Source organism: Acinetobacter wuhouensis, assembly GCF_001696605.3.
Classification (GTDB): Bacteria; Pseudomonadota; Gammaproteobacteria; order Pseudomonadales; family Moraxellaceae; genus Acinetobacter; species Acinetobacter wuhouensis.
Genome location: NZ_CP031716.1, coordinates 57,672 through 115,342 on the forward strand (window position 1 = coordinate 57,672; position 57,671 = coordinate 115,342).

Genomic DNA, 57,671 nt, shown 5'->3' on the forward strand with positions numbered 1-57,671 from the left:
CTGTGCATGATTGGCACATGCGCCCAAAGCTTGTTGCTTTCGCTCAATGCTGCAATGATTTGTGGATTGGCTTTGTAAATGTGCTCGCCTGCAAAAATCGGTGCAGTCGGTAAATACACACCATTACCGCCAACTGGATTGTCCACTTTTAAGTTGTATTGTAAGCCAACTTTATAATCGTCCACACCATGACCAGGGGCTGTATGTACCGCACCTGTACCACTGGTCGCGATCACGTGTTCACCCAAAATCACAGGCACTTGACGCTCTGCAAGCAATGGATGTTGCAGTTTTAAATTCTCAAGTTTTGCACCGACAAAGTCCGCCAATACTTTTGGATTTTCAAGTTTGTAACGTTCACATGCAGACTCAACCAGATCTTTAGCCAAGATTAAGTTTTGTGTACCACGTTCAGTTTGGACTTCAACCAATTGATATTCAATTTCAGCATGCAGAGCAACCGCCTGGTTCGCAGGAAGCGTCCAAGGCGTAGTTGTCCAGATCACGATGTCTGTAGGATTGGATACAGTCACACCAACTTTTGCAGATAGATCAGCAAGATCAACCACACCGAAACCGACATCAATTGCATCAGATTTTTTATCTTTATAGTCAACTTCAGCTTCAGCCAGTGAAGAACCACAGTCCAGACACCAGTTGACTGGTTTAAGACCAGGTTCGATATGACCTGCTTTGGCAATTTCACCCAATGAGCGAACGATGTCCGCTTCTTGTTTGAAGTTCATGGTCAAATAAGGTTTGTCCCAATCACCAAACACGCCCATACGTACGAAATCTTTTTTCTGTAATTCGATTTGTGTATTGGCATATTCACGGCAGGCTTTACGGAAAGTTGATGCATCAACTTTAACGCCCACTTTACCGACTTTTTCTTCAACTTTCAGTTCGATTGGTAGACCGTGACAGTCCCAACCTGGTACGTATGGCGCATCAAAACCATCCATGACACGGCTTTTAATGATGATATCTTTCAGGACTTTATTGACCGCATGACCTAAATGGATCTGACCGTTTGCATACGGAGGGCCGTCATGAAGCACATATTTTTTCTTGCCAATACGCGATGCACGAATCTGCTGATAAATGTTGTCGGCATACCACTCTTCCAACCATTTCGCTTCACGTACTGCGAGATTTGCTTTCATCGCAAATTCAGTACCTGGTAGATTCAGCGTAGATTTATAATCCACAGCATTTTCAGGAGTTTGCTTATCGCTCATGCAAGTTGTCTTCCAATATTATCAGCACCATTGCTGACGCGTTTTTACAATAAAAAATCGGGTTTAAAAAGGAAATTTGGGGGTGTTTTTACGAAACTCAAGCAGTCGCTCGACATCATCATCAATTCCCGCTTGTAGCGCTTCAAGAGATGGGTAATTTAATTCACCATGTAAATAGTCGAGGAAAGTGACCCGCATCAACAGACCATACAGATTAGCAGAAACATCAGGAAAATGTACTTCTAATCGCCATTCTGGATGTTCCTGTTTAATCGCTGGGCGCGTACCGACATGACCTGCACCATACAGTGCATTTTCTTGGTAACCCTGAACGCCCAATTTAGCAGGATTGTCTGCTTTAACTTTGTCGGTCAATGACAGGGTTTCACACACCACATCCACGCCATAAATACCATTAAGACATGGACGATGGCGTCCCATGCGCACATTAATGGTTGGGAAATTCAGCGTGCGCCCAATTTGATCGCCATATTGCACACGACCGGTCATGCTATAAGGACGACCCAACAATTTTGCAGCCAGTGATAAATCACCTGCTTGTAAGACTTGGCGAATACGGGTCGAACTGACACGTTCACCATTAAAATCAACTGTATTTAAGTTGGTGACAGCAAAGCCATATTGTTTTAAAAATTCGCTGTTGCCCTGACGGTTTTTTCCAAAATGAAAATCATCACCCAATACCAAGCTTTGTGCATTCAGTTGATTTTTCAGTAAATCAGCAAATTCTTCAGCGCTTAAACTACGGAATTGATTGTCAAATTTAGCAATCGCAATATAGTCCACACCCAGCTCAGTTAAATATTCTACTTTTTCTCTGAGTGACGTAATACGTGGCGGTGCTTCATAGCCTTTAAAGAACTCTAAAGGTTGAGGCTCAAAAATCATCACCAAGGTTTTTAAATTTTGTGTTTTGGCAACGTCTTTCAGTTGTGAAACCATGGCTTGATGTCCCAAATGGACACCATCAAAATTGCCGATCGTCACTGCGGTCGGAGGCAATTGAAAATTCGGTGCTAAGGCATTTAGACGTAACAGCTGCATGATTTCAAAATAAGCTTAAAATTTGAAAGGTATATATTGCCATATTCTCACAGTTTCGTCTTTGTTGTTGTGTTTTTATCCAGAAAAAATTATTGATAATTTATTTTATATCAGAAAAATTGATTCATTTTATAAAAACAAATCAATTTTATTTATTAATAGTGGCTTTTATAATCAATTTATCTGCTGAAATGAGGATGAAGCGATGCAAAAGCCATTTTATCAATTGAATCAAACGCGAGACGTGATTCGTCAGTTTACCCCAAATTGGTTCACCATGACTATGGGTACTGGTGTGGTTGCCTTGATCATATCTGAATTTCCTTTTGCACATGAGTTATTTTGGGCATTAGGTACAGGCTTATGGCAATTCAATACTTTATTATTTTGTGCATTTAGTATGCTCTATATTTTACGTTGGCTGATTTATCCTCATGAAGCACGGCAGATTTTTTCTCATTCAAGTATGGCACTGTTTTTAGGGGCGATACCGATGGGACTCGCGACAGTGATCAATGGTTTTTTAAAATATGGTATTGCGCTTTATGGTGATGTTGCGGTGCAAATTGCGCAAAGCTTGTGGTATCTCGATGCAATTTTGGCTGTACTGATCGGAATCATTGTGCCATTTTTCATGTTCAGTCAACAAAAGCATGAGTTACAGACTATGACTGCGATGTGGTTATTGCCAATTGTAGCATGTGAGGTTGCTGCAACTTCAGGTGGTTTATTATTGGCACATTTACCTGCAGGACAGGAAGCGGTTGGGATTCTATTTGCCAGTTATGTATTGTGGGGCATGTCTGTATTACCCGCTTTTGGAATTTTGAGCATTTTAATGTTGCGTTTGGCATTGCATCAATTACCAAGTAAAGAGTTGGCGATCACAGGTTGGTTGGCTTTAGGACCGATTGGTACAGGGGCTTTGGCATTGTTGGTTTTAGGAGCACAAGCACCACAGGTTTTAGCCTTTATTCAGATGCAACAATTGGGTGTGTTCTTCCAAAATGCAGGCATCGTGGCAAGCTTTATCTTACTTGGTTTTGGGATTTGGTGGTTTGCCATCGCGATTTTAACCACACTGAAACATGCTGCCAAAGATTTACCATTTAACCTCGGTTGGTGGGGTTTAACATTCCCATTGGGTGTGTTTACTTTGGCAGTGTTAAATCTAGGTCATCAAATCCATGTTGATTTCATTATCAATAGTGGCTTGGCATTTGCTGCAATATTGATGTTGCTTTGGATTATGGTGATGGCGAAAACGTTGAAAGGAATATACCAAGGTCATTTATTCTTTTCTCCATGTTTAAAGGCATTGTTGGAGAGAGAGCAGGCTTAGTGGTTGATTAGCAAGTTATTTAAAAGCAATCCAAAAGTTATTTAGATGATTTAAAAACATCAAAGCCCTTAGTCATTTTATGTTAAGGGCTTTTTTGATTGTAATTCATTTGAGTTTGAAGCAATTATTCTTATTTTTAAATTCTTAATTCTTTGATCTAAGTATGAATTGTGAAATAAAAAAGCAGCCTTTCAGCTGCTTAAAATAGTTTAAATTTATTATTCTGATTTGTCTTTTAAGCTAAAGAACCAGTTCAAGATCAAGGCTGCAAACGTTGCAGTACCAATCCCACCTAAGTTGAAATCGCCGAACTGAAGGGCAAAGTCACCTGTACCTAAAATGATCGTAACGGCTGCAACCATCAAGTTCTTATTTTTGGAAAAATCAACTTTGTTTTCGATCCAGATTTTCGCCCCTGCAATGGTAATCAAACCAAAGACCACGATGGAAGCACCCGTCAAAATCGCCGTAGGAATAGTATGAATCACTGCACCAAACTTCGGAGAAAAACCTAAGAAAATGGCAAAAACACCTGCAATCACAAAGACTATCGTTGAGTAGACACGGGTTACTGCCATGACACCAATGTTCTCACCATAGGTGGTCATACCAGGCGCACCGACACCACCAGAAAGCGTTGTTGCAATACCATCAGCAACAAAGGCTTTACCAATGTGTGGATCTAGGTTTTCACCTGTCATGGCACTGACAGCTTTGATGTGACCTAAGTTTTCAGCCACTAAAATCAAGGCAATCGGGGCAATAATCAACATGGCATTGACATCAAAAACAGGTGCGTGGAAAGTTGGCGTACCAAACCAAGCTGCTTCTTGAATCGGGGTAAAGTTAATCGGTGTACCATTTCCCATGACATTAGACACAATGAAATAGATCAAATAAGCCAATAATAAACCGACCAATAATAATAGACGTTGCAATAAACCTTTGGTGAAAACAGCAATTGAACCCATACATAGTACGGTGACCAATGCCATCCACATATTAAAGTTATTGCCAGCAACACCTTTGACGGTGACGGGTGCAAGGTTTAAACCGATGATCATGACCACAGCACCTGTAACCACAGGCGGCATGAGCTTTTCAATCCATTTGGTTCCTGTTGCCATGACAATAAAGCCGAAAATCGCATACAAAATACCGCATGCCATGATCCCGCCCGCAGCATGTGCAATATTCAGATTGGCTGCGCCTGTACCAGAAGCTGCATAACCTGTTGCTGCAATCACCACACCAATAAAAGCAAAACTAGACCCTAAATAACTTGGAACTCGTCCACCGGTCATGATGAAGAACAAGATGGTACAAATCCCTGACATTAAAATCGCAAGGTTCGGATCAAAACCCATTAAAAATGGTGCGAGTACAGTGGCACCAAACATGGCAAATGCATGTTGAATCCCCAAGACTACACTTTGCGCAGGGGGTAAATATTCATTGGTTCCTACAGGTCTTGCATCGATGCTGCCAGTATAAGGACGCCATTTGGGAAACCAGTTGGACATAAAATGAGCACTCGAAAGACAAATTGGACACATCATACGCTTGTTTGAAGTCAGTTTTAATCATTTTAGTCAAACTAAGGGCTTGCATTTATTAGGGAAAATTGGTGTTTTATACCAAGTGGTCAAATAATTAAAATGTGTTAATAAGTAAAATCAAAGTATTAAAAATTGTAAATGTGAAAACATACTCGAATTGAATATTTTGCAATTGCTTAATTTTTTTTCATCCAAATGTTTGGTGATTTTATTTTTATTGATGCAGTCGACATTTTTTTAACTTTATAAGTAAAAACGAGAAATATACTGGATATTTCTCGTTTAAATTTAGAACAATTAGATCAACCTGTATTACGTAGACCTGCCGCGATCCCTGCAATACTGACCATGAGTGCATGATCGACAGGCGTATGTTCAGCTTGCTTTTCAGCCAAATAGGCACGACGACGTTTCATTAATTCAGCTTGCAATAAATGTAGCGGTAATAAGTACGGTTTACGCACACGCATGGCTTGGTCTAATACTTCATTTGAACTAAGAAGTTTAGATTCGCCTTTCATTGCCAATAAAGTTTGTACGGCATCATGTAAGCGTTGGCGTAATTCAGCACCGAGTACTTTTAAGTCTTCGTCATCAGTCAGATGTGCTTCATAATATAAGGCAATATTAGAATCTGCTTTAGATAGTACCATTTCCAACATGTCGATCAAGGTTTGGAAATATGGCCACTCTGCCAACATTTCATCTAAAACTGCTTTTTGACCTTGACCAATCACTTGGTTAATTGCTGCACCTGTTCCGAGCCAAGCAGGGAGCATTAAACGGATTTGAGTCCATGCAAATACCCACGGAATAGCACGTAGCGATTCAATGCCACCACTGACTTTACGTTTTGCAGGGCGTGAACCAAGTGGTAACATTTGTAGTTCAAGTTCTGGTGTGACAGTACGGAGATATTTCACAAAATGCGGATTTTCACGCACCGTTTGACGATAAACCTGTACCGATAAATCAGTCATGGTATGCATCAAATCACGCCATTCTTGCTTTGGTTCAGGCGGTGGTAATAATGTCGCCTCAAGTGTCGCAGCGGCGTAAATTTCTAAATTCTGTAAGGCAATTTCTTCTAGACCGAATTTAAAGCGGATCATCTCACCTTGTTCAGTGACACGAATCGCCCCTGAAATTGAACCCGGTGGTTGCGAGAATAAAGCTTGTTGTGTCGGTGCACCACCACGACTGATTGAGCCGCCACGTCCATGGAATAAGGTCAATTGAACGCCGTGTTGTTTGGCAACAGCTGTTAATTCTTCCTGTGCGCGATACTGTGCCCAGTTGGCTGACATGAAGCCTGCATCTTTGGCAGAATCCGAGTAACCAATCATCACTTCATGTTTACCTTGAATATGCTGTTTATACCAATGCATATTGAATAAGGTATTCATGGTGTCGGCAGCACCATCCAAGTCTTTGAGTGTTTCAAATAATGGCACAACACGTAAAGGATGCTCGATGCCTGCTTCTTTTTGTAGCAATAAAACCGCCAACACATCACTGGCATATTCTGCCATCGAAATGATGTATGCGCCTAAACTTTCTTTTGGCTGTTCTGCCAAGGTACGCATCGTAGCAAAGACTTCTTGTACATCTGGATGCTGAATCAAGCTACCCGCAGGTTCATTTAAATGTTTCGGTAACAATGGACGCTTGCTTTGTAATTCTTGAATCAAGAAGTTTTGACGGGCTTGTTCAGTCCACGTTTCAAAATTGCCGAGTCCCAGATATTCGGTAATTGCTGAGATCGCTTGACGATGACGCCCCGATTCTTGACGAATATCCAATTTCAGTAATTCAATACCGAAACAATTTACACGGTAGATAAAGTCGAGCAATTTACCATTGGCAATTTCGGGTAAATTACATGCCATCAATGAGCGATAGCAAAGTAATAATGGTTGTAATAACTCATCTTTATGACGAATGATTAAACTGCGATCCACATCTGAATGCAGTCCACGCAATTTATCTGCAAGCCATTGACGTGTTGCTTTTAAGCGTTCGCGAGTTGAGCGCAAATATTCACGATACGGTTCTGGGTGGGTTTTACCTAAAGCTTGAGTGAGTTCATTTGAACAGGCTTCAATCGACAATTCCCAACGTAGGTCTTCAATGTCACGGACATATAAGTCAGCGGCTTTCCAACGCGATAACCATAGTACTTCTTGGGTAATGTGATGTTTTACATTCGGGTTACCATCACGGTCACCGCCCATCCAAGAGGCAAAACGAATTGGGGAAATATCTAAAGGAAGTGGTTTTTCACAGTTGTCTTGTACCAGACCATCTAACTCACGAATGAATTTCGGTACTGCATTCCACAGGGTTTGCTCAATTGTGGTGAAGCCCCATTTTGCTTCATCGACAGGCGTCGGACGGTGCTGACGAATTTCATCGGTTTGCCATGCAGAAACGATCAGCTGTTTTAAATCTTCCAGTACTGCTACACGTTGTTTAGGTGTCAGTTTTTGCTGATCAAAAGTCGATAGGCAATTGTTAATGCCATCATATTTTTGAATCAGGGTACGACGACTCACTTCTGTCGGATGTGCAGTCAGTACCAGTTCAATTTTAAGTTCACAAATTTGTTGATACAGTTGTGTTGTGCTGATGTTCTTATTTTTAAATTGTTCAAACAGTGGAATTAATACGTTCGGCGAAGGTTGAGCTTCTTCAAACTCACTTTGGCGACGGCTACGTACCACGTGATATTGTTCTGCGATATTGGCAAAGTTTAAGAAGTGTGAAAATGCACGGGTCAGTGGCAAGATTTCATCATCTTTTAGATTGAGAAACAGTTGTTCAAGTTGTTTTTCTGCCTCAATTTGACCATCTCGTGCGCCTTTGGCTAATGCACGAATTTGTTCAATTTGATTAAACAAATCTTGTCCTGCATGTTCCTTTAATGTTTCGCCTAAAAGGTTTCCGAGTAAGCGTACATCTTCACGCAGTGGAGCATCAATTTGTTGAATCATCTGTCACTCTCCAGTTCTTGTTCTTTCGACTATAACTCGATTTGTTCACATTCCAAGTGACTCCCTACAAAAGTATGTAAAGGACTGTATAAGAAGTCAGCAGTGATATATTTCAGCTCGGAGCTAATGTCTAAATTACAGGTATTTCATTGCCTATTTTTAAATTGATTTTCTTCATTAAACATAGGTCAATAGATTGATATATGCTTCGAGTATGCCTGAAACAAGAATTAGAGATTATTTAGTTTTTTAATAGTTCGATCAGGCTTTATATTTCAACATAAATAAATCAATACTTTCACGAATAATCTGCTGGGCTTCTTCGGGTGTTGGCGATGGGCGAATACCGAGTAGCACTTCATGATGGCGTACACCAAGTAGTAAGGACAGCATTAAATTCATTTGTTTTTCGAGTACATCTGCTTTGATAAATTTTAGTGTCGTTGCTTGTTCAAAAAAATCGAGCCAGACATCGGACATTCTTTTGTGAGATGCAGTATAAAAACGCATGGCTAAAGGGTTGTTTTCACTCGCCAATTCTAAAAGTAAATGTTCAAGTTTGATGGCTTCAGGCAAGTTGATCACATTCATTGTCAATTCACAAGCTTGGTAAAACGATGCTTGAAAGTCACTATTTTCAGTTAAACGCAATGGGCGAGCGCTGATCGATTCTTCACAGGTTTGTTCAATGGCGCAGGTAAATAAAGTCTCTTTGTCTTGAAAATGGTTATATACCGTAAGTTTGGTCACGCCTGCTTCTTGAGCAATACGATTCATACTGGAACCGTGATAGCCCAATTTTAAAAACAGCATTTTTGCTGCTTCTACAATATGTTTGCGTTTTTCTAAGTCCTTTGGACGTCCAACAGTTGTTTGCACAATAATTTCCAAAAAAACAAAAGTGGTCAATTACAAGATACCGTATTCACAATTATTGTACCATGCAGTATATTAATTAAAAAATGAACAATTGAAGTTTTGTTGCATTTTACAGATGAAATGCCATTCGAGCTTCACTCGTCATTCTATTTTGCCCTAAAAAATGCATTTGAATAAGAGCCTTGCCTATGCGTAGTCTAAATTTGATGGTCACAAGCTTGTTGATCTTGTGTAGTGTCACCGTAGTGGGGTGTAGCAAACCTGCACCTGAAGCAGAACAAATTCCATTGGTGATGGTTGCTCAACCTGCAACTTCACATGAAGATCAAAAAAGTTATGCAGGTGAGGTGCAAGCAAGACAACAAACGGCATTGGCATTCCGAGTCGGTGGGCAAATTACTGAACGTTATATCGATGTCGGTGATCGTGTCAAAGTTGGACAAGTTTTGGCAAAACTCGATGTCAAAGATGCACAGTTACAATTGAACTCAGCCAAAGCACAGCTTGAAAGTGCGCAATCGGCAGCCAAAGTTGCAGCGGATGAATTTAAACGCTTTCAACAATTGCTTCCGATCAATGCTGTGAGTCGCTCACAATATGATGCAGTTAAAAATCAATATGATTCGGCACAGGCAAGCTTAAAGCAAGCACAGTCTAACTATGATGTATCCGCCAATCAAACTGGCTATAACCAATTGATCGCCAATAAAAATGGGGTAATTACGCAACGCAATATTGAAGTAGGGCAAGTGATTTCAGCAGGGCAAGCAGCGTATCAATTGGCAATTGATGGTGACCGTGAAGTGGTCATCGGTGTACCTGAGCAAGCGATTTCAGAGATTAAAGTGGGGCAAAATGCATGGATTACTTTGTGGTCTAAACCGCAAGATAAGTTTGCTGCCTATGTTCGAGAAATTTCGCCTGCAGCAGATCAATCACGTACTTTTAGTGTCAAAGTGGCTTTGAAAGAAGGGCAGTCAGCGATTCAATTGGGGCAAAGTGCGCGGGTATTCTTTAATCAAAATATTCAAAATGTGTTAAGTGTTCCACTTTCAAGTGTATCTTCAAATACTGATCAGCCTTATGTTTGGGTGGTAAATTCAGATCAAACCATTCATAAAGTGAATGTGAGCTTGGGTGCGTATGGTCGTGACAGTGTTCCTGTTTTGAGCGGTTTAAATGCAGGGCAATGGGTGGTTGTTGGTGGCGTGCATTTATTACGTGAAAAGCAAAAAATTAAACCGATAGATCGTGAAAATCGTGCTGTAACTATTCAAAAAGGAGCATGAGCATGAGTCTATTTCACTCCTTTAATTTGTCTGAATGGGCACTCAAAAATAAAGGTTTGGTGCTTTATTTTATGATCTTACTCGGTATCGTCGGGCTATTTTCCTATTCAAAACTCTCTCAAAGTGAAGACCCACCGTTTACCTTTAAAGTGATGGTGGTACAGACCTATTGGCCAGGTGCGACAGCGCAAGAAGTGTCTTTACAAGTCACCGATAAGATTGAAAAAGAATTGATGAGTACAGGCATGTACGACAAGATCATGGCGTACTCACGTCCAGGTGAGTCGATGGTCATGTTTATGGCAAAAGATTCATTAAAATCAAGTCAGATTCCTGATGTTTGGTATCAAGTCCGTAAAAAAGTTGGTGACATCAAAACTCAGCTTCCCTCAGGCGTTCAAGGCCCATTTTTTAATGACGAATTTGGCGATACCTTCGGCAATATCTATGTACTCACAGGCAAAGATTATGATTATGCCACTTTGAAAGAATATGCAGACCGCTTACAGCTTCGTTTACAACGGGTTAAAGATGTCAGCAAAGTGAATTTGGTTGGTTTGCAAGATCAAAAAATCTGGATTGAATTGTCTAATACCAAGGCTGCGCAAATGGGCATTCCTGTTACGACGATTCAAGCTGCTTTGGCAAAACAAAATAGTGTCAATAATGCAGGTTTTTTTGAAACGGGAACTGATCGTATTCAAGTCCGTGTCAGTGGTGCCTTACATAGCGTTGATGATCTGAAAAAGATGCCGTTATTGGTTGGTGATAAAACCATTCAATTGGGCGATGTAGCAGAAGTCTATCGTGGTTTTAGTGATCCTGCGCAACCGCGTATGCGCTTTAATGGTGAAAATGGTATCGGGCTCGCCGTGTCGATGCGTAAAGGTGGTGACATCATTGCCTTAGGGAAAAACTTAGAAACAGAATTCCAAACTTTACAAAATACTTTACCGCTTGGGATGGAACTGAAAAAAGTTTCTGATCAGCCTGTTGCTGTGCAACGTAGTATCCATGAATTCGTCAAAGTTTTAGCCGAAGCTGTCATTATTGTTCTTCTGGTGAGTTTCTTTTCCCTAGGCTTTAGAACAGGTCTGGTGGTGGCATTTTCTATTCCACTGGTCTTGGCAATGACCTTTGCAGGAATGAATTTATTTGATGTTGGACTGCATAAAATTTCGCTGGGGGCATTGATCCTCGCTTTAGGGCTATTGGTCGATGACGCCATTATCGCCGTTGAAATGATGGCGATTAAAATGGAGCAAGGTTATAGCCGAATGAAAGCGGCAGGATTTGCATGGACCAGTACTGCATTTCCAATGCTGACAGGAACTCTAATTACCGCAGCAGGCTTTTTACCAATTGCTACAGCAGCATCAAGTACAGGGGAATATACTCGTTCGATTTTCCAAGTGGTGACTATTGCACTGGTTGTTTCATGGTTTGCAGCGGTAATTTTTGTCCCGTATTTGGGTGATAAATTACTGCCGGATTTTACTAAAGAGGCACAAAAAGCGCCGTGGTATCAGCGCCTCTTAGCACGCTTACGCAAACAGCCTGAACCCCAACCTGTGATTCATCATACAGGTGAGCATTTCGATCCATACCAGTCGAATTTTTATCAAGGTTTTAGAAAGGTGGTGAATTGGTGTGTGAGCTACCGTAAAACAGTGATTGCAATTACTGTGGGTATCTTTGTACTGTCAGTTGTCATGTTTAAATTTGTACCGCAGCAGTTTTTCCCGCCATCGAATCGTGCTGAAATTTTGGTGGATTTAAAACTGGAAGAAGGGGCTTCGCTCACAGCAACTGAAAATGCCGTGAAAAAAGTGGAAGCATTCTTAGCCAAGCAAAAAGGCATTGATAATTATGTGGCTTATGTGGGGACAGGCACACCACGTTTCTATTTGCCATTAGATCAGCAAATGCCACAAGCCAGTTTTGCACAGTTTGTGGTCTTGGCATCTTCTTTGGATGATCGTGATGAAATCCGTAAATCCTTAGATACGCAAATTCGTCAATTACTGCCACAAGTACGTACTCGTGTGTCTTTGTTGGAAAATGGCCCACCTGTGGGTTATCCATTGCAGTTCCGTGTGTCTGGTGAAGATATTCCAACCGTGCGCCAAGAAGCACAAAAAGTCGCGAAATTGATCAGTGAAAATCCAAATACCACCAATGTGCATCTGGATTGGGGTGAGCAAAGCAAGATTATCTCACTCAATATTGATCAAGATCGTGCACGCCAAATGGGGGTCACTTCGGAAGATTTAGCCAATTTCTTAAATAGTTCAATTTCAGGGGCGATCATTAACCAATATCGTGAAAAACGTGAATTGATTGATGTGCGTTTGCGTGGTGATCAAGCTGAACGAGTTAGTGTAGAGGCCTTGGCAAGCCTAGCTGTACCGACCAGTCTAGGAACAACAGTTCCTTTGGCGCAGATCGCCAAACTTGAATACAAGTTCGAAGATGGTCTGATTTGGCATCGTAACCGCTTACCAACTATTACGGTGCGTGCAGATATTCGAACCAAGTTACAGCCTGCAACGGTGGTGAATGAGTTGACTGAAAAAATAGATCAACTCCGTGCAACCTTACCAAGTGGTTATTTGGTTGAAGTCGGAGGAACCGTTGAGGAATCTGCCAAAGGGCAAACGTCTGTCAATGCAGGGATGCCATTATTCCTTGCTGTGGTCTTTACCTTGTTAATGATTCAGCTGAAAAGTATTTCACGTTCATTTATCGTGTTTTTAACAGCACCTTTAGGTTTAATCGGTGTGGTGTTATTTCTACTCTTATTTAACAAACCATTTGGCTTTGTGGCGATGCTGGGCACGATTGCACTGTCAGGGATGATCATGCGTAACTCTTTAATTCTGATTGATCAGATTGAGCAAGATATTCGCGCAGGGCACAATCAATGGGATGCGATTTTAGATGCAACTGTACGTCGAGCACGCCCGATTATTCTTACTGCTCTGGCAGCTGTACTGGCAATGATTCCACTTTCTCGGAGTATTTTCTTTGGACCGATGGCGGTTGCAATTATGGGAGGCTTAATTATTGCGACGCTTTTAACGTTATTTTTCTTACCTGCGCTTTATGCAACATGGTTTAAAGTGAAAAAACCTGTCGAAAATACATAAATTTTTGTGAATATTAGGTGCGAAATATTGAAAATTTCAATATAGTAGCACTTAATCTTTTATAGAAAATAACACAGGAAATTTCGTTGCATAATAACGCTATATAACAAGAGTCGCTATGCAATGAGTTTGAGGTCAAAAGCGCACATGGGGCAAACAAATTTAGAACAGCATCGTAGATATATCACGAGTGCTTATTTGTTGATGTTCCTCGCATTATTTACGGTAATTACAGCGGTGCTCGCCTACTGGTTGGCACGTAAAGTAGCGGTGGTGGATGATGCTGAGGTTTGGATTCATGCACAAGCATTGTGGATTATGCGTAATGCTGTCATTTTTTTGATCCTTGCTGCTTTTGCTGGACTGTGGTTTATTCCGCTCATCTTCTTTTATTGGGATAGTATGATTTGGGTGAAAGCCTGTACCGTTGCAGGTGTAGTCTTTAGCGCAATTGCATGGTTATTTTTACTGAATGTTTGGTTTCAGGGATTTAGTAAATATATGCAGAAAAAAGCTGTTTTTTAAAAAAATTCAATATTCAAACTTGTAAAAAATAACATCGCCCCCAATTTACTCTGCATAGAAGTATTATCAAATTTTGTGGAGCATCGCCAATCATGGCTAAACGTGATTATTATGAGGTTTTAGGTGTTGCTAAAACCGCTAGTGATGATGAAATTAAAAAAGCCTACCGTAAGATGGCGATGAAGTATCATCCAGACCGTAATCCAGACAACGCTGAAGCTGAAGAAAAATTCAAAGAATGTGCAGAAGCATATGAAATTCTTTCGGATAGCGATAAGCGTAGTGCTTATGACCGTATGGGACATAGTGCATTTGAAGGCGGTATGGGCGGTGGTGGCTTTGGCGGTGGTTTCAGTGCCGAAGACATTTTCAGCCAGTTTGGTGACATTTTCGGTGGCGCTTTTGGTGGTGGCGGTCGTGGTCAGCAACGTGCGCGCCGTGGCTCAGATTTACGCTATGTGATGGAATTGACGCTTGAAGAAGCGGTCAAAGGCGTGAAGAAAACCATTACTTTTACTGCACCAGCACCATGTGATGTGTGTGATGGTAAAGGTTCTAAAAATCCAAATGATGTTGAAACGTGTAAGACTTGTCATGGCGCAGGTCAAGTGCGTATGCAACAAGGTTTCTTCTCAGTACAACAAACCTGTAGCACATGCCGTGGTCAAGGCAAGATCATTAAAAACCCTTGTAACACTTGTCATGGTTCGGGTGTAAAAGACCGTCAACAAACTTTAGAAGTGACCATTCCTGCGGGTGTGGACAATGGCGATCGCGTTCGTTTATCTGGTAAAGGTGAAGCAATTCGTGATGGTCAGTCTGGTGACTTATACGTTGAAGTGGTTGTTCGTGAACACGAGATTTTCCAACGTGATGGCGCAGATCTCTATATGGATGTACCTGTCAGCATTGCCGATGCTGCTTTGGGTAAAGAGCTTGAAATTCCAACTTTAGATGGTCGTGTCAGTTTGAAAGTACCTGAGGGTACTCAAACAGGTAAAATGTTCCGTCTACGTGGTAAAGGTGTAAAACCTGTTCGTACCAGTATGCAAGGTGATTTACTGTGCCGTATCGTGGTTGAAACCCCTGTTAACTTGACCAGTCGTCAACGTGAGTTATTGAAAGAGCTTCAAGCGACGATGGAAAGTGATGACAATAAATCTTCACCGAAGAAAAAATCATTCTTCGATCGTTTATTTGATTAATTTTAATATTCGATACAATAAAAACGGAGCTTAAATCGCTCCGTTTTTTTATGTTCATTTTTTATTTTAAATGTCTAAAACTATTTTTCAGGTGTAACTTCAAATTCATGATCATCGGGGGCTGCATCAATTTCATCCTCATCTTGAGGGAGGATAACAGCAGGTTTTGTCGTGGTGGTTTGTGTTTCAGTATTTTGCGAATCGGGTGTTGTGGTATCATCTGCCCATACATGTACATAACTTATTGATAAAATTAGACCTAGTATTATTTTTTTAAGTTGCATTACATTATCCTTAATACTCAATTTTCAGTGTTTTCAAACAAGGCTTATTCTAATTAAATTTTTAAAATATTTTATATTTTTGATGTAAATAAATCGTGGTGTTTTTATTTAATTTTATGGATTCTGTTAGGTTGTTACTTGATTTAAAAAAGTAAGAGGATACGGGTATATCCTCTAAAGATTCTGCTTAAAATGTCATTATTCTAAAATCGGTGCATCAATGTCTTCAACGCGGACTTCAGGTTGTGGTTCAGATGTCGATGTCGGCGTTGCTGCGGGTTGAGTCGCCGTGGTCGGTTGTACTTCAGGTGCAGATGCTGCCCAAGTTGTTGTAGCCATCATTCCCATGATAAGTGCGAAAGCGATTTTATTCGAATGCATATAGATCTCCTTATAAATCATTTTATTTTCATTCGTGGCATGTAGTCTGCTGTGTGATTTTTGCACTTTGATGAAAATGGCTTAATCAGGTCTTAAATTTTTAGCCTTTTATCAATGCTTGTTTTTTAAATCAATTACTTTGATTGTAGATCAGTAATTTTTTACTCCAAATTTTCAAGGGGCTGAAAAAACTTCATAGTATTTTTAACGATCTAACTTAGCCTCGGTTCAGAGTTTTGCTATAGTAGGCACAATGTTTAAATTTAGATTTAGGAAGATCAACATGTCAGCAACTCCACGCATTGGTATTTTGGGTGCAGGTGGTCGTATGGGTCGTACATTGATCCAAGCGGTACAACAAGCAGGTTATCAATTGGCAGCAGCCGTTGAACGCCCAGAAAGTTCGCTCATTGGTGCAGATGCTGGTGAGCTTGCTGGGATTGGTGCTGTCGGTATCAAAGTTGTTGGTAGCTTAGAAGAAGTATTGAAAGATGTGGATGTAGTGATTGATTTTACTGCACCTGCGGCAACTGAAAATAACTTAAAGTTATGTCGTGAAGCGGGCGTAGCCATGGTGATTGGTACGACTGGTTTTTCAGAAGAGCAAAAACAAGTTTTAAATGAGTCTGCGACGCAAACACCTGTGGTCTATGCTGCAAACTATTCAGTGGGTGTGAATGTTTCGATCAAATTACTTGAGCTGGCTGCAAAAGTGTTTGGTGATACGGTGGATATTGAAATCATTGAAGCACATCACCGTCACAAAGTGGATGCGCCATCAGGTACAGCATTGATGATGGGTGAAGCAGTTGCTGATACTTTGGGTCGTGATTTGAAAAAAGTGGCTGTCTATGGTCGTGAAGGACATACAGGTCCACGTGAGCGCGAAACCATTGGTTTTGAAACCATTCGTGGTGGTGACATCGTGGGTGAACATACGGTGATGTTTATTGGTGAAGGTGAGCGTGTAGAAGTGACACATAAAGCGACCAGTCGTATGAACTTTGCGTCAGGTGCAGTGCGTGCAGCAGCTTGGGTTGTGGGCAAAGATGCAAAAAAATACGATATGAAGGATGTTTTAGGCTTAAATGATATTCAAGCTTAAAACACAATCCGCTATGATTTAAAACAACGATAGCGATTTGAATAAAAAAATGAAAAAAACAGTGATGTTTCTTGCAGGTGTAGTCAGTGCCATGTGCCTGACTGCACAAGCTGCTGCGCCAAGTGATGCAAAACTTAGCCTCGACAAAAACAATATCAAAGTATGGACATTTAAAGATCCGAAAAATACGGTGATGTCGTATAAAGCGGAAACTACGTTGGATGCACCGATTGAAAGTGCTGTCGCATTGGTTTTAGATGTCAATAACACGCCAAAATGGGCACCGAATGTGGCAAAAGCCGAAGTACTGAGTCGTGATGATGCCAAAGGTGAGTTCACTTTATATATGGTTTTGGATTTTCCATTTCCACTTAAAGATCGAGATATGGTCATCAAAGGCAAAATTGCCAAAGACAGTAATGGTGCGATTAGCATTAAAAATAAAGCGGTTACACAAGGCAAAGCAATTGATGCCAATTTTATCCGTTTAAAAAATTATGAAGGTGATTGGACGTTCCAAAAAGTTTCGGCTAATAAAGTCAAAGTCAGTACCACAGGCTTTGCTGATCCTGAAGGTTCGATTCCACAAAGTGTGACCAATATGTTGGTTGAGCAACAGCCTTATCAGATGTTGCAAAAGATGAAAGCAGAATTGGCAAAAAATAAAGCATTGCCTGCTTTACCTGCTGTTTTAAAATAATGTTCTAAGCCAGAATTTCTAAGACAAATCAAAAAATTTGGATTACAAGGCATAGCCTAAAAAGCGCAATAAAAAATCCCACAATATCAATGATTGTGGGATTTTTATGTCTATTAGCAAGCAGTTTCAGTCATGGCTGGTCTCGACATTTTCATTTGGATCAAAACCAAAACCAATGCCAATGCTGTGAGGACAGCGCCTGTAATGGACACAGCCGCATAGCTCATTCCCATACTGAGAACTGCACCACCTGCGGCAGCACCAACCGCATTACCTAGGTTAAACGCTCCGATATTTACTGAAGATGCCAAACCTGGTGCTTCATGTGCCACAGCCATAACGCGCATTTGCAAAGGAGGGACAACCGCAAAGGCTGCTGCGCCCCATACAACCAATGCCAATGCCGCACCCATCTTGGTTTGTGCAAGAATCGGAAATAGCAACATCGTTGTCATTAACAACAATAAGAAGCCTGTAAGTGTTTTGGTCAAAGACAAGTCTGCAAATTTGCCCCCGAAATGATTACCGACCGAGAAACCAACCCCAATCAAAACCAACATCATGGTGATAAAACTTGGACTGGCATGGGTAATATTTTGCAGTGTCGGAGCGATATAGGTGTATAGGGTAAACATCGCACCTGCGCTCATGACAGTGGTGAGCAAGGCAAGGACGACAGGTTTACGGGTTAACACTTGTAGTTCAGCTTTGACATTGGGACGTTGTCCAACTGCACCCTCAGGTAATGCTTTCCACAATGCCAACATGGTGATGACACCTAATCCCGCAATTGCGGCAAATGCCATACGCCAACCGATGTTTTGCCCGACCCATGTTGCCAACGGTACACCACCAATATTGGCAATGGTTAAGCCCATAAACATCATTGCAACTGCACTGGCTTGTTTATCTTTCGGCACGACACTGGTCGCGACGATTGAACCGATACCAAAGAATACGCCATGATTTAAACTGGTGAGAATCCGTGCGCCCATCAAGCCCCAATAGCTTGGTGCAATCGCGGCTAAAATATTGCCAATCGTAAAAATACTCATGGCAATCATCAGTGCTTTACGCCGTGAAAAGTGTCCAAACCATAAGGTCATGATCGGTGCGCCAATCATGACACCCAAAGCGTATGCAGTGATCAGCATGCCTGCGGTGGGAATGGAAATATTCAGATTTTCAGCGATTTGTGGCAAAAAGCCCATTGGTGAAAATTCGGTTGTACCAATCGCAAATGCACCGATGGCTAAGGCGAGGAGAGGAAAGTTAATTTTCATGAATTGATTCTCTTAATCCCATGCAGGCGCTAGATTTTCGGGATTTACTTCACGCCCATTTCGCTCTAAGGCTTCAATCATCTGCATTTCTTCAAGGCTTAATTGAATATCTTGTGCTTTTAAATTCGCAATCAAATTTTCACGTTTGGTCGATGATGGAATCACAGAAAAGCCACGTTGTAATGCCCAAGCTAAGGCAATTTGTGCAGTTGATGCCTGATGGTTTTTGGCGATCTCATTCAACACAGGGTCGTTTAACACTTTGCCATACGCCAAAGTCATATATGAAGTCACACCAATATTTTGTGATTGTAAAAAATTCACCAATTGATGATTCTGCAAATATGGACTGAGTTCAATTTGATTGGTGGCAATATTTTCAATACCCACAGCGTCAATGGCTTGTTGAGTTAAATCAATATTGAAATTTGAAATCCCAATATGTTTAGTTAAACCTTGTTGTTTAGCTTCGAGCAGATTGTGCATCATTTCTGCGACAGAAATTCCTAAACTCGGTGCAGGCCAATGAATCAGAGTGAGATTGACTGCATCCGTTCTGAGCTTTTGTAAGCTGTCTTTTAAACTTGGAATAAGCTTGTCGGCTGCGTAGTTATCTGTCCAAATTTTCGTGGTGATAAATAAGTCATTTCGATTCACAGAGCTTTCAGCAATGGCTTGTCGGACTTCTGCTTCATTGCCATAGATTTGTGCGGTATCAATCGCACGATAGCCAACCTCAAGTGCTGTTTTGACAGAATCAATCACAGTTTGTCCTGTCAGGCGAAATGTACCAACACCAAATTGGGGGACGATTTTATTCATGGGAGATGCTTCATTTTTAGTTACGGCTATTTTGTAGTTTTTATTGTTGCTAAAAAATAGGTGAATATGCAAAATATTGTTGACTAAAAAGCAATAATTGGTGCATTGCCATGAAATCCACCTTAGAAGAATTACAGGCATTTATTCACATTGTCGATAGTGGTTCGATTGTCGGTGCAGCTGAGCATTTGCAACAAACCACATCAGGTGTCAGTCGAGCTTTACAACGCCTTGAATCTAAACTCAATGTGACTTTATTAGAGCGTACTACACGTAAGTTAAAATTGACCCAAGAAGGGCAGTTATTTTTAGAAAAAGCCCGAAAAATTATCCATGATCTGAATGAAGCAGAAGATGCTTTACTCAAATCAGATAGTGATACATCGGGTTTGATCCGAGTGGATTCAGCCACTCCTTTTGTGTTACACGTGGTTGCACCCTTGATGTCTGAATTTGTTCAACTTTATCCAGATATTGAAATTGAGTTAAATACCAATGAGCAAATTATTGATTTATTAGAGCATAAAACTGATGTGGCAATTCGTTTTGGTGAATTGAATGATTCAAGTTTACATGCCAGATTATTATGTAAAAGTCGCTTATATATTGTTGCAAGCCCTGAATATTTAGAACGGAATGGTTATCCCGAAAAGCCTTTAGACATTTTAAAGCATGCACAAATTGGCTTTAGTAAAGGCGGTCATCTGAATACATGGCCGATTCGTGTCAATAAGGGTGAAAAGCTTGTTGTGAGACCTAAAATTAAAGCTTCCAGTGGAGAGACGGTGCGCCAATTGTGTTTGCGTGGGCATGGAATCGCACGATTATCTGAGTTTGAAATTTCGAAAGATTTAAAACAAGGTCATTTGATCGCGCTCTTTGAAGATCAAATTGAGCTGTATGAACAGCGCATCCATGCGGTGTATTATCAGCAAGAGCACTTGCCAAAACGTGTCCGTTTATTTATTGAGTTTTTAGCGCAAAAGCTGTCAAAGTATCGATAGTTTTTTGTGGAGGTAAGTCCAAACTGAGCAAGCTTTGGCTGTTTCCTTGCGCTTTATTCAGTAGTTTGATCTCAAAATGTTGTGCTGAATTTTGCTGACATTCAAAGTCTAAATTCTGTTGTATTGGCATGTTAATACGCATGTTCACATCACTGCTCACACGATAGCTGTAGGCTCTGTTTGCCGCTGTGTGATGCAAAGTCGGTTGTAAATGATCAAGTTGATATTCACCCAAACGCTGTGTTTTTAAAAAGCCTTCGATCAAAGATTTACAAATAAAATGTTGTTGCTGAGCAGCTTGGTTGACTTGCTGTGGTTGGCATGCACTCAAAATCAAAGCTGTACCGATGAGGGTGATTATTTTCATTATTTTCTCCTTTCAAATGTATCCAGTGATAAAAATTGGCTGTGAAAGAAGCATAAATCTGTTAAGTTTATAGATACAGATACAACAAATATTAAAATTTGGGTACAGATATGGCTTTTCAATATCAGGCTTTAGCGCAACAGATAGCACAGAAAATTTATAGTGGTGAATTGGCAACGGGGCAGCGTTTAAGTTCATTGCGCCAATTTGCAACTTTACAAAACATTAGCTTGAATACGGCAAAAAGTTGTTATGAATTGCTTGAAGCGCAAGGCTTGATTTATGTCAAAGAAAAGTCAGGTTATTTTGTCCAAACGCAGCAAAAAACACCAAATATTGCACTGCCTGATCATCCCGATTTTAAGTCCAAATCCCGTGAAGTTTCTAACTTAGAGTTGCAAATTCAAATTCATGAAGCCTCTGCCAATAATCGTCTGATTCATCTCGGATCAATTCAATTATCACCGAATTTTATTCCGATTGAAGCACTTCGACGTTCGATTCAACGTGCATTAAAGCATTGTAAGCCTGAGGATTTTTTATATAACAATCGACAAGGTCATCCACGTTTGCGTGAAGCGTTGTCAGCGCATTGGGCAGAGGATGGTTTTTATATCGACAAGGATGATATTTACATCAGCAATGGCTGTATGCCTGCATTGTCAGTGATGATACAAAGCTTTAGTAATGAAGGAGATAGCATCATTGTTCCAACGCCTAACTATAATGGTCAGTTGCAATTGTTGGCATTATTAAAAAGAAAAATCATCGAAATTCCTGCCAATACTGAAGGTTTTGATATCGAGCGTCTTGAACAGGTGATGCAAAACTCAGGGGCAAAAGTATGTTTACTGACAGCTAATTTTCAAAATCCTTTGGGTTTTTGTTTAAGCAATGAAGAGAAAGAAAAAATAGCTCAATTGGCTGAAAAATATCAATGTTATGTGATCGAAGATGATATTTATGCGGAGTGTAGTTTTGATGCTAAACGCCCTTTACCGATTAAATATTGGGATCGGGCAGGTTATGTGATTTATTGTAGTTCGATTTCTAAGTCTTTATCACCATCTTATCGGGTAGGGTGGTTTTGTTTGCCTCAGCGTTTGAAACATTTACATGCCACGCTGATTTTGCAAAATGATTCGGTCAATATGCCCTTACAGTTAGGGCTTGCCGATTTGATTTTCAGTCGGGCATATCGTCAGCATTTAAGTGAATTGCGTCCTAAACTCATGGCGCAGGTTGAGCAATATCGACAGTTTATTTCTCAGGCTTTTTATGGGGTTGATATTCGACTGAATCAGCCACATGGCAGTTATGCGTTGTGGTTGCAACTGCCAAAACAGATCGACAGTTTAGCCATGTATTATTATGCGCAACAGCACAGTATCAATATCGTCCCCGGCTTAATTTTTGGTGAGGATAAGCGCTATAACAATTGTATTCGTTTAAATGCAGGGCATGAGTTATCGCAAGAGATTCAGGATGCGATTGTGTTGTTGGCAGATTGGGTCAGAGTGCAATTGTCTGAGAATAAAGTGGCCTAGGATTATTCGTTGGGATTAAATCAGCAATTGATGTTATGCATTTGAAAAATGAAGTATTCTATTTTCAAAGTTTATTAATACTTCTCGGCGGAGTCCTACATCAAAAGTTTTAATTTAGGGATTTGCCTCCGGCTCGACCTACTTTTCTTTCGGGAAAAGTAGGCAAAACCATTGTCATCCACAAAACTCGTCCACTTCCGTCAAAATACTAAATACATCGCAGAAACATATTTGATTAAAAGTAGTCTTGCCTCAAACACTTGTGGATGACGCTATCGCGTATCCATTTTTATTGAGAAACAAAAGCTGTTTTTATCTTACTACGTAACTTCAGTTAGTAATAGAAGTCCCTTCTCCCTTTGGGAGAAGGTTAGGATGAGGGAAATGGACTAAAAATCCGCTTTCAACACAATTCGATAACGTGCCTGACCTGAATGCAGTCGCTCCAAAGCCTCGTTAATTTGTGACATTGGATACAATTCAATCTGTGGGGCAATGTTTTTACGTGCTGCGAATTGCAACAATTGACGTAAAGCAAAAGGTGAACCTGTCGGAGAGCCTGTCACCGATTTTGCACCACTGATCAGTGTACCCGCAGGAATTGGCATCGGCTCAAGTACCATACCAAGCATGTGAATCGTGCCATTTGGGGCAAGGGTATTCAGATAAGATTTCCAATCCAAACTGACATTGACCGTGCACAGTAATAAATCAAATTTACCACGTTGGCTTTTCAGTGCATCCGCATCACGGCTATTCACCACATGATCTGCACCCATCGCTTTGAGTTCTTCAGTCTTGTCCAAACTTGAGGTAAATGCGGTAATTTCACAGCCCCATGCTTTGAGCAGTTTGATTGCCATATGTCCTAAACCACCGATGCCAATCACACCAACATGGTGAATCGCTTGGATTTGATGTTTTAAAATCGGGTCAAAAACAGTAATCCCACCACAAAGCAGCGGACCCGCACTTTCAGGGTCTAAGTCTTCAGGAAGAGGAATAATCCATTGCCAACCTGCACGAACTTTATCTGCAAATCCACCTGCATGACCGACAATTGTCGCTGTTTTGTCACCTGTACATAGCACTTGTTGACCACTGACACACGGGTCACAGTGTTGACAGCTTTCCGCAGTCCAACCAATTCCGACACGTTGACCAACTTTTAAGCCTTTGGCTTCAGAACCAAGTTGGGTGATTGTTCCAATAATTTCATGACCTGCCACCACAGGATAAACTGCATTGCGCCATTCATTATTAATCACTGAAACATCAGAGTGGCACAGCCCGCAATATTCAACTTTCACTTCGACTTGATGCGCTTGTAACTCACCTGCATCAAAATCATAAGGTACAAGTGCCGCACCTGCTTCCAAGGCTGCATAAGCGTGAATGGTATTATCTGTCATTTGAATCCTTCCTATTTTTTTAATGTTGAAAACAGTATTTTTAACTTTGAAAACTATCTGCTTAATGTTGAAAATTAGCGTGATATACAATCATTTTCGTGATCATTGACCATGCCAACAGCCTGCATAAAGGCATACATGGTGGTCGGTCCTACAAATTTAAAACCATTTTTCTTTAAGCTTTTTGACATTTTTTGGCTGATTTCAGTCTGTGCAGGGGCTTGTTTGTAATCAGGCACATCATTGATTTGCGGTTGTTGTTCTACAAAATCCCATAACCATTGCACCATGTCGATGCCTTGCGCTTTCATGTTTTGCCATGCAATCGCATTGTCACGAATGGCTTTGAGTTTACCAATATGACGAATGATTCCCGCATCTTGTAATTTATATTCGAGATGTTGATCGGTCAGATTGGCAATGTGTTCGATGGAGTGTTGGAAGAAATGTTCTCGATAAGATTCACGTTTTTTTAACACAGTAATCCATGATAGCCCTGCTTGCTGTCCTTCGAGGCAGAGCATTTCAAAAAGATGCTGTTCATCTCGATTGACTTTGCCCCACTCATGATCGTGGTAGTCGATATAAAGTGGGTCATCGGAGCACCAACCACAGCGTTTAATTGTCATCGTTGTTGCTCCTGCTACTGTATTTTATTTGAATCAAAGAGATAAATTGAAAGTGTATGCTATAAGCTAAAGCTCGTCCATTGGTCATTTTTATTATCCCAATATGACAGTTCTGCCTGTGGTAAATCTGTGAATTTTACCCAAATATCTTTGCCTGCTTTATCAGCAAAACCTGTACTGATCAGTAAGGCTTCCTCGGTAATTTCCATGATCCAACCTTGATGGCTTAGTCCATTTAAGACAATTTTTTGCTGATTGCCTGATTCTGCAAATTTAACCAAACGTTCAATCAACGCTTCTGACATGAAATTTTCCTAAGTCTATTTTCAACTAAAAACTTTACAACATATTAACGTAAATACGGGTAAGGATTGACTGCGCCACGTCCTTTACCATTTAAGTATAATCCATAGTGCAAGTGAGGGGCAGTGTGTCGTGCATTTCCTGTATTGCCAACGTAGCCAATTAATTCGCCACGTTTGACATAGTCACCTTCTTTTAAACCACGTCGATGGTCATTTAAATGCGCATAGTAGTGATAGGCACCGCTTGGACCGAGTAACCAAATCACTTTACCACCCAAGTTATTATTTCTTAGGCTCATGATCACACCTTCGGTACTACTGTACACTTTTGTTCCACGTGAAGCCATGATGTCAATTCCCTCATGAACTCGCCCTGAGCTACGTGATGCATACCAAGTATCTGTTAGTTTTTGGGGTTTTACACCATCAACGGGTATGGGTAAGCGATTGGGCATCGGCATGGCTTTTAAGCGATTGATTTGTTCAATCGGTAACTGTGGTTTGCTTGGTGTTGTTTTTTTAGGAGCAGTGGTACATGCACTTAAAAGAATGGCAATAAAAGCAAGAATGCAAAGTTGAATGCTACGGGACACGAGAAATCCTTATTTGTAATTCTTCAATTTTTAAAATGGATGAGTTGTAAAATGAACATATTAAAATTGAAAATTTAAGCCGAAAACCCGTGTCTGACTATGTCATAGATTGCTTGCTGAGATCAATTTTTTCATGGCTGTAGGAATGCCCATTTGTGTAGCTTTTTGTGGCGAAAGCCATTCACCGCCAAGTTCAGCCAAGAGATACTCCTTTTGATCATTCTCAACATGGAAAATGTGCGCATTTAGAATCCAAGTAAAATGGGTAAAGCTATGTGAAATTTGCACAACTTCAGTTTTGGAAACTAATTTTAAACGCTGACAAAGCTGATCAAATTCAATGTCATTTTCAATAATCGGCAGACTCCATAAACCACCCCATAGACCTGAGTGAGGACGTTGTTGCCACAGCCATTGTCCCTCAGATTCGATTAACAGAACTTTTGCTGTTTTTACAGGGACAGCTTTTTTCGGCTTCTTATAGGGCAGTTCTGTTTCTAAACCTTGCGCATGTGCTTGGCAATGTTGTTGCATCGGGCAGTATAGGCACAGTGGTTTTTTCGGGGTGCAAATGGTCGCACCTAAGTCCATAATCGCTTGGGTATAGTCATGATTGCGTTCAGTCGGGCATAAGTCTTCTGCACGTTGCCACATTTCCCGTTCATGAATCGGTTTGCTGAGATCATCTTCAATGGCAAAAAAACGTGCCAAAACTCGCTTTACATTGCCATCCATAATTACGCCGTATTGACGTAAACCGAGTGACATCAGTGCACCACCTGTAGAGCGTCCAATGCCTGAAAGTTCCATCCACTGCTCTAGATTTTCAGGAAAATGTCCTTGTTGGCTGACCACACCCGCAGCTTTATGTAGATTACGTGCCCGTGCGTAATAGCCCAAGCCTGCCCAATAGGGTGCAACTTCATCCCATGAGGCTTTGCCTAAGTCATCCACGGTCGGAAAGCGTTCTATAAAACGATCAAAGTATTGCAGAACGGTTTTCACTTGTGTCTGTTGCAACATGATTTCAGAAACCCAAACTTTGTACGGATCATCCGCGACTTGCCACGGCAGATCATGACGACCATGTTGATCGAACCAAGTAAGGAGTGCATCTGAAAATGAAAATTGCGACATATTGATCATGAACGAGGGAGGAAAAACTTGAGCTTTAGTATAGCGAAATGTACTGTTGGATGAGATGGATTTATTTTAAAGCTAAAAGCAAAGAAAGACGACAATGCGTCTTCCTTTGAGTATCTGAATTGATTTATCTAGAGAAAAGATTAATTTTCAGCCACTACACCCCAACGTTTATCCAATTTCAAAGCTTGATTTGGATAACGTGGAATAATGTGAATATGGAAATGTTCCGCTTGTTCTTCGCCAAAAACATTACCATCATTAAATGCGATATGAAAACCTTCAGGTTGATAACGAAGTTTTAATTCATTACGCGCCAACTCAAGAAGTGTCGATAAACTCTTACGCTCTTTTTCAGTCACATCAAAAAATGATTCAACATGACGTAAAGGGATAATGACAGAATGTCCCTTGGTTAAAGGATTCAGTTCTGGAAGAATGACGCCAAATTCATTTTTATCAATGATATCGAATTCATCAAATTCACAATAAGGGCATTTTTTTTCAGTCATTTTTAAGTCCTCTTTGTCTATTTTAAATCGACTTATTCAGCATTTTTATTATGCCAATGTACGATCTAAAAGGCTGTACATTGCAGCCAATCCATTTTTTTCAGCCTCTTGGTTATAACCTAAATCGACACCATTGGCTTTGGCACGTTCATCGGCTTGTGGGTTACTAAAGCCATGTTTTGCATCTTTGAGTACGATGACTTCAGATTTAACTTGAGCATTACTCATTTCTTGTTTAAATGATTCAACATCTGCTAAAGACACCATACTGTCTTTTTCACCATGTAGAACGAGAACCTCAGCTTTAAAAGTATCTTGTTCAGCAGCTTGTTGGGCAGATAAATTGGCATGGAACGTGACCACAGCTTTTAAATCTGCGCCTGAGCGTGCTAAATCTAAAATGACTTTACCGCCATAACAAAAACCAATCGCAGCAAGGCGTGTTGCATCTACTTCAGGTTGTGCAGCAAGTGTGGCTAAACCTGCGGATGCACGATCTATAATGGTTCCAGCTGTTTGAAAGGTTTGCATCATCCATTCATTGGCTTGTGATGCAGTTGTAGTCACGTTTTTATTGCCATACATATCAATTGCCAATGCAGCAAAACCATGTTCAGCAAGTTCACGAGCACGTTGTTCTGTATATTCGTTACGTCCCCACCATTCGGGTGAAACAATGACACCTGCAACAGCTTGTGTAGATTCAGGTGCAGCAAAATAACCGATGAGCGTTGTGCCATCTTTTGCTTGATATTGAATTTCACGGGTTGTTATTGCATGAGCCATCTGTTAAATCCTTGTATATCAGTGAGAATGATCTTGATTAAAGCATAAATAATAAGAATTCAAATGACTAATTTACGAATACTTACGATAGAAATGTGAGAAATTATGAATCTTATAAAAGTAGAAAAGGCATAAAAAAAGAAGGTGTTTTAAACCTTCTTTTTTATTTAGTGAGAATTAGAAGCTTGTTAAACTTTCCCTCTGGAAAGAAATCCAACAATTGCAAGAATCACTGCAATCACCAGTAGAATAATTGCAAATTCTTTTGATAATCCTGCGACACCACCGAAACCAAATAAACTTGCAACTAAGGCGATTACAGCAAAGATAATAGCCCAACGAAACATATTCTAATCTCCGTTTTGTTTTTATGTCGTTTTACTATAGGTATAAATGGCAACTGGGTTTGTGATGTTGTGTTTAATTCATGTGAAAAAACATTTGATATCTACACATGATGAGATAGAGCTTATTTATGAAATTTTTACTGATTTTATTATGTGTTAATTCAACTAAAATAAAGGCTCAATGATCGAGAGATGATAACTTAAAAATTAAGCTCTACCTCTAAAAATAAACCCAAAAGCGGCTAAAATGGCAGCGAGAATTAAAAATAAAATTCCAAATTTTTTAGAGATACCCGCAAGATCGTAGAACCCTAATAAACTGATGATTAAAGCAAGGATCATTGCAAAAATTGCCCATCGAAACATTGTTTTACCTCCATCTCTGATTGACAAGTTGAGTATAAATTTTCTTCGATCTCGCTGTTGTTGCGTTCTGTGTAAAAATGTGATGAATGTCTTGATATGTAATCCATTTGTGATGTTTTATATTTTCTCGTTTATATTGTTATAGCAGTATAATATATCCATTATTTCATGTAATTGAATGGCTTTATGGCACTCGAAATTCGTCCGCAATTTTGGAAAAAATATACTCTCACCGAGTTAAATCAAGCTGAGTGGGAAGCATTGTGTGATGGTTGTGGTTTGTGTTGTTTAATCAAACTTGAAGATGATGAAACGCATGAAATTGCCTATACCAAAGTGGCGTGTAAGTTATTGGATTGCCAAACAGGACATTGTTCAGATTATGCAAACCGTTTCCAGCATGTACCAGACTGTGTACAACTCACACCTGAAAAATTAGAACACATTCATTGGTTACCTTCAACATGTGCTTATCGACGTGTGTATGAAGCCAAGAACCTACCCAATTGGCATCATTTAATTACAGGTTCTCGACATAATGTGATTAAGGCAAGAAAGTCAGTCGCAGGGCGTTGTATTTCGGAAACAGATGTCGATGAAGACGAAATTGATGAATATATTGTACGTTGGGTACGTTAAATTGGTTATACAATATTTAAAATAATAATTGATAATCATTATCAAATGGTAATATGATCAATCAATTTCAAATTTTAGCTATAATCGAAAATGATTGTTGTAAACTTATTGTGGAAAAAATTTGGCTTTCATCTATTGATGATAAGCCTTTGTTTAAGCGCTGCTTTGAATGTGTCTGCAAAGCCTGACTTAAAGCCATTGGGTGAAAATATCGCTGATCAAGGTTCGCAGTATTACCAATTTAAAGTTCAAAATTTCCAATCAGCTGATCGTTTACGCAATTATAAAGTATGGTTAGCGATCCCTAAGCATCACAATAAAAATCAATCATTACCAGCACTCTATCTGCTGGATGGTAATTCAGTCATGTCACGTTTAGATGAGCAACTGCTGAAAAATCTATCTGAGCATGATCGTCCAGCACTTATTGCCATTGGTTATCAAAGTAATTTACCTTTTGAATCGGCCTCACGTTCAGTGGATTACACTCCGCCTGATGAATCAGGAAAAATCACGCCTGATCCACGCAATCCTGAACGGATGGCGGGCGGTAGTCATCCGTTTAGGCAGGTCATTTTTGAGCAGATCATGCCTTGGGTGAATACTCAAGTGAAATTGGATGTGCAACGAACGGCGCTCTGGGGACATTCGTATGGTGGGTTATTTGTTTTAGATACAGTCTTGAATGCACACCAAAATGAGCAAAGGTTCTCTCATTATTTTGCCGCGAGCCCATCATTAACTTGGGCAGATTCTCGAATGTTAAAAGCGATTCAAAATGCTCAGATTAATTGGGTGAAAGGGCAAAAATTGCTGGTGATGGAAGGAGATCTTATTCAGTCTAAAGGTGAGCGTATGAGTCCAAATGCAGACAGTTTAATGATTGAAAATAATCGTCAGACGGTGCGCGATCTTGCCGATAAAGGTGTTGAGGCAAAATTGATGTTGTACCCACATTTGAGTCATGGGCAGGTATTCCAAGCGTCATTGATGGATGTTTTAAACAATCGTTTATTTTAATTTTATCGCTATTACTAAGTTTGTGCTGATTCATTTTATTCACTGAATTTTAACTGTGAAAATATCCTATTTAATGCTTTCCATAGTAGACTAGGGAAAGCATTCACCAATTAAAAAAGCAGCATGTCAGACACCAATATTCCACTTCCTGAACGCCTACGCCCTCGTGATTTGTCTGAAATTATTGGGCAAGATCATTTGCTTGGTACAGATGCACCTTTACGCCAAATGATTGATCAAGGACATTTACCTTCAATTATTTTTTGGGGGCCACCAGGTGTGGGAAAAACCACGATTGCGCTATTGCTTGCACAAGCAGTCGATCGTCCATTTGTGAGTTTGTCTGCACTCAACACAGGGGTTAAGGAACTCCGTGAAGTGATTGCTGAAAGTGGTGATTTGCTGACACCTGTGGTTTTTATTGATGAAATTCATCGTTTTAATAAGTCACAACAAGATGCTTTATTGAATGCTGTCGAAAAAGGCAAAATTACTTTAATTGGTGCGACCACTGAAAACCCATCTTTTGAAGTGAATAGCGCATTATTGTCACGTTGTCAGGTCTACACCTTAAAAGCATTGGACAATGAAGCGATTGAAGAATTGATTCGTCGTGCTATTCAACAAGATCAATTTTTGCAAGAACGTCATATTCAAATTGAAGAGTTTGATGCACTGGTTCAGTTCGCTGCGGGTGATGCACGTAAAGCCTTAAATTTGATCGATTTGGTTGCCAGTACCTTTGAACCTGAAATTGAAAATATTGTCACCAATGCGATAGTGGTCAAAGTCGCACAGCAAAATATTGCACGTTATGACAAATCAGGCGAGCAACATTACGACCTTGTTTCGGCATTTATCAAATCAATTCGGGGTAGTGACCCAGATGCGGCTTTGTATTGGATGGCGCGCATGTTAAAAGGTGGGGAAGATCCCGTATTTATTGCGCGTCGTATGCTGATTGCTGCTTCAGAAGATATTGGAAACTCGAATCCGAATGCTTTATTACTGGCAGGAGAATGTTTCCGTTCGGTACAGGCGGTTGGAATGCCAGAATGCCGAATCATTCTTGGACAATGTGCTGTGTATTTGGCAACCAGTGCTAAGAGTAATAGTACCTATTTAGCCATTAACAAAGCTTTAGAATTAGCTGAACGCACTTCAAACTTACCTGTGCCATTACACTTAAGAAATGCGCCAACTAAGTTAATGAAAGAACAAGGTTATGGTGTGGATTATCTCTATCCGCATAATTATCCAGAACATTTTGTACTTCAGGAATATTTGCCGCCAGAGTTAAAGGGCACAAAATTGTACGAATCTGCACGTAATAAACGTGAGGTTGAGGGTGAACGCTTACAACAACGTCGTTGGCAACAGGAACAGCAACAACAGCAACAACAGTAATTTTGTTTTGTTACTGCTGAGGTATATTCTAAAATTTCTAAGCAGGATTCTTTGTCGAAGGTCACAGAAAGGTTTAAAATATGGCTAAAATTTGAATTAGGCTGATTTCATCTAAAAACAGTTCATTGGGATTAATGGGCATTTTAAATGAATAGACATGTTATGAAATTATCTGCTTTAACTTTGGCTGTATTATTTACGCTACCGATGATCAGCCATGCTGAAGTATCTACAAACATAACTTCACGCGTTCAAACGAGTCAAACCACAGCACCGTTCAAAACGTTATATCAACAAAACTTTGCACAGCAACAATCCATTCCGACGGGTTGGCGGATTCCTGGTAATAATCCAGGCACTGTTCATGTGGAAAATGGCACATTAAACATCGATGGTCGTGCCAATGCCTCAGCACCAACCACAATTCTATTGCCACAAAATTTAGAAAAACAACAAAATTATCGCATTGATTTTGAATTCACTTTAGACCAACCTGTGAATCGTTCACGTTGGGGCAGTGTGATCTATGATGTGACAGAAACGCAGGGTGTGATTCCGAACAGTTATTATCAATTTACACTACGTGCTGATACGTCTGCAAAAAATGGGACTGAATTTGGTCGCCGTAAAAGTAATGGTTCATGGGATGTGATTGAAACCAAAGGCTATTCTGAAAATATACATCCAAATCAGTGGTATAAAGCAAGTATTGTGGTTTCTGGACAACGTGTACAACATTATTTAAATAATCAACTCATGCAAGACACTGAAATTGAGAAATTATCTGCCAAAGGTGGAATCGGTTTTTCAGCGACGGGCTTAATTCTTAAAATTAAAAAACTACACGTTTCTGAACAAGTAAGTGCCTTGCCAGAATTAAAAAATAAAGCATCACAAGTTCAAGATATTCCGAGCAATGTCGGTTTAGCCCCGACCATTATTCAGACGATTGTTAGTGCAAATAGTGCAATGAATATTGCCAATCAACAGTATTATCAACTTGATGCCAATTTAAACTTAATTGATCAAGCGGGACAGCTTGTAGAACATTTGCAACACTATCTCAACAATCCAAAACGTCAAACTATTGCTGTATTAGAAGTCAAAGATATTCAGGTTCTAGAGGCTTTAAAATTATTCTCAAAAACACAAGACATTAGCGACATTACCTTATTGTCAAAGAATGAAGAGATTTTGAAATCGGCTCATCAACTGGTCCCTCAAGTCCGTACCACTTTAGATCTAAGTGCCGAAAAATTAAAAGATAATCAGCAAACATTATCTAATATTTTACGACGTACCAATCAAGCCTATGCACGAATCGTGATATTGCCAGAAAACCTAGCCAATAAATCCAGTATCAGTTTTATTCAACGGCATTTGATGACCGTGTGGATGAAGTCTTCCACCAGCCAAGTACAGGATGTAGCTTATATTTTAACGTCTGGCGTGAATGGTGTGATCACGACGCAGAGTCCTTTGTTCACGCAAGTTTTACAGCAATTTCCAAAAAATACGTTATTACGCAAACCTTTTATTATTGGGCATCGTGGGGTTCCTGATTTAGAAGATGAAAATACCTTAGAAAGTACCAAACATGCGGTAGTATTGGGAGCTGATATTGTTGAAAATGATATTTATTTGACTAAAGATCAACAACTTGTAGTGATGCATGATGCGACGGTTGATCGTACGACAACTGCAACGGGCAAGATTGAGGAGATGACACTTGCTCAAGTAAAACAACTAAAAACCAAAAATAAAGGCTATCAAATCCCAACCTTAGCCGAATATTTTTCAGCATTTAAAAAAAATCCTAACTTTGTATTAATGATTGAAATGAAAAGTGCTAACCCTGCTTTAGTTCCTAAAATGCAGGAAGAAATTAAAAAATACCAAGTTGAAAATCAGGTGGTAACGACTTCATTTAATACGGCTCAAGTTGCGCGAGCTCAGTCTCAAATTCCAGAGATTTCTCGAGGTTTATTGGTTGGAAATATGCCAAATAGCCGCAGTGTTTTAGCCAATGCCAAACAGATTAATGCAGATGTTCAAAAATATAATTCGACCTATAATCCAGCGTATCGTGCAGATTTAGTTGCTCTTTTGGAAAATACTAAACATCGTGGTATTAGTTTTTGGCCTTGGGCTTTAGATGCGGAAACCTTTAAGAAACTCTATATTGCAGGGACTTATGGGATTACCACTAATTCATCACAGCTTTATTCTAAATACATCGTTGATATTCAAGCACCGAAAAGTGCTCAAGTTCAAAGGGGGAACCCTGTATCTATGAATGTAGAATTAAAACAACAGGATGGTCAAGAATTGAATGAAGTGACGGATCATTTTGTTGTTTTAGCGGGTTCGCCACAATATGAGTTTAAAAATGGTCAGTTGTATTTTCTAGAGAAAGGAACTGCTTATATTTTGGCGGGTTATAAATATCAAATGGATGCACAGAATTATTATCAAATTTTTTCTACACCTGTGAAAGTTACGGTGAAATAGAAGAGATACAGTTGGTTTGTATGTGATTTAAAATAGCAAGGAGAGCACTTAAAAGTGCTCTCCTATACAAATAAATTGGTATAAGTTATTGATTATTCTACAGTTACGGATTTTGCGAGATTTCGTGGTTGGTCAACATCTGTACCACGAAGTACTGCAACATGATAAGAAAGCAACTGAACTGGAACACTATAAACAATTGGTGCTAACCAAGTATTTACAGTCGGTACATGCACGACATGTTGACGGTCTTGGTTTTTGATTCCACTGTTTTCATCCGCGAAAACAAATAATTCGCCACCACGTGCTTGTACTTCTTCCATGTTTGATTTGAGTTTATCTAACATGTCATCTTTCGGTGCAAGAATTACTACAGGCATGTCATTGTCTACTAATGCAAGTGGACCATGCTTCAGTTCACCCGCAGCATAACCTTCTGCATGGATATATGAAATCTCTTTTAATTTCAATGCACCTTCAAGTGCAATCGGGAACTCTGTGCCACGACCTAAGAATAGGCAATGTTGCTTTTCTTTAAACAGTTCAGAAAGACGTAAAATAGCTTTATCACCTTGCAATGTATCCAAAATGACTTTTGGCAAGTGCCATAAAGCTGAGGTGATTTCTGTAATTCGTTCTTCAGAAATTGTTTGCTTCACTTGACCTAATTTTAGAGTCAGCAACATTAATGCTGCAAGTTGGGTGGTAAATGCTTTAGTAGAAGCCACACCAATTTCAGGACCTGCAAGCGTCAATAAATGGTGATTAGTTTCACGTACCATTGATGATGTTGCAACATTACAAATGGTCATCGTACTGATATTTAAGCCTTTTGCTTTAGCACGCTTTTGAGTATCACGTAGTGCAGCTAAAGTATCCGCAGTTTCCCCAGATTGTGAAATACAAACGTAAAGCGTATTACCAACAATCACTGGTGAGCGATAACGGAACTCGCTAGCAATTTCGACTTGGCAAGGTAAGTCGATCAGCTGCTCTAACCAATATTTAGCAATCATCCCAGCATGGTAACTGGTACCACATGCAAGAACTTGTACTTGCTGAATATTTTTAAAATCTAACTCTGCATTTTTTAAGAAGTCATCACGTAAAGCATTGCCATTTAAAGCTTGGGAAATGGTTTGCTGAATGGCTTCTGGTTGCTCGTAAATTTCTTTAAGCATGTAGTGCTTATATTCGCCTTTAGACGCATTACTTATAGTTGCATCTAGCTCTTTGACTGGGCGTTCTACAGCTTGACCATTTACAAATACTTCAATTGAACTACGGGTTAAACGTGCAATATCGCCTTCTTCAAGGTACATAAAGCGATTCGTCACAGGTAATAGTGCGAGTTGATCAGAACTGATGAAGTTTTCACCAATGCCCAAACCAATGACCAATGGCGATCCTTCACGCACCGCGATCAATTCATCTGGATGATCAGTATGTACGATACCTAAGGCATACGCACCTTTGAGTTGTGGAACCACTTGTTCAACTGCTTTGAGTAGATCAGGTGTAGATTTCAAAGCTTCATGCACTAAATGTGCAACCACTTCTGTATCAGTCTGTGAGGTAAACACATAACCAAGGGCTTCGAGATCGTCTTTAAGCTCTTGATAATTTTCGATAATACCATTATGAACTACAGCTACATTACTTGAAATATGCGGGTGCGCATTATTTTCAGTTGGTTTACCATGGGTCGCCCAACGGGTATGTGCGATCCCCAAAGAACCTAAAATATTAGACTCAGAAACCGCTTGTTCAAGGTTTGCAACTTTACCGACACGACGTTCACGTAAAATTTGACCATGATCGACCAATGCAACACCAGCAGAGTCATAACCACGGTATTCAAGGCGTTTTAAGCCTTCGATTAAAATATTTGTAATGCTACGTTCAGCAACGCCACCAACAATTCCGCACATCGTTATATCCTCTTATTTCGTAGTCTTTTGGGGACGTTGATAATTTTCTTTAGAAATTTGTTTTGCACGTTCAAATGCAAGGCTATTGTCAGCAACATCATGCGTAATTACTGAGCCTGCACCTGTTGTTGCACCATTGCCAATTTTTACAGGGGCAACCAATGAGTTATTAGTGCCGACAAAAGCATTGTCACCAATGATCGTTTTGTGTTTATTGGCACCATCATAGTTACAGGTAATGGTACCTGCACCAATATTCGACTCAGCACCGATTTCTGCATCACCTAAGTAGGCAAAATGGTTGGCTTTCGATGCATGACCAATCGAAGTATTTTTCACTTCTACAAAGTTACCGATATGTACTTCATTCGCCAGTTTTGCACCAGGACGTAAGCGGGCAAATGGACCAATTTGTACATTTTCACCGACAACAGCATTGTCAAACACGCTATACGGTTGAACTTTAGTACCTGCAGCAATTTTGGTATTTTTAATCACACAGCCTGCACCAATTTCAACATTGTCACCAAATTCACAAACACCTTCGATGATGACATTGATGTCGATTCGTACATCTTGACCGACATTGAGTTGACCACGTAAGTCAAAACGAGAAGGGTCTATTAAATGCACTCCTTGTTGCATTAATTTCTTTGCTTGATAATTTTGAAATTCGCGTTCTAAAGCAGCAAGTTGAATGCGGTCATTGACACCTTCAACTTCAAAAGCAAGTTCAGGTTGAATCGAAGCGATTTCCATCCCATCTGCCAAAGCCATTGCCACGATATCGGTCAGGTAATATTCACCTTGCGCATTATCATTGCTGAGTTTAGGCAACCATTCATGCAATTTGGCATTGCTGACACAGTAGATTCCTGTGTTAATTTCTTTGATTTGACGCTGTTCTTCTGAAGCATCTTTATGTTCAACAATGGCTTGAATTTTACCGTCTTTGCGTACAATACGACCGTAACCTGTTGAATCATCCAAGGTTAAAGTGACTAGACCAATACCTGTTGCAGTAGAGGCATCGACTAATTTTTGCAAGGTGCTTTGCTGTACACAAGGTACATCACCTGACAGAATCAGGGAAATTCCATCTTGTGGTAATACAGGCAAAGTCACTTTAACGGCATGGCCTGTACCGAGTTGTTCTGTTTGTTCAACCCATTCTACATTTTCGTTGGCAAAGGCATTTTGAACTAGATCACCGCCGTGACCAAAGATTGTTATAATATTTTTTGCTTGTAATTGTTTTGCTGTTTCAATCACATGACCAAGTAAAGGACGACCTGCTAAAGGTTGAAGTACCTTCGGTAAGCTAGAACGCATACGCGTACCTTTACCTGCAGCAAGAATGATCACCGTCGTTGACATAACACACCCTAGAGTTTGGCTTAAGCCATATTAAAATATAAATAAATCAGTATACAAATCGCTGCCCAGAAGCCTGCAATAATGTCATCGAACATGATGCCAAAGCCACCATCGACTTTTTGATCAATGACACGAATTGGCCAAGGTTTCCAAACATCAAATAAACGGAACAATGCAAAACCGGCCAATACCCAAATCCAGCTCATTTGTCCAAAATAAATCAGAGGAAGAAGGGTGATTGATTGTCCTGCAAATTCATCCCAAACAATACGCCCATCATCATGTACATGGATGATGTCAGCTGTTTTGCCACAAATCCAAATTCCGACCAGTGACATGATCAATATCGCTAAAATGGAGGCATAAAAACCAATTGCAAGCCAAATGGGAACGAATAATAAGGCGAATGCTGAACCAAACGTACCTGGCGCTTTAGGTGCTAAACCAGAACCAAAACCTACACCACAAAAGACGATGCAACGTTCAGCCCAAGTCATATTTTTAAAGACGATTGGAGGTTTATGCAAAATGTTGATATCCATTTAAATGAAGAGGATGATCTAAGCCATCTTTTTCAAAGACTAATCCGCGTTGTTGAGTAATTTCACCGATGATTGTAGTTTTTACATTCGGCTGTAATTGCAAAAGTTTTTGGTAGTTTTGCATTGTTATTGTAAAGCATAACTCATAATCATCACCACCCGCTAAGGCATATTTCCATCGCTGATTGTTATCTAAATCCCTTAAAGCATTATTAATAGGGAGTTGATCTAGCTGAATTTTTGCACCGACATCAGATGCATTTAATATATGGCCTAAATCTTGAGCTAAACCATCTGAAACGTCAATCATACTTGAGGCTAAACCCTTAAGCATGTTGCCTAATTCACAGCGTGGAGTTGGGTAGTCTAAGCGTTGTTGTAATGGATGACCTAAATGTTGCAAAGCAAAAGCTGCATCGCCAACTGAACCACTGACCACAATCAGATCACCAACTTGTGCACCTGAACGTGTCACAGCTTTGCCTGTTTCAATCCAACCGAGTGCTGTCACACTGAGGGTCAAATGTGGACTTTGCGTGGTATCGCCACCAATTAAACGTACCCCAAATTGATCGCAACAATCATATAAACCCTGACTAAAATCTTTCAGCCAGTCATGATCAATTTGGGGTAGGCTCAATGCCAGAAGAATACTGTGTGGTTTGGCTCCCATTGCAGCAATGTCAGATAAATTGACAGCAACAGATTTCCAGCCAATGGCATGTGGGGATGTATCGAGCGGGAAATGTCGTCCAGCGACCAAAGTATCTGCACAAATCACCAGCTGATGATTTCGCGGAGGGGTGAGCAGGGCTGAGTCATCGCCGACCCCCAAATCTACGTCAGTATTATTTCGACGATTGAAATAGGTTTCAATAATTGAAAACTCAGCCATGTAAAAACAACTTATTTCGCTTGTTGCTTTTCTGCATCACGGAGGCTCGTTGCTAAACGGTCTAATACACCATTGATGTATTTGTGACTGTCTGCACCACCGAAGTGTTTTGCCAGTTCAATGGCTTCATCAAGTACGACACGGTATGGGATTTCAAGATGATCCTTGAGTTCATACGCGCCTAAACGTAATGTAGCAAGTTCGACACCATCCAATGCTTCGATCTCACGATCTAGAACTGGAATCAGTAAAGCATCCAATGCTTCATGATTTGCAATCACAGCAGTGAGCAACTCATGATAATAGCCGAGATCCACTTTATGCATCGCATTGTCAGCACGTGTACGTGCTTCGATTTCATGCACTGGGTTGTGGCTCATTTGCCATTCATAAATCCCTTGTACAGCAAAACGACGAGCTTTACGTTTTGCTGCATAAGTAGCTTGGAGTGTTTGCGACATGCTTTAAATTGCCTTTAACAGGTTAACCATTTCAATAGCAGTAAGGGCAGCTTCACCACCTTTATTACCTGCTTTTGTACCAGAGCGTTCAATCGCCTGTTCAATACTGTCAGTCGTCAATACGCCATTGATTACAGGTAAGCCAGTGTCTAAACCAACTACACCTAAACCTTTAGCACATTCACCTGCAACGAAGTCGAAATGTGGTGTACTACCACGAATCACTGCGCCAAGTGCGATGACTGCATCGAATTTACCAGAGGCAGCTAATTTTTTAGCGACTACAGGTAGTTCCCATGCACCTGGTGCATGAACGACAGTGATATTATCGTCGCTTACACCATGGCGATGCAATGTATCAATTGCACCTTCTAATAAATGTTCAACAACAAAGCTGTTAAAACGACCAACTAAAATCGCGTAACGGTCTTCGCTTGCGAGATGTAATAAACCTTCAATTCGGCGAATCGCCATAGCAACCTCGATGTATTTAATAGTGAAGTTATTTATTCACCGCTACTTATTTCATAAAAAAGAAGTAGGGGCGATCAAAAAATTATTGCGCTGTTTTGTTGTCAGCAGTGATGTATTCCACCACTTCTAAATTAAAGCCTGATAATGCATTAAAACGTAATGGTGAGCTGAGAAGCTTCATTTTCTCTACACCAAGATCACGTAAAATTTGTGCACCCACACCAATGGTTTGATATTGTTGTGAAAGTGCAGCATTTGATTTGGTTGGTTTTGGCTTGCCTAGGTTTTCAAGTGCAGGACCGAGGTCTGTCAGATGACGTTGACCAATCCAGACTAAAACACCACGATCACTTTCAGCAACCGTCTTAAGTGCTTTGTCCAAGTTCCAAGCTGCTTCACCATCTTGCTTATTCAATTTGAGCAAGTCACGTGCAGGATTAAAACCATGTACACGAACAGTGGTCACGCCTTCTTTAGGCTCGCCTTTGACTAAGGCCAAATGAATATCTGGATTACCAATTTCGCGATAACGGTATAGTTCAAAAGTACCGTATTCTGTGTCGATGCTTTGTTGATCAATGCGTTCAACAGTTTGCTCATTGGTCATACGATAATGAATCAAATCCGCAATCGTACCAATTTTTAAACCATGCTTTTCTGCAAATACTTCAAGGTCTGGACGACGTGCCATCGAACCATCTTCATTGATAATTTCGCAAATGACAGAAGCAGGTTCTAGACCCGCCAAACGTGATAAATCACAGCCAGCTTCAGTATGACCTGCGCGATGTAATACACCACCAGGTTGAGCCATCAATGGGAAAATATGACCGGGTTGCACGATGTCAGCAGGTTTTGCATGCGCAGCGACTGCTGTTTGAATGGTATGTGCACGTTCTGCCGGTGAAATACCCGTAGAAATACCGTTTGCTGCTTCAATTGAAAGCGTGAAATTTGTACCGTGTTGTGCACCATTGCTATCTACCATTAATGGCAAATCGAGTTGTTTACAGCGTTCACGGCTTAAAGTTAAACAAACTAGACCACGAGCATGGGTGATCATAAAGTTGATGTCTTCAGGACGTACGTGTGTTGCAGCAATGACTAAATCGCCTTCATTTTCACGATCTTCATCATCCATCAGGATAACCATTTTCCCTGCACGGATGTCTGCTACAAGCTCTTCAACGGTATTGAGCGGCATCAACCTTCACCTTTTTGTTCTGTCGTATGACATTTTCGTTTAATTGATTCGGCACATAGTTTACGTGTTTTTACGTATTTTGCCTATGTTAATCATCTTCCTTTGCGCTACATAGTTATACACAAGCTTGTAGGGGTATGAAAAGAGAAGAAAAATTGATTTGAGTTAATTTTGTATAAAGTTTCAACATTCATAGCGATAAATTTAAGATTAACTTATGAGAAATTTCTCGTAATAGATATTTCTCACAATAAAAAAGCCCTCAAGCAATTAAAATGTTGAGGGCTTTGGCACGATCGATTTATTTTATGAGGTAGATTCAGACGCTGTTGAATTCTTTTTACCTTTTAAAATCTCAGTACGAATAGACTGTGCAAGTTCAGCGCAATCATTGTTCATCCCATTGATCATAAATGAATGACGTGTCAGTACATTGGTTGGATTTGGTAATGCAACCAATTGATAACATTCATCGATATGTTTGAGTTGATCGTTGCTTAAATACAATGCCATTTCTTTGGCAATCAGATGATTCACCAAACGATCTGCAGCTTCTAAAGCATCCAATTGCATTGCTTCAACCGAATTGGTCACAGCACAACGGGTTTGAAGAACGAAACGCTTATCTTCACGATAACGTTTATACAGCACTTCAGATAAAAGTTGAAAGACCGAGCCAATCATTAAAATGGATTGAGCTGCATTGGGCTTTTCAGCGTCGATGCTAACCAAAGCACCATTTTGATTAAATTCTTGGTGCACAGTGAAATCTTTAGAATTTAATTTGAAATGTTGCGCACATAATTCAATGCTTTTATTTAAGAAAATCTGACATAAATTAAAATAGGGCAATGACACAGATTGATTGACCGTATTCATCAATTGTTTTGGATCGTAATATTGAATGTTCAGTGCAATCACTTCACGATCGTTTTCTGTTGGTGTAGTGACCAAAACTTTAGGTTCAGGTTTTGCTTTCACTTGAGCCTGTTGCTGAGCTTGTGCCATCGCAATGGTGTGATTAGCTTTTTCAGCTTCTAGGGCTTCGGTGAGTTGCTGAATCTCATGTTTTAAACGAGCTTCATGATTCATACGCGCTAAAAATTCGCTACGCGTCGGACGAGCAATGGCACGATAAGCTAACCATAAGAAAGCATGAATGAGGAATGACACCAAAATAGCGAGCCATTGAGTACGCAGAATTTCACCAATACTTGGCTTAATCAGAGTAATTTCAACTGTACCGACATTCTTTTCATTCTGTAATGCATCACGGACAAAAATCTCACCTTGGCGGGTTTTTGCCATGCCACTGGTCGCAAGTACCTGTTTTTTTGAATCAAGAATACGAATCGATGCCACACTTGGATTGGTCGCATAGCGATTTGCAAGCAATGCCAATGAAACTGTATTGGCAGGTTCAAGTTCAGATAAGCTGTCTGTCACCAGCTGACTGGTCATGAGTTGACCTTGACTGGCACGGTTTTCATTTAACTGATGTGTTGTTGCAACTACCAATAAAAAGGTATGAAATGCAAAACTTACAATGAGTAGGCTAGCAAATAGCCCTTGTCTTGGCGCATTCAACGTAAACTTCCAAAGCAAAAATTTTCGATTTCGATTATGATTCTAACAATTGTTGTAGCTCAGACCCGAGTCAATTCATGCGAGAAATCATTCTTATTTCATTTTTAGGACCTGACCAACCCAATCAGTTTACTCGATTAATGCAAGTGTTGTCCGTACATTCTTTGCAAATATTAGATGTAGGGCAGGCGGTTATCCATAATCAATTGACTTTAGGTATTGTAGTTTCGTCAAACGATCAAACTGCAACAGCTTTAGCAATGAAAGACATCCTTATTTTAGCACATGATATTGGTTTAACAGTTCGTTTTAAACCGATTTCAGGGGCAGAATATGATCAGTGGGTGAGTGAAGGTGGGCAAACCCGTTATATCGTGACGGCTTTAGCACCCGAATTAACCGCTGCGCATTTACAAGCAGTGACCAATATTGTATCGAGTCAAGGTTTCAATATCGAAACCGTTACTCGGTTATCAGGTCGTCCAGAACGTGATGGGCAAAATGAAGGACCTAAACGTTCTTGTGTTCAGTTCGGTTTGAAAGGGCAGATGCTTGATGCCCAAGCGATGCGTGCAGCATGTTTACGCCTTTCAGCTGAATCTAGTATTGATGTTGCGGTTCAAGAGGATAATGCTTACCGTCGTAACCGTCGCCTTGTTTGCTTTGATATGGATTCCACATTGATTGAGCAAGAAGTGATTGACGAGCTCGCTAAAGAAGCTGGCGTTGGTGATCAAGTTGCTGAAATTACTGAACGTGCCATGCAAGGTGAGTTGGATTTCCAACAAAGCTTCCGTGCCCGTGTTGCATTGTTAAAAGGCTTAGATGCTGCGGTATTACCGAAAATTGCAGAACGCTTAACCATTACAGAAGGTGCTGAACGTTTAATTTCAACACTGAAATCTTTGGGTTATAAAACTGCGATTTTATCTGGTGGCTTCCAATACTTCGCTGAGTATCTGCAAGAGAAATTGGGCATTGACGAAGTGCATGCCAATATTCTCGATGTTGAAAATGGTGTGGTGACGGGTGAAGTTCAAGGTCATATTGTGGATGGTGCGCGTAAAGCGTTCCTATTGACTCAATTGGCTGAAAAAATGGGTATTTCACCTGAACAAGCGATTGCAGTAGGGGATGGTGCAAACGATTTACCTATGCTTTCGATCGCAGGTTTAGGTGTTGCTTTCCGTGCTAAACCTTTGGTTCGTCAAAATGCCAATCAAGCGATTTCGAGCGTCGGTTTAGATGGTGTTTTGTATCTGCTCGGCGTACATGATAAAGATTTAAGTCGTGCATAATCTGTAAACGATATATTGCAAAACGATGACAAAATAGCGGCGAATCAGCCGCTATTTTTGTATGTAAATTAAACACATCATGGTGGTTGTATCACTTTTAAACAGACCAGTAAAAATATTCATTTCGAACTTAAAAAAGTTTTTTTATGTTTAAAAACTGTGTGTATTTTTTTGTAATGACACGCCAAGATTGATGGTGATTAGATTCTACGAAAAACATGATTCTTAAAAAATGTAATGACAAATGAATGTTGCGACAAAGTATGTCGTTTGGAGTGAAAACAGCGCTTTTCTTCTGTTAAAAACACGACATAATGCAAAACATAAGCTTTCTAAGATGATTAAAGAAAAATTATAAAGCTTGTTGTGTTGTGAAACACCATTTAGACGGTTTTTGAAAGACATTATTGTGACGGAGGTTCTTATGGTATCAGCGACATTTGCAACTCTTATTGGATTCGGTCTGATTGCTGCAGCGTTGGCTACTGTTTTCTTTTCCCCTTACCGTCATTGGTTAGGTTTTATGTTTGCTGGAATGCTGTTTTGGGCGACGCTCGAAGCGATTCGTTATAGCGTACAAAATGTTTTCGACATTTCGATGGCATATAGTTATTTAACTGCGATCATGTTAGCGATGTCTGCTTTGATTGTGTTGTTGTTACGTGAAGATAATCGCGCGCAAAAAGCATTGGCAAATCGCCAATATATTGAACATACTCCAGTGTATGATGATGAATGAGTTGTGTTCTAAGTTTTCTGAAAATTTATAAACAATCACAATGACTTTAATTACACGAAAAAATTCAATTTAGACATTTAAAGGTATATCAAAATGGTATACCTTTTTTTCAGCTTATACTTTGTTCCAAAAGCCATGTCGAATAAATGACAAGTTATGCTAGGATGAACAAATTCAAATCTAATTTAAAATACAACAGGCTTTAATGTCATGAAACTCTCTGCAATTCCAGTTGTGAAGCTACCAATCGTTGATGCAAGTACAGATCCGCTGGATTTACTTGTATTGGGTTTATCTCTTCGTATGAAGCAATTGGCACGTACTAGTCCAAAATTTATTGAATTAACCCATGATCGTCAGTTCCGTATTCAAATTGGTACAGACTTGGGTGTGGCTCGCCAGATTATTGTCAACAATGGTCAAATTGAAACAGTTTCTGGTGCTGAAGAAAAAGCGGATTTTGTTTTGCAATTTGCTGATAGTGAGCAAGGTGTAAAAACTTTGGTTAAAGGTGACCCAACTGCATTTATGACGGGTATGCAGAATGGCACGATCAAGATGGAAGGTGATTTCAGTTTATTGGTATGGTTTAACCAAGTGGCGAAATTGATTCCACCTAAAGTACCAAAGCCAGTCAAAGATAAAATTAAATTGGCGCGTCAGTTCTTAAAAGAAAAGACAGGTAAATCGTTTTAATAATTTGATTTAGAGTTTAGTTCTAAAAAAAGCCTTTCATACGTAATGCTAGTCAATTAAGAATTCTTGAATCCACCCCAACCCTCCTTTTCCAAAGGAGGGAGCTTTTCAATACTAAAAATTATTTTAGTAACAAGAAGCCCCCCCTCTTTTTCAAAGAGGGGGGGAAAATTTTAAGAATTTATCCAATCATTTTTCTTATTGATCAGTACTATCTCATAAGGGCTTTTTTTGTTTACGACTCTTTATAAAGTAATGAGCTTATTCCACTTCTAAATTAAAGGTCACAGGCCCATCATTGACCAAGTGCACTTTCATATCTGCGGCAAAAATACCTGTTTGTACATGCTCAAATTGTGATTGCGCATACTCAATGAGTTGCTCATACAGTGCTTTCGCTTCAGCAGGGGGCATTGCTGGACCAAAATCTGGACGTAAGCCTTTCTGTGTTTGTGCCATCAGGGTAAATTGAGAAACCAATAATAAACCACCATTGGCTTGGCTGACATTCCAGCCCATTTTGCCTTGATCATCATCAAAAAAACGATATTTTAAGATTTTATCAATCAGCTTTTTGCCCTTCTCAAGATTGTCTTCTTTGCCCAATCCTAAAAAAACTAAAATTCCCTTTTGAATTTCACCCGTTGTTTCACCATCGACAACCACTTTGGCTTCAAGAACTCTTTGTAATAATGCGCGCATTTCGTAAATACAGTTAAAAGTTGATATATTTTTAAAGTTTAACAAATCCCATTCATTTTGTATTTTCTATAAAATTAAAATCAAGAGATATTACAAATAACTAAGTTTGAATAGTTTAGATACTTAGCGATTAATTTTATAAAAATTAGAGGTTTAAAATATTAAAAATAATTATTAAGAATATTAGATAATTTACGAATAAAACCATAATAAAAATATGGTTATTTAAATCAGTTTCAGCTACGCTAGTAATGCTTTAATTTTGTTCAGATACTTTGCGGTTAAGGCTATTGCTTGAAAAAATAAGATGATAATCATATTATCATTTGATGGTAATTAAAATTGGATTAAGACATGGAAAATAAAACAGCAAGGTTGACGATCTTAATCGATCCTATTAAAAAGCAAGCATTTGAAGAATTATGTCATCGTCAGGATTTGACACCGTCACAGGTTGTGCGTCAATTAATTCGTGATTATCTCAATACTCATGGGGTTGAGTATGCAACGAAAGTACAAAATATTCAGAATGACAATACAAGATAAATAATGTCAAATTAACAATAAATTAGGTTTAAAAAATCATGTGATTGTGAAAATAAAGTAGCCCTATTGCATAGGGCTATTTTATGTAAGCAAATAAATGAATTAAGAGAAATCCAAACCTTTTTCAAACGCTTTTAATTCATGGCGTGCCATTGCAAGATTTGATTTTTGACGATCTAAAACCAAATATAAAAATAATTCATCGTTGTTATCGAGTGGGCGCAAGATGTGATATTGCTTGCCCAAAGTGATTAAAACATCTTCGATTTTATCTTGTAGATTTAATGCATTAGCAACTTTGCGCTTTGCCCGAATCACTTCGGTATTACCAGCAGCAGCAAGCTCCAAATCAAGTCCAGAACCTGCAGTTGCAAGTGCTAAACCACTTGAACTGTCAACTAATGCAGCAGCAATAAACCCATCAATATCAACTAACGCATTTAAACTAAATTTTGCCATTTGAGTTTCCTTTTAGGCGAGGTAGTAAATAGTTTTTATGAACATTAAAGTACAATTTTTGTTAAGATGAATCATAATTAAAAACTAATGTGATTACAATCACAGTGAATAAAAAAATATTGAATAATATTATATGATAATAGTATGTTAATGTTTTTATTTTAGTAACAATCTCTTTTCTGTTATTTATCTTGAACAGTAGAAAATTAAACGTTATTGATAGAAATATGGAACAATGTGTGAAATATTTCTGAAAATCGTAATTTTAGATTTGCAAGAAAGGATTTACTTTTTATAGTGGAACAAGATTATCTAAAGAGTTTGCTATGCAACCAATAATTCAGTCTTTGTTGGACACGGACTTATATAAATTCACCATGCTACAAGTGGTTTTACACAAATTCCCTCAAACGCATAGTGTGTATCACTTTCGTTGTCGAAATTTAGATGACACGGTATATCCATTGACGGATATTTTGGATGATTTGAACGAACAATTAGACTTGCTCTGTACCTTAAAATTCAAAGAAGATGAATTGGTCTATTTGCGCAGTTTGCGTTTTATCAAAAGTGATTTTGTTGATTATTTAGAATTATTCCAACTAAAACGCCGCTTTATTAAAGCTGGGGTCGACAGCGAAGGTCGTCTGGATATTTGGGTTGAAGGCCCGATGGTTCAAGCGATGATGTTTGAAATTTTTGTTCTCGCTATTGTGAATGAACTATATTTCCAACGCATTCGTTCCGATGAAGTTCTGGCAGAAGGTGAATGCCGACTGCAGGCAAAAGTGGCTTTGCTCAAGCAATATGAAAAAGAACAAAATCCGAATGATCCGCCACTTTTGGTTTCTGATTTTGGGACGCGTCGTCGTTATAGCTTAGATTGGCAACGTCATGTGATAGAGACTTTCCATAAAGCTGTGCCCAACGTATTTCGTGGTACTAGTAATGTATTGATCGCCAAAGAGTTAAATATTTTCCCGATTGGGACAATGGCGCATGAATTTTTACAAGCTTTTCAAGCGCTAGATGTGCGCTTACGAGATTTCCAAAAATCGGCACTTGAAACTTGGGTACAGGAATATCGTGGTGATTTAGGAATTGCACTGACTGACGTGGTCGGTATGGATGCATTTTTACGTGATTTTGACTTATATTTTGCCAAGTTATTTGATGGTTTGCGTCATGATAGTGGTGACCCATTTGAATGGGGCGATAAAGCGTATCAGCACTATCGTAAGCTTAAAATTGATACAAAAACTAAAATGCTGACCTTTAGTGATGGTTTGGATATCGAACGAGCTTGGGCGTTATATCAATATTTCAAAGATCGTTTTCAAGTCAGTTTTGGTATTGGAACAAATCTCACCAATGATATGGGGCAAAAACCGCTTAATATTGTGTTGAAATTGGTAGAATGTAATGGACAGTCTGTGGCTAAAATTTCAGATAGTCCTGGTAAAACCATGACCGATAATGACACTTTCTTGGCATATCTACGTCAGGTGTTTGAAATACCAGAAGTTGTTGAATAATGGAAAATTGATAGCTGATTTTTTGCTAAAAGAATGCGAAAAATCAGCATATTGCTGAAATACACTGTGCTAAGATCATGACTGTCCAAGGTCTTAAAATAGAAAAATTGTATGACAACTACAAGCTTTAACTTCGGATTACTCATTGAAGCAGAACAACTTGTGCCGTTTTTAGGGCACGACAAAATCCGTATTATCGATTTAAGTCGAACTTCAGTTTATGAACAGTTACATATTCCGCATGCATTGCATGTAAAACCGCAGTTGTTGGTTCGACAAGAAGAACAAGCTTCGGGTTTGTTGCCTGATGAAGAGGGCTTAAAGGCTTTAGTTGAATATCTAAATATCACCCCAGATCATCATGTGGTGGTCTATGATGATGAAGGTGGTGCTTGGGCTGGGCGTCTCATTTGGAACCTGCATAGTTTAGGTTTTTATAATACCAGTCTACTAAATGGTGGCATTCACGCATGGTTGGCAGAAGCCTATCCAACCTCATCAGACATAGAAACTTTTGAGAAAGTGACCCCATTGGTACAGGTAAATTTAACCGATATTGATCAGTATCGTATTGAATATAATCAATTACTCGAAAAAATTGAGCAACAGGCGATTCAAGTTTGGGATTGTCGGACTTTAGAAGAATATACAGGGCAACGCTTGGCAGCTAGACGCGGCGGTCACATTCCAAGTGCACGACATTTTGAGTGGAGTACTGCAATTAATCGTCAAAATCATTTAAAATTGCATCCATTAGAACGCACGCAACAACGTTTAGAACAATTGGGCTTTCGATTTGATCAACCTGTAGTGGTATATTGTCAATCACATCATCGTTCAGGTTTAGCTTATATTCTAGGTCGTTTATTGAATTGGAAAATTCAAGCCTACGATGGCGCGTGGAGCGAATGGGGCAATCGCCTTGACAGTCCAATTATTACTGGAGAATCACCTGCGTGAGTCTTACATCTAAGTTAAAAAAACAAATTTTTATTCAAGCGCAAAAAGTCGTTCCACAACAGCAATTGAGCCGTGTTGTCGGTAAAGTTGCAGCCAGTGAAAACCCAATCATTAAAAATGTCGTAATTCAAGCATTTAAAGCGCAATACGGTATTGATCTTTCGATTGCAGAGCAAACCGATGCTTTAAAATATAAATCATTTAATGAGTTTTTTACCCGCGCGTTAAAAGAAGGGACTCGTGAAATTGATGCTGATCCAACCAGTATCGTATCACCCGCAGATGGCGCAATTTCACAACTCGGTAAAATTGAAAACGGTGATGTGTTTCAAGCCAAGGGTCAAAGCTTTTCAGTTGATAAGTTAATTGGTGATCCACAATTGGCTGCACCATTTATCAATGGTGAGTTTGCGACAGTCTATTTATCACCACGTGATTACCATCGTGTGCATGCCCCATTTGCAGGGACTTTGACAGAAACTTTGTATATTCCGGGTGAGTTGTTCTCAGTGAATCAAACCACTGCTGAAAATATCCCAGGTTTGTTTGCACGTAATGAGCGTATGGTCTGTTTATTTGACACTGAATTGGGTCGTATGGCAGTGGTTTTGGTCGGCGCGATGATTGTTGCGGGCATTGAAACAGTCGCGACTGGTAAGGTCAAACCTACAGGTCGTGTTGAACTCAATCATCACGAATTAAAGTTAGAAAAAGGTGCTGAACTCGGTCGTTTCTATTTAGGTTCTACGGCGATTGTTTTATTTGAACAAGATAAAATGAATTGGGATGCACAATTTAAGGCAAATTCTGAAGTCGTGATGGGCGAGGCTTTGGGTCATACGCTTTAATTTTCCTCAAAATATATTAATGAGTGAATTTAAAAACACCTTCTCAATGAAGGTGTTTTTTCGTTGAATTTTTAAAAATCACATTAAATTATAATGGAGCGCATTCTCATCAAATGCTTTTAAGACATGAGCGTCAGCATTGTGTGGATTTTTAGAATCGACTCGAACTTATAAACGAGCTTCACTGCCAAAACCATTCAATTCACAGTCTAAGAATAGTTGCATATATTCCGATTCAGTATGGATTGAATATTGAAAATTTAATGAACATTATCCTGCAAAATCAAGACGTTCTTTCGGGAAAACCACTCTAAATATTGACCCCTGATTTTCTTTAGAATCAATTTCTAAGTAAGCGCCATGTTGCATAAGTACGTGTTTAACAATCGCCAATCCTAAGCCTGTTCCACCCGTTTGACGGCTACGCGCACTATCCACACGGTAAAAACGTTCGGTTAAACGAGGGATATGTTTCGGATCAATGCCGATGCCCGTATCTTCAACAGTAAAATAACCATGCTCAGCATCATCATGCCATCCGATGGTCACTGTACCGCCTTTAGGAGTGTATTTAATGGCATTGGTAATTAAATTACTAAATGCACTCGCCAGTTCAGCATCGGAACCAATCAAGTCACAATGACTGTCAATGTCGAGGTTTAAAGTATGTCCATAATCGACATTGTAGGCTTGCGCATCATCAAATAATTGATTCATTAAATTTGGCATATCAATGATTTGATTCTTCGCAATTTGCTTATTGCCTTCCAAACGCGATAAGAGCAATAAATCATTCACCAAAGCATTCATGCGACGGGTTTGCGATTGCATCTGCTCAAAGGCACGTTTCCAACGTGGATTTAAGTCTTCTTGGTCGGTAAAGGTTTCGATATAACCACTGAGTACAGTCAGTGGTGTACGTAATTCATGCGAAATGTTATCGACGAAATCTTTACGCATTTGTTCTAAGTTATGCACACGTGTAACGTCATAAGCGACGAGTAAACGACTCTCACTACCAAATCTGGTCAATTTAATTTGAACATAGTGCTCTTCATAAACCGATGATTTGATTTTGATTCCATCAGGTGATTGGTCAATATTATTAAAATATTCAATAAAACTGGGTTGACGAATAATCGTGAGAATATTGCGTCCACGATCCAAAGGTTGAATCCCGAGTAGTCTTTCTGCTGCAGGATTCCACCATTCAATTTGGTGTAATTCATCCGTAAGAATAACGGCTTCAGCTAAGGCAACCAGTGAAGATTGTGCACGATCAATGAGCCCAACCATTTCGGCTTGAACAACACGTTCTTGGCGTTGAGCACGATAGACATTGAAAAGCAGTGCGCCCCAAATCCCTTCTAAGTTGGGTGGTGAATCGTAAGGTCGATTAGAAATCCACTCATTCACAAGGTATAAAGAGCGCAACTGAAACATAAAAAAAATAGCAAAGGCAATGGAGATGCAAATCCAAAAGTACCCGATCCCTAAACCAATAAATCCACCGATAACGATTAAGAAAGCCAGTAGACGTAAATCTTGTTTAGCAAACTCCCACAGACTGCTATAGCGGAATTTTTTATGTTCACGTGCAAGGTCTGGGACGGGGTAGGGTTCATACATAGAAAATTTTTTACCTAGAGAATCATTGCTTTGAAAATATTTAGCCTAAAGCAACATCTGCACGTGTAGAGAAGCGATAGCCTGTTCCGCGGACAGTTTGTACATAGCGGTCAGCACCATAAGGTTCAAGTACTTTGCGCAAACGACGGATGTGTACATCAATGGTACGGTCTTCGATATAGACATTGCCACCCCAAACTTGATCAAGTAATTGAGCACGCGTATAAGCACGTTCTGGATGGGTCATGAAGAATGCCAATAAGCGATATTCCGTTGGTCCCATATCTAAAATGCTGTTGCCAAAACTAACACGTTGGCTAACAGGATCTAGGACTAAGCCATTGGCATCAATGGTTTTTTCACCACTGAGTGCATTGGCACGACGTAATACTGCTTTAATACGAGAAACCAATTCACGTGTTGAGAATGGTTTGGTCATATAGTCATCTGCACCCGCATCTAGACCTTGAACTTTATGGTCTTCTTCACCACGGGCAGTCAACATGATGACAGGAATTTCAGACAAATTTTCATCACGCTTTAAGCGACGACATAAGTCTACACCACTGACACCACCAGGCATCATCCAGTCGAGTAGAATCAAAGCTGGTCGTTGGTCAACGATCATTTGGTGGGCTTGTTTTGCATCTTCAGCTTGTAAACATTGGAAACCAGCCATATCCAATGAAGTGTGAATCATTTCTCGAATCGGAAGTTCGTCATCGACGATTAATATATAGTCATCTTTCACAACGCAATATCCTATGTATGAACGGTGTACCGTTTTTTATTTATGACAGGCTTATTACAAAGATTAATTATGACAGTATCATTGCAAAAAGGAGATGTTGGTGCTTTTTTGCAAAAAAATGTGACAAAAAAATGCCATTCTGATGAATGAACTATGACATTTGAACAATAAGTCACTTTTATTTTTCAGTAAAAGTGTCTTTAATGATTTGAAAATAATTAAAATTTGACAGTTTGATGACAAAGCTAATTTAACTCAAATGATTAAAAGTAAAAACTATTTTGTGGAAAATGAATCTATTAATGAGACAAATACGGTTTCACAGGCTGAAACAATTTCATCGAGGGATTGTTTAAAGCCACCCATCACCCAACGAATGGCGATTTGAGTAACATAACCATTCAGTCCAGTCGCAACAAGGGATATTTCTTGTTCACTGCGCTCAATATGAGGCAACATCAACGTGACAAAGGAATGGATTAAACGATCGAAACGTCCCATGGTTTCATGGATGGTGGCGTGATTATGCAGTTCTTGAACCAACATGGCATCCACATAAATAATACGAGCAACGCGTGGATCATCTTTTAACATGGTAAAAATTGCAGTGAGACCACTTCGAATCATATTTTTTGGATCAGGTGCAGCTTGCATAACACCTGTCATAACAGTTTGTTGTAATTGTTCAATGAGTTGTAAAAAAATGGTTTGAAAAAGATCTTCGCTTTTCTTGAATGATTCATAGAAATAGCGTTCAGTCAGTTTTGCTTCATTACAAATGTCTTTGACCGTCACAGAAAAAAAACCATGATTTCCATAGGCTTCAATCCCCGCTTCGATTAATTTTTCTCGACGTGCAAGTTTACGCTCAGACAGAGACATGCCTTTAAATTGACGTTCTTTTGTTGTTTTTATGGTTTTCTTTTCAGTTAAAGTTTGCTCAGTCATCTTAAAAAAATACTCGTGTCATGATCGATTGTCACAAAGAAGCGGCTATTTTAGCAATAAAAGCCATTGAAACCTATTCTGTTATTTTTGTATAAAAAAACATCGGATAATTGATAATATAATATTGACAATATGAATTGTCAAAATTATATTGTGCATGAGAGCTGCACATATTTGTATTTTTGTGTGCGGAATTTAAAAAAGGATAGACAATGAAAAATTTTAAAAACAAAGTCGCTGCAATTACTGGTGCTGGCTCTGGTATGGGACAACAACTTGCTGTTTTACTTGCAAAAGCAGGTTGCCATTTATCGATTAGTGATGTGAATGAAAAGGGCTTGGCTGAAACTGTTGAGTTGGTAAAGCCTTATAATGTTCGTGTAACAACGAAAAAAGTAAACGTTGCAAAACAAGAAGAAATGAAAGCTTGGGCAGAAGAAACTGTTCAAAATCATGGTTCTGTTAATATGATCTTCAACAATGCTGGTGTTGCACTCGGCGCTACCGTTGAAGGTGAAAGCTATGAAGAACTTGAGTGGATCGTTGGGATCAACTTCTGGGGTGTGGTTTACGGTACCAAAGAATTTTTACCTTATATTAAGAAAACAGGTGATGGTCATATCATTAATACCTCAAGTATTTTTGGCTTAACCGCGCAACCAACGCAGTCTGGTTATAATGCAACGAAGTTTGCGGTACGTGGTTTTACGGAATCATTACGCCAAGAGCTTGATATTGAGAAGTGCGGTGTGAGTGCGCTTTGTGTCCATCCAGGTGGTATTCGTACCAACATCGCCAATGATGCTCGTATGAATGACAGTTTAAAATCATTGGGCATGAATCCTGATAAATCTGCAAAAGCATTTAATAAATTATTGCGTAAGCCAGCAGTTGAAGCGGCTCAAGAAATCTTGGATGCCGTGATTGCAGATAAACGTCGTTTATTGATTGGTGGTGATGCGGTTATTGTTGATTTAGCGCAGCGTTTATTACCAACAGGTTATCAAAAACTGGCGACTGGTTTAACTAAATTAACCAAGCGTTTTGAACCAAAATAATTAAATTTTAGAAAAAATCGCCATATTTGGGCGATTTTTTTTTGCTTAAAATTCACTTTTTTTTTAAATAGCAGCAAAAATTAATTTTTTTGATCTGTGGTTAAAATTTGGGATTCATAAAATAGTTTGTTATGATGTGCTCGAAAAATTAAATATTTATTTTTATTAGAAAGATAATTTGAATCGAGTAAGACATGAAAAAAACATATTTAGCCCTCAGTTTAGGCATTATTTTATCTATTGGTCAGTTTAGTTATGCAGCATCAGAAGATGTATCGGCATCTGCTTATGCTGCTGCAAGTATGGGCGAGCATGTACATTCAGAACCAGACGCTGAGGAATCTAGGGAATCATTTAGAGCTGATGTAGAACGCTTATATCCGCAATATTTTAAAATAGATGCGGATGATTCACTATATTCAGGATTTATAGAAGACTATAAAAATAGACAATTTTGGACGAAATATTTTACCCGATCGGCACAATATTTAGATTTATACAAAACGACATTGTCGAACACGCAAGCACGTAAAATTGATCCAAGCTTATCTAAACTTGATGCGATGTTGTATTCAGATTTAACTCAAATTAATCTTGAATTTGCACAGATTCAAAAGGCACTTAGCCCTTATGTTGAATTCAATCAGGTGATTTTAAATAACATTCAGATTGATCAGCCATATCCATTGTTTAATGATGAGCAGGGAAGTAATTATCGTTATGCATTAAACGATATGAAAGAAGTGCAAGAGAAACAACAGGAAAAATTGTTGCAGTTAACCAAACACATTGATCAGTACCAAGAAAAATTGGATGAATTTGGTTCAATTGTGTCGAAGCGGGTAAGAAAGCAACATCAAGAAAATATTAATTATTTAAATCAACAGGCATTGGCGATTGGGCATTATTTAACTGCCAACATAAAAGCCTATGATGCTTTCATCGCAACTTATCATGAACTAGATAATTATGATGCTGAACATGCTTCAAGCTATGCAAAACAATACCAACGAGCAGCTCAGACTGAAGCAAATATAAAGAAAGTAAAAGCATTATTGGCGGTAATTCCTTCTGAACAAGAAGCGCAGCAAAAATCTTCGGCATTAGAGCAAGAGATGGATCAATTAAAAGGAGCAACTTCTTATTGTTCTTATCTTTGGAGAGGTGATGACTTTAGTGAAATTGCTTATTATGTCGAAAAACCAAAACAACAATTTTTAAATGAATGTGCTGAACGTAAAACAGAGGTAAGAAAATTTTATGATCAGCATGTTTTTGTCGCGCCAGTTCCCTCACAAATTGCACCGATTCAAAATATGAATTCGATGGCAGATTTTAAGCGTTATGGTGATGATCTGTACTATACCGAAACGGAGAAAAATGCGGTCTACCGTTTCAATCTGAAGTCTTTAAAAGAAGAATTGATTTATGAGCATCGACTGCCACGAGAGGAAGATGGTTGTGATCACAATATGTGTCGTGGCGTAGGTGCGACAGATCTGGTATTGAGTCATGATGGAAAAACCGCTTATGTAACTTCTTTAGATTATGACCAAGTTTTTGCAATCGATTTGGCAACTCAACAAGTCGTACAAAAGTTTGCAGTTGGACGTTATCCACGAAAAATTTTATTGGATGCGAAAGGGTCAAATTTATATGTATACAATGGTGTGGGTAATAGTATTTCACGCATTCAATTAAAATCAGGCAACGTCAAAACTGTGGCATTGCCTGATAATTATCAAGAGCATTTTTGCCGTGAAATCGGCATGAGCTTTGAGCCTGATCAGAAAGCGATTCGTATTTTGGGCGATTGGTCAGATCATCCTTATATTTATATGAATACGGATGATTTTAGCTTTTACGAACTCAATTATGACATTCCTGAAAAAGTGCTATATCAAGTCGATCCCTATCGTTCTGTGGTCGAGTTTTATCATGATTCCACAATACAGATTGGAATTTATGACATCCGTGTGGCTCAGGCGGTCAATTTAATTCTGGTTGAGGAAGATGCATTTAAAGAAAAAGATCCTGATTCAGATACATCTATTTATCATCGTTATCAGGATCTTGCGTCTAAGACTCAACCAGTATTGATGGGATATTTGGGAGATGATTATTTATATTATGTTGAACAGGCAAACTTTAGCCGATTTGATGACTTAAACACTGCTTTTAAAGCGGAAAATTTGGATCTTTATCTGCTCAATCTTGTAGATCAAAGACAACAAGATAGCGAGAAAGTAACACTCAAATTACCAAGCAAACCTGCAAAAGTTGAATTACTTGAAAATGGAAAAATTCTGATTCTCTTGGAGAGAGGGTATATCGATGACGCATCTGTTCCTGCTCAAGTGATGATAATTGATCTAAAAGAATCAAATACGCAACAAATCTTGGAAAGCAATAAAAGCAAGCTTTTAAGTCATTCTAAACTTGATGTCATTGATCTTTATTCAAAAGAATAATGCTATTTATTGATCTAAATGTATGTGAATCCACATTTAGATCAAAGCCTTAATTGTCTTTTTCTTCCATACAAATTGATAATACAAACCTTGCATGAGACACAAACTAAAGAAAGTCAGTGCAAGCGCATACCAAATGCCTTTTAAACC

General features: G+C 39.4%; 55 protein-coding genes (2 of these 55 cut by a window edge). 22 read left to right on the plus strand and 33 right to left on the minus strand.

Annotated features, from left to right (window positions below):
* On the minus strand, positions 1-1,241 hold the 5' portion of the coding sequence (gene ileS, locus BEN71_RS00900; RefSeq protein WP_068973350.1) for an isoleucine--tRNA ligase. It extends 1,603 nt beyond the left edge of the window; the window shows 1,241 of its 2,844 coding nt (coding positions 1-1,241); the start codon lies at positions 1,239-1,241; the stop codon falls past the left edge of the window.
* Between the two features lie 63 nt (positions 1,242-1,304).
* A complete protein-coding gene (gene ribF / locus BEN71_RS00905; RefSeq protein WP_068973351.1) occupies positions 1,305-2,306 on the minus strand; it encodes a riboflavin biosynthesis protein RibF in 1,002 nt (333 codons plus the stop codon).
* A 205-nt stretch (positions 2,307-2,511) separates the two neighbouring features.
* Here ribF and BEN71_RS00910 point away from each other — a divergent pair, with 205 nt between their 5' ends.
* The gene (locus BEN71_RS00910; RefSeq protein ID WP_068973352.1) at positions 2,512-3,648 is read left to right on the plus strand and encodes a TDT family transporter; all 1,137 of its coding nucleotides are present in this window, start codon (positions 2,512-2,514) and stop codon (positions 3,646-3,648) included.
* Between the two features lie 218 nt (positions 3,649-3,866).
* Here the strand turns inward: BEN71_RS00910 and BEN71_RS00915 are convergent, their stop codons facing one another.
* The 3 genes from BEN71_RS00915 to BEN71_RS00925 all read right to left on the minus strand — a co-directional run bounded on the left by BEN71_RS00915 (position 3,867) and on the right by BEN71_RS00925 (position 9,079).
* Positions 3,867-5,171, minus strand: a complete 1,305-nt coding sequence (locus tag BEN71_RS00915) for a solute carrier family 23 protein (RefSeq protein ID WP_068973353.1) — start codon at positions 5,169-5,171, stop codon at positions 3,867-3,869.
* Between the two features lie 338 nt (positions 5,172-5,509).
* A complete protein-coding gene (ppc, locus tag BEN71_RS00920; RefSeq protein WP_068973354.1) occupies positions 5,510-8,200 on the minus strand; it encodes a phosphoenolpyruvate carboxylase in 2,691 nt (896 codons plus the stop codon).
* Between the two features lie 261 nt (positions 8,201-8,461).
* Positions 8,462-9,079, minus strand: coding sequence for a TetR/AcrR family transcriptional regulator (locus BEN71_RS00925; protein WP_068973355.1), 618 nt, complete (start codon positions 9,077-9,079; stop codon positions 8,462-8,464).
* A 188-nt stretch (positions 9,080-9,267) separates the two neighbouring features.
* Between BEN71_RS00925 and BEN71_RS00930 the strand changes: the two genes are divergently transcribed.
* The 4 genes from BEN71_RS00930 (at position 9,268) to dnaJ (ending at position 15,247) form a co-directional block, all read left to right on the plus strand.
* Positions 9,268-10,368 (plus strand): efflux RND transporter periplasmic adaptor subunit, encoded by a 1,101-nt coding sequence (locus BEN71_RS00930; RefSeq protein ID WP_068973356.1) that lies wholly within the window; start codon positions 9,268-9,270, stop codon positions 10,366-10,368.
* 2 nt (positions 10,369-10,370) lie between these two features.
* Positions 10,371-13,517, plus strand: a complete 3,147-nt coding sequence (locus BEN71_RS00935; protein ID WP_068973357.1) for an efflux RND transporter permease subunit — start codon at positions 10,371-10,373, stop codon at positions 13,515-13,517.
* Between the two features lie 147 nt (positions 13,518-13,664).
* Positions 13,665-14,042, plus strand: a complete 378-nt coding sequence (locus tag BEN71_RS00940; RefSeq protein ID WP_068973358.1) for a hypothetical protein — start codon at positions 13,665-13,667, stop codon at positions 14,040-14,042.
* 92 nt (positions 14,043-14,134) lie between these two features.
* Positions 14,135-15,247 carry a molecular chaperone DnaJ gene (dnaJ, locus tag BEN71_RS00945; RefSeq protein WP_068973359.1) on the plus strand — a complete coding sequence of 371 codons (1,113 nt, stop codon included), beginning with the start codon at positions 14,135-14,137 and terminating at the stop codon, positions 15,245-15,247.
* A gap of 80 nt (positions 15,248-15,327) precedes the next feature.
* On the opposite strand, the gene BEN71_RS00950 is transcribed toward dnaJ, so the two are convergent.
* Positions 15,328-15,531 (minus strand): hypothetical protein, encoded by a 204-nt coding sequence (locus BEN71_RS00950; protein ID WP_068973360.1) that lies wholly within the window; start codon positions 15,529-15,531, stop codon positions 15,328-15,330.
* Positions 15,532-15,729: 198 nt separating this feature from the next.
* A complete protein-coding gene (locus BEN71_RS00955) occupies positions 15,730-15,912 on the minus strand; it encodes a hypothetical protein (protein WP_068973361.1) in 183 nt (60 codons plus the stop codon).
* A gap of 283 nt (positions 15,913-16,195) precedes the next feature.
* On the opposite strand from BEN71_RS00955, the gene dapB reads away from it, so the two are divergent.
* A complete protein-coding gene (dapB, locus tag BEN71_RS00960) occupies positions 16,196-17,017 on the plus strand; it encodes a 4-hydroxy-tetrahydrodipicolinate reductase (protein ID WP_068973362.1) in 822 nt (273 codons plus the stop codon).
* Positions 17,018-17,066: 49 nt separating this feature from the next.
* A complete protein-coding gene (locus BEN71_RS00965) occupies positions 17,067-17,717 on the plus strand; it encodes an START domain-containing protein (RefSeq protein ID WP_068973363.1) in 651 nt (216 codons plus the stop codon).
* A gap of 113 nt (positions 17,718-17,830) precedes the next feature.
* Here the strand turns inward: BEN71_RS00965 and BEN71_RS00970 are convergent, their stop codons facing one another.
* Both BEN71_RS00970 and dkgB read right to left on the minus strand, forming a co-directional pair.
* Positions 17,831-19,000, minus strand: a complete 1,170-nt coding sequence (locus BEN71_RS00970; protein WP_068973364.1) for an MFS transporter — start codon at positions 18,998-19,000, stop codon at positions 17,831-17,833.
* Between the two features lie 12 nt (positions 19,001-19,012).
* Positions 19,013-19,822, minus strand: coding sequence for a 2,5-didehydrogluconate reductase DkgB (gene dkgB / locus BEN71_RS00975; RefSeq protein ID WP_068973365.1), 810 nt, complete (start codon positions 19,820-19,822; stop codon positions 19,013-19,015).
* A 110-nt stretch (positions 19,823-19,932) separates the two neighbouring features.
* Here dkgB and BEN71_RS00980 point away from each other — a divergent pair, with 110 nt between their 5' ends.
* Positions 19,933-20,826, plus strand: coding sequence for a LysR family transcriptional regulator (locus BEN71_RS00980; protein ID WP_068973366.1), 894 nt, complete (start codon positions 19,933-19,935; stop codon positions 20,824-20,826).
* Here the strand turns inward: BEN71_RS00980 and BEN71_RS00985 are convergent.
* Positions 20,786-21,193: a hypothetical protein gene (locus BEN71_RS00985; RefSeq protein ID WP_068973367.1), complete on the minus strand. Its 408-nt coding sequence runs from the start codon at positions 21,191-21,193 to the stop codon at positions 20,786-20,788. The two genes, BEN71_RS00980 and BEN71_RS00985, sit on opposite strands and share 41 nt — an antisense overlap.
* A 110-nt stretch (positions 21,194-21,303) precedes the next feature.
* Between BEN71_RS00985 and BEN71_RS00990 the strand changes: the two genes are divergently transcribed.
* Positions 21,304-22,740: an aminotransferase-like domain-containing protein gene (locus tag BEN71_RS00990; RefSeq protein ID WP_068973368.1), complete on the plus strand. Its 1,437-nt coding sequence runs from the start codon at positions 21,304-21,306 to the stop codon at positions 22,738-22,740.
* A gap of 389 nt (positions 22,741-23,129) precedes the next feature.
* On the opposite strand, the gene ahr is transcribed toward BEN71_RS00990, so the two are convergent.
* From ahr to BEN71_RS01035, 9 genes are all read right to left on the minus strand, one after another.
* Positions 23,130-24,152: an NADPH-dependent aldehyde reductase Ahr gene (gene ahr / locus BEN71_RS00995; RefSeq protein WP_068973369.1), complete on the minus strand. Its 1,023-nt coding sequence runs from the start codon at positions 24,150-24,152 to the stop codon at positions 23,130-23,132.
* Between the two features lie 74 nt (positions 24,153-24,226).
* A complete protein-coding gene (locus BEN71_RS01000; RefSeq protein WP_068973370.1) occupies positions 24,227-24,781 on the minus strand; it encodes a DNA-3-methyladenine glycosylase I in 555 nt (184 codons plus the stop codon).
* Between the two features lie 59 nt (positions 24,782-24,840).
* The gene (locus tag BEN71_RS01005; protein ID WP_068973371.1) at positions 24,841-25,086 is read right to left on the minus strand and encodes a hypothetical protein; all 246 of its coding nucleotides are present in this window, start codon (positions 25,084-25,086) and stop codon (positions 24,841-24,843) included.
* A gap of 44 nt (positions 25,087-25,130) precedes the next feature.
* Positions 25,131-25,679 (minus strand): M23 family metallopeptidase, encoded by a 549-nt coding sequence (locus BEN71_RS01010; protein ID WP_068973372.1) that lies wholly within the window; start codon positions 25,677-25,679, stop codon positions 25,131-25,133.
* 102 nt (positions 25,680-25,781) lie between these two features.
* On the minus strand, positions 25,782-26,816 hold the full coding sequence (gene mutY / locus BEN71_RS01015) for an A/G-specific adenine glycosylase (protein ID WP_068973373.1): 1,035 nt from the start codon (positions 26,814-26,816) through the stop codon (positions 25,782-25,784).
* Positions 26,817-26,965: 149 nt separating this feature from the next.
* Positions 26,966-27,334, minus strand: a complete 369-nt coding sequence (locus BEN71_RS01020) for an HIT family protein (RefSeq protein ID WP_068973374.1) — start codon at positions 27,332-27,334, stop codon at positions 26,966-26,968.
* 48 nt (positions 27,335-27,382) lie between these two features.
* A complete protein-coding gene (locus tag BEN71_RS01025; RefSeq protein WP_068973375.1) occupies positions 27,383-28,120 on the minus strand; it encodes a dienelactone hydrolase family protein in 738 nt (245 codons plus the stop codon).
* Between the two features lie 188 nt (positions 28,121-28,308).
* Entirely contained in the window at positions 28,309-28,467 is a 159-nt protein-coding gene (locus tag BEN71_RS01030) for a DUF1328 domain-containing protein (protein WP_068973376.1), read from the minus strand.
* Positions 28,468-28,674: 207 nt separating this feature from the next.
* Entirely contained in the window at positions 28,675-28,833 is a 159-nt protein-coding gene (locus tag BEN71_RS01035) for a DUF1328 domain-containing protein (protein ID WP_068973377.1), read from the minus strand.
* A gap of 186 nt (positions 28,834-29,019) precedes the next feature.
* Between BEN71_RS01035 and BEN71_RS01040 the strand changes: the two genes are divergently transcribed.
* The 4 genes from BEN71_RS01040 (at position 29,020) to BEN71_RS01055 (ending at position 34,410) form a co-directional block, all read left to right on the plus strand.
* Complete coding sequence (locus BEN71_RS01040) at positions 29,020-29,472, plus strand: YcgN family cysteine cluster protein (RefSeq protein ID WP_068973378.1); 453 nt, start codon at positions 29,020-29,022, stop codon at positions 29,470-29,472.
* A gap of 90 nt (positions 29,473-29,562) precedes the next feature.
* The gene (locus tag BEN71_RS01045) at positions 29,563-30,492 is read left to right on the plus strand and encodes an alpha/beta hydrolase (protein WP_068973379.1); all 930 of its coding nucleotides are present in this window, start codon (positions 29,563-29,565) and stop codon (positions 30,490-30,492) included.
* Between the two features lie 123 nt (positions 30,493-30,615).
* The gene (locus BEN71_RS01050; protein WP_068973380.1) at positions 30,616-31,899 is read left to right on the plus strand and encodes a replication-associated recombination protein A; all 1,284 of its coding nucleotides are present in this window, start codon (positions 30,616-30,618) and stop codon (positions 31,897-31,899) included.
* A gap of 162 nt (positions 31,900-32,061) precedes the next feature.
* Complete coding sequence (locus BEN71_RS01055; RefSeq protein WP_068973381.1) at positions 32,062-34,410, plus strand: glycerophosphodiester phosphodiesterase family protein; 2,349 nt, start codon at positions 32,062-32,064, stop codon at positions 34,408-34,410.
* A gap of 92 nt (positions 34,411-34,502) precedes the next feature.
* Here BEN71_RS01055 and glmS read toward each other — a convergent pair whose 3' ends face one another.
* From glmS to BEN71_RS01095, 8 genes are all read right to left on the minus strand, one after another.
* Positions 34,503-36,341 (minus strand): glutamine--fructose-6-phosphate transaminase (isomerizing), encoded by a 1,839-nt coding sequence (glmS, locus tag BEN71_RS01060; protein ID WP_068973382.1) that lies wholly within the window; start codon positions 36,339-36,341, stop codon positions 34,503-34,505.
* A gap of 12 nt (positions 36,342-36,353) precedes the next feature.
* Entirely contained in the window at positions 36,354-37,718 is a 1,365-nt protein-coding gene (gene glmU, locus BEN71_RS01065; protein WP_068973383.1) for a bifunctional UDP-N-acetylglucosamine diphosphorylase/glucosamine-1-phosphate N-acetyltransferase GlmU, read from the minus strand.
* Between the two features lie 20 nt (positions 37,719-37,738).
* Entirely contained in the window at positions 37,739-38,260 is a 522-nt protein-coding gene (locus tag BEN71_RS01070; RefSeq protein WP_068973384.1) for a phosphatidylglycerophosphatase A family protein, read from the minus strand.
* A complete protein-coding gene (thiL, locus tag BEN71_RS01075; protein WP_068973385.1) occupies positions 38,238-39,155 on the minus strand; it encodes a thiamine-phosphate kinase in 918 nt (305 codons plus the stop codon). Before thiL ends, BEN71_RS01070 begins: the two co-directional genes overlap by 23 nt.
* 11 nt (positions 39,156-39,166) lie before the next feature.
* On the minus strand, positions 39,167-39,616 hold the full coding sequence (nusB, locus tag BEN71_RS01080; protein ID WP_068973386.1) for a transcription antitermination factor NusB: 450 nt from the start codon (positions 39,614-39,616) through the stop codon (positions 39,167-39,169).
* 3 nt (positions 39,617-39,619) lie between these two features.
* The gene (ribH, locus tag BEN71_RS01085) at positions 39,620-40,090 is read right to left on the minus strand and encodes a 6,7-dimethyl-8-ribityllumazine synthase (protein ID WP_004718750.1); all 471 of its coding nucleotides are present in this window, start codon (positions 40,088-40,090) and stop codon (positions 39,620-39,622) included.
* Positions 40,091-40,172: 82 nt separating this feature from the next.
* Positions 40,173-41,294: a bifunctional 3,4-dihydroxy-2-butanone-4-phosphate synthase/GTP cyclohydrolase II gene (ribBA, locus tag BEN71_RS01090; RefSeq protein WP_068973387.1), complete on the minus strand. Its 1,122-nt coding sequence runs from the start codon at positions 41,292-41,294 to the stop codon at positions 40,173-40,175.
* A gap of 306 nt (positions 41,295-41,600) precedes the next feature.
* Positions 41,601-42,881 (minus strand): hypothetical protein, encoded by a 1,281-nt coding sequence (locus BEN71_RS01095; RefSeq protein WP_068973388.1) that lies wholly within the window; start codon positions 42,879-42,881, stop codon positions 41,601-41,603.
* A gap of 77 nt (positions 42,882-42,958) precedes the next feature.
* Between BEN71_RS01095 and serB the strand changes: the two genes are divergently transcribed.
* The 3 genes from serB to BEN71_RS01110 all read left to right on the plus strand — a co-directional run bounded on the left by serB (position 42,959) and on the right by BEN71_RS01110 (position 45,614).
* Positions 42,959-44,179 carry a phosphoserine phosphatase SerB gene (gene serB, locus BEN71_RS01100; RefSeq protein ID WP_068973389.1) on the plus strand — a complete coding sequence of 407 codons (1,221 nt, stop codon included), beginning with the start codon at positions 42,959-42,961 and terminating at the stop codon, positions 44,177-44,179.
* 424 nt (positions 44,180-44,603) lie between these two features.
* Positions 44,604-44,918 carry a ciprofloxacin tolerance protein AciT gene (aciT, locus tag BEN71_RS01105; protein ID WP_068973390.1) on the plus strand — a complete coding sequence of 105 codons (315 nt, stop codon included), beginning with the start codon at positions 44,604-44,606 and terminating at the stop codon, positions 44,916-44,918.
* Positions 44,919-45,128: 210 nt separating this feature from the next.
* Positions 45,129-45,614, plus strand: coding sequence for an SCP2 sterol-binding domain-containing protein (locus tag BEN71_RS01110; protein WP_068973391.1), 486 nt, complete (start codon positions 45,129-45,131; stop codon positions 45,612-45,614).
* 261 nt (positions 45,615-45,875) lie between these two features.
* On the opposite strand, the gene dtd is transcribed toward BEN71_RS01110, so the two are convergent.
* Positions 45,876-46,316, minus strand: a complete 441-nt coding sequence (gene dtd, locus BEN71_RS01115) for a D-aminoacyl-tRNA deacylase (protein ID WP_068973392.1) — start codon at positions 46,314-46,316, stop codon at positions 45,876-45,878.
* Between the two features lie 354 nt (positions 46,317-46,670).
* On the opposite strand from dtd, the gene BEN71_RS01120 reads away from it, so the two are divergent.
* The gene (locus tag BEN71_RS01120) at positions 46,671-46,862 is read left to right on the plus strand and encodes a ribbon-helix-helix domain-containing protein (RefSeq protein ID WP_068973393.1); all 192 of its coding nucleotides are present in this window, start codon (positions 46,671-46,673) and stop codon (positions 46,860-46,862) included.
* A 102-nt stretch (positions 46,863-46,964) separates the two neighbouring features.
* Here BEN71_RS01120 and BEN71_RS01125 read toward each other — a convergent pair whose 3' ends face one another.
* Positions 46,965-47,321, minus strand: coding sequence for a roadblock/LC7 domain-containing protein (locus BEN71_RS01125; RefSeq protein WP_068973394.1), 357 nt, complete (start codon positions 47,319-47,321; stop codon positions 46,965-46,967).
* Positions 47,322-47,647: 326 nt separating this feature from the next.
* Between BEN71_RS01125 and pncB the strand changes: the two genes are divergently transcribed.
* The 3 genes from pncB (at position 47,648) to asd (ending at position 50,664) form a co-directional block, all read left to right on the plus strand.
* On the plus strand, positions 47,648-48,856 hold the full coding sequence (gene pncB / locus BEN71_RS01130) for a nicotinate phosphoribosyltransferase (protein WP_068973395.1): 1,209 nt from the start codon (positions 47,648-47,650) through the stop codon (positions 48,854-48,856).
* Between the two features lie 111 nt (positions 48,857-48,967).
* Positions 48,968-49,816 (plus strand): sulfurtransferase, encoded by an 849-nt coding sequence (locus tag BEN71_RS01135; protein WP_068973396.1) that lies wholly within the window; start codon positions 48,968-48,970, stop codon positions 49,814-49,816.
* Positions 49,813-50,664: an archaetidylserine decarboxylase gene (asd, locus tag BEN71_RS01140; RefSeq protein WP_068973397.1), complete on the plus strand. Its 852-nt coding sequence runs from the start codon at positions 49,813-49,815 to the stop codon at positions 50,662-50,664. The genes BEN71_RS01135 and asd overlap by 4 nt, the downstream gene beginning before the upstream one ends.
* 270 nt (positions 50,665-50,934) lie before the next feature.
* Here asd and phoR read toward each other — a convergent pair whose 3' ends face one another.
* The 3 genes from phoR to BEN71_RS01155 form a co-directional block, all read right to left on the minus strand.
* Positions 50,935-52,293 carry a phosphate regulon sensor histidine kinase PhoR gene (gene phoR, locus BEN71_RS01145; RefSeq protein WP_068973398.1) on the minus strand — a complete coding sequence of 453 codons (1,359 nt, stop codon included), beginning with the start codon at positions 52,291-52,293 and terminating at the stop codon, positions 50,935-50,937.
* A 40-nt stretch (positions 52,294-52,333) separates the two neighbouring features.
* A complete protein-coding gene (phoB, locus tag BEN71_RS01150) occupies positions 52,334-53,044 on the minus strand; it encodes a phosphate regulon transcriptional regulator PhoB (RefSeq protein ID WP_068973399.1) in 711 nt (236 codons plus the stop codon).
* A 276-nt stretch (positions 53,045-53,320) separates the two neighbouring features.
* Positions 53,321-53,992 carry a TetR/AcrR family transcriptional regulator gene (locus BEN71_RS01155; RefSeq protein ID WP_068973400.1) on the minus strand — a complete coding sequence of 224 codons (672 nt, stop codon included), beginning with the start codon at positions 53,990-53,992 and terminating at the stop codon, positions 53,321-53,323.
* A 212-nt stretch (positions 53,993-54,204) separates the two neighbouring features.
* Here BEN71_RS01155 and BEN71_RS01160 point away from each other — a divergent pair, with 212 nt between their 5' ends.
* Both BEN71_RS01160 and BEN71_RS01165 read left to right on the plus strand, forming a co-directional pair.
* Positions 54,205-55,050 (plus strand): SDR family NAD(P)-dependent oxidoreductase, encoded by an 846-nt coding sequence (locus BEN71_RS01160; RefSeq protein WP_068973401.1) that lies wholly within the window; start codon positions 54,205-54,207, stop codon positions 55,048-55,050.
* Between the two features lie 194 nt (positions 55,051-55,244).
* Positions 55,245-57,521: a YncE family protein gene (locus BEN71_RS01165; protein WP_068973402.1), complete on the plus strand. Its 2,277-nt coding sequence runs from the start codon at positions 55,245-55,247 to the stop codon at positions 57,519-57,521.
* 36 nt (positions 57,522-57,557) lie between these two features.
* Here the strand turns inward: BEN71_RS01165 and BEN71_RS01170 are convergent, their stop codons facing one another.
* A protein-coding gene (locus BEN71_RS01170; protein ID WP_068973403.1) for an MATE family efflux transporter crosses the window boundary here: on the minus strand, positions 57,558-57,671 show its end. It continues 1,254 nt past the right edge of the window; 114 of the gene's 1,368 nt are visible here — the last part of the coding sequence; its start codon lies off the right edge, out of view; the stop codon is at positions 57,558-57,560.

Bases quoted from the DNA above. Each gene is read 5' to 3' on its own strand.
- dapB (WP_068973362.1), top strand. From the start codon at position 16,196: ATGTCAGCAACTCCACGCATTGGTATTTTGGGTGCAGGTGGTCGTATG.
- BEN71_RS00930 (WP_068973356.1), top strand. From the start codon at position 9,268: ATGCGTAGTCTAAATTTGATGGTCACAAGCTTGTTGATCTTGTGTAGT.
- BEN71_RS01165 (WP_068973402.1), top strand. From the start codon at position 55,245: ATGAAAAAAACATATTTAGCCCTCAGTTTAGGCATTATTTTATCTATT.
- BEN71_RS01135 (WP_068973396.1), top strand. From the start codon at position 48,968: ATGACAACTACAAGCTTTAACTTCGGATTACTCATTGAAGCAGAACAA.
- BEN71_RS00980 (WP_068973366.1), top strand. From the start codon at position 19,933: ATGAAATCCACCTTAGAAGAATTACAGGCATTTATTCACATTGTCGAT.
- BEN71_RS00970 (WP_068973364.1), bottom strand. From the start codon at position 19,000: ATGAAAATTAACTTTCCTCTCCTCGCCTTAGCCATCGGTGCATTTGCG.
- BEN71_RS01040 (WP_068973378.1), top strand. From the start codon at position 29,020: ATGGCACTCGAAATTCGTCCGCAATTTTGGAAAAAATATACTCTCACC.
- mutY (WP_068973373.1), bottom strand. From the start codon at position 26,816: ATGTCGCAATTTTCATTTTCAGATGCACTCCTTACTTGGTTCGATCAA.
- dkgB (WP_068973365.1), bottom strand. From the start codon at position 19,822: ATGAATAAAATCGTCCCCCAATTTGGTGTTGGTACATTTCGCCTGACA.
- BEN71_RS01005 (WP_068973371.1), bottom strand. From the start codon at position 25,086: ATGTCAGAAGCGTTGATTGAACGTTTGGTTAAATTTGCAGAATCAGGC.
- BEN71_RS01055 (WP_068973381.1), top strand. From the start codon at position 32,062: ATGAAATTATCTGCTTTAACTTTGGCTGTATTATTTACGCTACCGATG.
- BEN71_RS01020 (WP_068973374.1), bottom strand. From the start codon at position 27,334: ATGACTGAAAAAAAATGCCCTTATTGTGAATTTGATGAATTCGATATC.
- BEN71_RS00910 (WP_068973352.1), top strand. From the start codon at position 2,512: ATGCAAAAGCCATTTTATCAATTGAATCAAACGCGAGACGTGATTCGT.
- glmS (WP_068973382.1), bottom strand. From the start codon at position 36,341: ATGTGCGGAATTGTTGGTGGCGTTGCTGAACGTAGCATTACAAATATT.
- BEN71_RS01120 (WP_068973393.1), top strand. From the start codon at position 46,671: ATGGAAAATAAAACAGCAAGGTTGACGATCTTAATCGATCCTATTAAA.
- dnaJ (WP_068973359.1), top strand. From the start codon at position 14,135: ATGGCTAAACGTGATTATTATGAGGTTTTAGGTGTTGCTAAAACCGCT.
- BEN71_RS00985 (WP_068973367.1), bottom strand. From the start codon at position 21,193: ATGAAAATAATCACCCTCATCGGTACAGCTTTGATTTTGAGTGCATGC.
- BEN71_RS01035 (WP_068973377.1), bottom strand. From the start codon at position 28,833: ATGTTTCGATGGGCAATTTTTGCAATGATCCTTGCTTTAATCATCAGT.
- BEN71_RS00955 (WP_068973361.1), bottom strand. From the start codon at position 15,912: ATGCATTCGAATAAAATCGCTTTCGCACTTATCATGGGAATGATGGCT.
- BEN71_RS01160 (WP_068973401.1), top strand. From the start codon at position 54,205: ATGAAAAATTTTAAAAACAAAGTCGCTGCAATTACTGGTGCTGGCTCT.
- ahr (WP_068973369.1), bottom strand. From the start codon at position 24,152: ATGACAGATAATACCATTCACGCTTATGCAGCCTTGGAAGCAGGTGCG.
- BEN71_RS01155 (WP_068973400.1), bottom strand. From the start codon at position 53,992: ATGACTGAGCAAACTTTAACTGAAAAGAAAACCATAAAAACAACAAAA.
- BEN71_RS01000 (WP_068973370.1), bottom strand. From the start codon at position 24,781: ATGACAATTAAACGCTGTGGTTGGTGCTCCGATGACCCACTTTATATC.
- serB (WP_068973389.1), top strand. From the start codon at position 42,959: ATGCGAGAAATCATTCTTATTTCATTTTTAGGACCTGACCAACCCAAT.
- dtd (WP_068973392.1), bottom strand. From the start codon at position 46,316: ATGCGCGCATTATTACAAAGAGTTCTTGAAGCCAAAGTGGTTGTCGAT.
- BEN71_RS01045 (WP_068973379.1), top strand. From the start codon at position 29,563: ATGATTGTTGTAAACTTATTGTGGAAAAAATTTGGCTTTCATCTATTG.
- BEN71_RS01070 (WP_068973384.1), bottom strand. From the start codon at position 38,260: ATGGATATCAACATTTTGCATAAACCTCCAATCGTCTTTAAAAATATG.
- BEN71_RS01110 (WP_068973391.1), top strand. From the start codon at position 45,129: ATGAAACTCTCTGCAATTCCAGTTGTGAAGCTACCAATCGTTGATGCA.
- pncB (WP_068973395.1), top strand. From the start codon at position 47,648: ATGCAACCAATAATTCAGTCTTTGTTGGACACGGACTTATATAAATTC.
- BEN71_RS00935 (WP_068973357.1), top strand. From the start codon at position 10,371: ATGAGTCTATTTCACTCCTTTAATTTGTCTGAATGGGCACTCAAAAAT.
- ribH (WP_004718750.1), bottom strand. From the start codon at position 40,090: ATGGCGATTCGCCGAATTGAAGGTTTATTACATCTCGCAAGCGAAGAC.
- BEN71_RS00990 (WP_068973368.1), top strand. From the start codon at position 21,304: ATGGCTTTTCAATATCAGGCTTTAGCGCAACAGATAGCACAGAAAATT.
- BEN71_RS00950 (WP_068973360.1), bottom strand. From the start codon at position 15,531: ATGCAACTTAAAAAAATAATACTAGGTCTAATTTTATCAATAAGTTAT.
- glmU (WP_068973383.1), bottom strand. From the start codon at position 37,718: ATGTCAACGACGGTGATCATTCTTGCTGCAGGTAAAGGTACGCGTATG.
- ppc (WP_068973354.1), bottom strand. From the start codon at position 8,200: ATGATTCAACAAATTGATGCTCCACTGCGTGAAGATGTACGCTTACTC.
- nusB (WP_068973386.1), bottom strand. From the start codon at position 39,616: ATGTCGCAAACACTCCAAGCTACTTATGCAGCAAAACGTAAAGCTCGT.
- thiL (WP_068973385.1), bottom strand. From the start codon at position 39,155: ATGGCTGAGTTTTCAATTATTGAAACCTATTTCAATCGTCGAAATAAT.
- BEN71_RS00965 (WP_068973363.1), top strand. From the start codon at position 17,067: ATGAAAAAAACAGTGATGTTTCTTGCAGGTGTAGTCAGTGCCATGTGC.
- phoR (WP_068973398.1), bottom strand. From the start codon at position 52,293: ATGTATGAACCCTACCCCGTCCCAGACCTTGCACGTGAACATAAAAAA.
- BEN71_RS00940 (WP_068973358.1), top strand. From the start codon at position 13,665: ATGGGGCAAACAAATTTAGAACAGCATCGTAGATATATCACGAGTGCT.
- aciT (WP_068973390.1), top strand. From the start codon at position 44,604: ATGGTATCAGCGACATTTGCAACTCTTATTGGATTCGGTCTGATTGCT.
- BEN71_RS01025 (WP_068973375.1), bottom strand. From the start codon at position 28,120: ATGGCTCATGCAATAACAACCCGTGAAATTCAATATCAAGCAAAAGAT.
- ribBA (WP_068973387.1), bottom strand. From the start codon at position 41,294: ATGCCGCTCAATACCGTTGAAGAGCTTGTAGCAGACATCCGTGCAGGG.
- BEN71_RS00915 (WP_068973353.1), bottom strand. From the start codon at position 5,171: ATGTCCAACTGGTTTCCCAAATGGCGTCCTTATACTGGCAGCATCGAT.
- BEN71_RS01125 (WP_068973394.1), bottom strand. From the start codon at position 47,321: ATGGCAAAATTTAGTTTAAATGCGTTAGTTGATATTGATGGGTTTATT.
- BEN71_RS01030 (WP_068973376.1), bottom strand. From the start codon at position 28,467: ATGTTTCGTTGGGCTATTATCTTTGCTGTAATCGCCTTAGTTGCAAGT.
- BEN71_RS01050 (WP_068973380.1), top strand. From the start codon at position 30,616: ATGTCAGACACCAATATTCCACTTCCTGAACGCCTACGCCCTCGTGAT.
- ribF (WP_068973351.1), bottom strand. From the start codon at position 2,306: ATGCAGCTGTTACGTCTAAATGCCTTAGCACCGAATTTTCAATTGCCT.